At 48.3% G+C, this 57,671-nt stretch carries 44 protein-coding genes and 1 tRNA gene (1 of these 45 running past the window's edge); 12 read left to right on the top strand and 33 right to left on the bottom strand.

The features are described 5' to 3' along the window. Nucleotides 1-894: 894 nt before the first annotated feature. The 3 genes from OCU21_RS03990 to OCU21_RS04000 all read right to left on the bottom strand — a co-directional run bounded on the left by OCU21_RS03990 (nt 895) and on the right by OCU21_RS04000 (nt 6,282). A complete protein-coding gene (locus OCU21_RS03990) occupies nt 895-2,475 on the bottom strand; it encodes a peptide chain release factor 3 (protein ID WP_261806194.1) in 1,581 nt (526 codons plus the stop codon). Nucleotides 2,476-2,696: 221 nt separating this feature from the next. Beyond that, nucleotides 2,697-4,040 carry a hemolysin family protein gene (locus tag OCU21_RS03995; protein ID WP_261806260.1) on the bottom strand — a complete coding sequence of 448 codons (1,344 nt, stop codon included), beginning with the start codon at nt 4,038-4,040 and terminating at the stop codon, nt 2,697-2,699. A gap of 1,093 nt (nt 4,041-5,133) precedes the next feature. Next, nucleotides 5,134-6,282: an AI-2E family transporter gene (locus OCU21_RS04000; RefSeq protein WP_261806195.1), complete on the bottom strand. Its 1,149-nt coding sequence runs from the start codon at nt 6,280-6,282 to the stop codon at nt 5,134-5,136. Nucleotides 6,283-6,352: 70 nt separating this feature from the next. Here OCU21_RS04000 and OCU21_RS04005 point away from each other — a divergent pair, with 70 nt between their 5' ends. Then, nucleotides 6,353-6,799 carry a GNAT family N-acetyltransferase gene (locus OCU21_RS04005; protein ID WP_261806196.1) on the top strand — a complete coding sequence of 149 codons (447 nt, stop codon included), beginning with the start codon at nt 6,353-6,355 and terminating at the stop codon, nt 6,797-6,799. An 86-nt stretch (nt 6,800-6,885) separates the two neighbouring features. Further along, nucleotides 6,886-7,347, top strand: a complete 462-nt coding sequence (locus OCU21_RS04010) for a hypothetical protein (RefSeq protein ID WP_261806197.1) — start codon at nt 6,886-6,888, stop codon at nt 7,345-7,347. 314 nt (nt 7,348-7,661) lie between these two features. Here OCU21_RS04010 and OCU21_RS04015 read toward each other — a convergent pair whose 3' ends face one another. The 4 genes from OCU21_RS04015 to recX form a co-directional block, all read right to left on the bottom strand. Then, nucleotides 7,662-8,189 carry a hypothetical protein gene (locus OCU21_RS04015; protein WP_261806198.1) on the bottom strand — a complete coding sequence of 176 codons (528 nt, stop codon included), beginning with the start codon at nt 8,187-8,189 and terminating at the stop codon, nt 7,662-7,664. Nucleotides 8,190-8,239: 50 nt separating this feature from the next. Then, the gene (locus OCU21_RS04020; protein ID WP_261806199.1) at nt 8,240-9,097 is read right to left on the bottom strand and encodes a DNA/RNA non-specific endonuclease; all 858 of its coding nucleotides are present in this window, start codon (nt 9,095-9,097) and stop codon (nt 8,240-8,242) included. 425 nt (nt 9,098-9,522) lie between these two features. Further along, the gene (ntdP, locus tag OCU21_RS04025; protein WP_261806200.1) at nt 9,523-10,062 is read right to left on the bottom strand and encodes a nucleoside tri-diphosphate phosphatase; all 540 of its coding nucleotides are present in this window, start codon (nt 10,060-10,062) and stop codon (nt 9,523-9,525) included. A 914-nt stretch (nt 10,063-10,976) separates the two neighbouring features. Next, nucleotides 10,977-11,780 (bottom strand): recombination regulator RecX, encoded by an 804-nt coding sequence (gene recX, locus OCU21_RS04030; protein WP_261806201.1) that lies wholly within the window; start codon nt 11,778-11,780, stop codon nt 10,977-10,979. 98 nt (nt 11,781-11,878) lie between these two features. On the opposite strand from recX, the gene rlmD reads away from it, so the two are divergent. The 5 genes from rlmD to OCU21_RS04055 all read left to right on the top strand — a co-directional run bounded on the left by rlmD (nt 11,879) and on the right by OCU21_RS04055 (nt 17,678). Beyond that, nucleotides 11,879-13,297: a 23S rRNA (uracil(1939)-C(5))-methyltransferase RlmD gene (rlmD, locus tag OCU21_RS04035; protein WP_261806202.1), complete on the top strand. Its 1,419-nt coding sequence runs from the start codon at nt 11,879-11,881 to the stop codon at nt 13,295-13,297. 127 nt (nt 13,298-13,424) lie between these two features. Continuing rightward, nucleotides 13,425-14,207, top strand: coding sequence for a DUF975 family protein (locus OCU21_RS04040; protein ID WP_261806203.1), 783 nt, complete (start codon nt 13,425-13,427; stop codon nt 14,205-14,207). Nucleotides 14,208-14,234: 27 nt separating this feature from the next. Then, nucleotides 14,235-14,996 (top strand): DUF975 family protein, encoded by a 762-nt coding sequence (locus OCU21_RS04045; RefSeq protein ID WP_261806204.1) that lies wholly within the window; start codon nt 14,235-14,237, stop codon nt 14,994-14,996. Between the two features lie 26 nt (nt 14,997-15,022). Then, a complete protein-coding gene (locus OCU21_RS04050) occupies nt 15,023-15,496 on the top strand; it encodes a nucleoside 2-deoxyribosyltransferase (protein WP_261806205.1) in 474 nt (157 codons plus the stop codon). A 565-nt stretch (nt 15,497-16,061) separates the two neighbouring features. Then, a complete protein-coding gene (locus OCU21_RS04055; protein ID WP_261806206.1) occupies nt 16,062-17,678 on the top strand; it encodes an ABC transporter transmembrane domain-containing protein in 1,617 nt (538 codons plus the stop codon). Between the two features lie 916 nt (nt 17,679-18,594). On the opposite strand, the gene OCU21_RS04060 is transcribed toward OCU21_RS04055, so the two are convergent. Genes OCU21_RS04060 through OCU21_RS04075 form a run of 4 tightly spaced genes read right to left on the bottom strand, consistent with a single transcriptional unit; the run spans nt 18,595 to nt 23,239 of the window. Further along, the gene (locus OCU21_RS04060) at nt 18,595-19,593 is read right to left on the bottom strand and encodes an NAD(P)-dependent oxidoreductase (RefSeq protein WP_261806207.1); all 999 of its coding nucleotides are present in this window, start codon (nt 19,591-19,593) and stop codon (nt 18,595-18,597) included. Next, the gene (locus OCU21_RS04065) at nt 19,590-20,780 is read right to left on the bottom strand and encodes a hydroxymethylglutaryl-CoA synthase (protein ID WP_261806208.1); all 1,191 of its coding nucleotides are present in this window, start codon (nt 20,778-20,780) and stop codon (nt 19,590-19,592) included. The genes OCU21_RS04060 and OCU21_RS04065 overlap by 4 nt, the downstream gene beginning before the upstream one ends. A gap of 3 nt (nt 20,781-20,783) precedes the next feature. Further along, on the bottom strand, nt 20,784-22,058 hold the full coding sequence (locus OCU21_RS04070) for a hydroxymethylglutaryl-coenzyme A reductase family protein (RefSeq protein ID WP_261806209.1): 1,275 nt from the start codon (nt 22,056-22,058) through the stop codon (nt 20,784-20,786). Next, on the bottom strand, nt 22,055-23,239 hold the full coding sequence (locus OCU21_RS04075) for a thiolase family protein (RefSeq protein ID WP_261806210.1): 1,185 nt from the start codon (nt 23,237-23,239) through the stop codon (nt 22,055-22,057). Before OCU21_RS04075 ends, OCU21_RS04070 begins: the two co-directional genes overlap by 4 nt. Nucleotides 23,240-23,392: 153 nt before the next feature. On the opposite strand from OCU21_RS04075, the gene OCU21_RS04080 reads away from it, so the two are divergent. Beyond that, the gene (locus tag OCU21_RS04080) at nt 23,393-23,689 is read left to right on the top strand and encodes a hypothetical protein (RefSeq protein WP_261806211.1); all 297 of its coding nucleotides are present in this window, start codon (nt 23,393-23,395) and stop codon (nt 23,687-23,689) included. Nucleotides 23,690-23,816: 127 nt separating this feature from the next. On the opposite strand, the gene galU is transcribed toward OCU21_RS04080, so the two are convergent. The 6 genes from galU to OCU21_RS04110 form a co-directional block, all read right to left on the bottom strand. Then, a complete protein-coding gene (gene galU, locus OCU21_RS04085) occupies nt 23,817-24,722 on the bottom strand; it encodes a UTP--glucose-1-phosphate uridylyltransferase GalU (RefSeq protein ID WP_261806212.1) in 906 nt (301 codons plus the stop codon). A gap of 78 nt (nt 24,723-24,800) precedes the next feature. After that, on the bottom strand, nt 24,801-25,751 hold the full coding sequence (locus OCU21_RS04090) for a YihY/virulence factor BrkB family protein (protein ID WP_261806213.1): 951 nt from the start codon (nt 25,749-25,751) through the stop codon (nt 24,801-24,803). A 119-nt stretch (nt 25,752-25,870) separates the two neighbouring features. Next, on the bottom strand, nt 25,871-26,707 hold the full coding sequence (gene map, locus OCU21_RS04095) for a type I methionyl aminopeptidase (protein ID WP_261806214.1): 837 nt from the start codon (nt 26,705-26,707) through the stop codon (nt 25,871-25,873). A gap of 1,210 nt (nt 26,708-27,917) precedes the next feature. Further along, on the bottom strand, nt 27,918-28,763 hold the full coding sequence (locus tag OCU21_RS04100; protein ID WP_261806215.1) for an aldose epimerase family protein: 846 nt from the start codon (nt 28,761-28,763) through the stop codon (nt 27,918-27,920). A 370-nt stretch (nt 28,764-29,133) separates the two neighbouring features. Beyond that, nucleotides 29,134-30,624, bottom strand: a complete 1,491-nt coding sequence (locus tag OCU21_RS04105; protein WP_261806216.1) for a glycoside hydrolase family 1 protein — start codon at nt 30,622-30,624, stop codon at nt 29,134-29,136. Nucleotides 30,625-31,818: 1,194 nt separating this feature from the next. Then, entirely contained in the window at nt 31,819-37,377 is a 5,559-nt protein-coding gene (locus OCU21_RS04110; RefSeq protein ID WP_261806217.1) for a S8 family serine peptidase, read from the bottom strand. A gap of 280 nt (nt 37,378-37,657) precedes the next feature. Here OCU21_RS04110 and OCU21_RS04115 point away from each other — a divergent pair, with 280 nt between their 5' ends. Beyond that, nucleotides 37,658-38,572, top strand: a complete 915-nt coding sequence (locus OCU21_RS04115; RefSeq protein ID WP_261806218.1) for a peptidylprolyl isomerase PrsA — start codon at nt 37,658-37,660, stop codon at nt 38,570-38,572. A gap of 104 nt (nt 38,573-38,676) precedes the next feature. On the opposite strand, the gene OCU21_RS04120 is transcribed toward OCU21_RS04115, so the two are convergent. Then, nucleotides 38,677-39,321 (bottom strand): deoxynucleoside kinase, encoded by a 645-nt coding sequence (locus OCU21_RS04120; RefSeq protein WP_261806219.1) that lies wholly within the window; start codon nt 39,319-39,321, stop codon nt 38,677-38,679. A gap of 210 nt (nt 39,322-39,531) precedes the next feature. Beyond that, on the bottom strand, nt 39,532-40,209 hold the full coding sequence (locus tag OCU21_RS04125; protein WP_261806220.1) for an HD domain-containing protein: 678 nt from the start codon (nt 40,207-40,209) through the stop codon (nt 39,532-39,534). A gap of 116 nt (nt 40,210-40,325) precedes the next feature. Between OCU21_RS04125 and OCU21_RS04130 the strand changes: the two genes are divergently transcribed. After that, the gene (locus OCU21_RS04130; RefSeq protein WP_261806221.1) at nt 40,326-41,168 is read left to right on the top strand and encodes a putative RNA methyltransferase; all 843 of its coding nucleotides are present in this window, start codon (nt 40,326-40,328) and stop codon (nt 41,166-41,168) included. A 157-nt stretch (nt 41,169-41,325) separates the two neighbouring features. Here the strand turns inward: OCU21_RS04130 and OCU21_RS04135 are convergent, their stop codons facing one another. From OCU21_RS04135 to OCU21_RS04170, 8 genes are all read right to left on the bottom strand, one after another. Next, a complete protein-coding gene (locus tag OCU21_RS04135; protein WP_261806222.1) occupies nt 41,326-41,889 on the bottom strand; it encodes a macro domain-containing protein in 564 nt (187 codons plus the stop codon). Next, nucleotides 41,882-43,456, bottom strand: coding sequence for a DUF438 domain-containing protein (locus OCU21_RS04140; RefSeq protein ID WP_261806223.1), 1,575 nt, complete (start codon nt 43,454-43,456; stop codon nt 41,882-41,884). The genes OCU21_RS04135 and OCU21_RS04140 overlap by 8 nt, the downstream gene beginning before the upstream one ends. After that, nucleotides 43,453-43,686 (bottom strand): DUF1858 domain-containing protein, encoded by a 234-nt coding sequence (locus tag OCU21_RS04145; protein ID WP_261806224.1) that lies wholly within the window; start codon nt 43,684-43,686, stop codon nt 43,453-43,455. Before OCU21_RS04145 ends, OCU21_RS04140 begins: the two co-directional genes overlap by 4 nt. 770 nt (nt 43,687-44,456) lie before the next feature. Next, a complete protein-coding gene (locus tag OCU21_RS04150) occupies nt 44,457-45,434 on the bottom strand; it encodes a GMP reductase (protein WP_261806225.1) in 978 nt (325 codons plus the stop codon). Nucleotides 45,435-46,686: 1,252 nt separating this feature from the next. Continuing rightward, nucleotides 46,687-47,619 (bottom strand): 2-dehydropantoate 2-reductase, encoded by a 933-nt coding sequence (locus OCU21_RS04155; RefSeq protein WP_261806226.1) that lies wholly within the window; start codon nt 47,617-47,619, stop codon nt 46,687-46,689. A gap of 93 nt (nt 47,620-47,712) precedes the next feature. Then, entirely contained in the window at nt 47,713-48,168 is a 456-nt protein-coding gene (locus tag OCU21_RS04160; protein WP_261806227.1) for a DUF3955 domain-containing protein, read from the bottom strand. 419 nt (nt 48,169-48,587) lie between these two features. Further along, nucleotides 48,588-49,178 carry a P-loop nucleotide/nucleoside kinase family protein gene (locus OCU21_RS04165; RefSeq protein WP_261806228.1) on the bottom strand — a complete coding sequence of 197 codons (591 nt, stop codon included), beginning with the start codon at nt 49,176-49,178 and terminating at the stop codon, nt 48,588-48,590. 149 nt (nt 49,179-49,327) lie between these two features. After that, the gene (locus tag OCU21_RS04170; protein WP_261806229.1) at nt 49,328-49,669 is read right to left on the bottom strand and encodes a hypothetical protein; all 342 of its coding nucleotides are present in this window, start codon (nt 49,667-49,669) and stop codon (nt 49,328-49,330) included. Between the two features lie 321 nt (nt 49,670-49,990). On the opposite strand from OCU21_RS04170, the gene OCU21_RS04175 reads away from it, so the two are divergent. Both OCU21_RS04175 and OCU21_RS04180 read left to right on the top strand, forming a co-directional pair. After that, nucleotides 49,991-50,446 (top strand): flavodoxin, encoded by a 456-nt coding sequence (locus OCU21_RS04175; protein WP_261806230.1) that lies wholly within the window; start codon nt 49,991-49,993, stop codon nt 50,444-50,446. A 6-nt stretch (nt 50,447-50,452) separates the two neighbouring features. Further along, nucleotides 50,453-50,983, top strand: coding sequence for a GtrA family protein (locus OCU21_RS04180; protein ID WP_261806231.1), 531 nt, complete (start codon nt 50,453-50,455; stop codon nt 50,981-50,983). A gap of 577 nt (nt 50,984-51,560) precedes the next feature. Here the strand turns inward: OCU21_RS04180 and wecB are convergent. From wecB to OCU21_RS04210, 6 genes are all read right to left on the bottom strand, one after another. Then, nucleotides 51,561-52,706, bottom strand: a complete 1,146-nt coding sequence (wecB, locus tag OCU21_RS04185) for a non-hydrolyzing UDP-N-acetylglucosamine 2-epimerase (protein WP_261806232.1) — start codon at nt 52,704-52,706, stop codon at nt 51,561-51,563. A gap of 214 nt (nt 52,707-52,920) precedes the next feature. After that, nucleotides 52,921-52,994, bottom strand: a tRNA-Arg gene (locus tag OCU21_RS04190). A gap of 134 nt (nt 52,995-53,128) precedes the next feature. Then, a complete protein-coding gene (locus OCU21_RS04195) occupies nt 53,129-53,314 on the bottom strand; it encodes a hypothetical protein (protein WP_261806233.1) in 186 nt (61 codons plus the stop codon). Continuing rightward, nucleotides 53,311-54,549 (bottom strand): aminopeptidase, encoded by a 1,239-nt coding sequence (locus tag OCU21_RS04200; protein ID WP_261806234.1) that lies wholly within the window; start codon nt 54,547-54,549, stop codon nt 53,311-53,313. Before OCU21_RS04200 ends, OCU21_RS04195 begins: the two co-directional genes overlap by 4 nt. A gap of 1,242 nt (nt 54,550-55,791) precedes the next feature. Then, complete coding sequence (locus tag OCU21_RS04205) at nt 55,792-56,988, bottom strand: GNAT family N-acetyltransferase (RefSeq protein ID WP_261806235.1); 1,197 nt, start codon at nt 56,986-56,988, stop codon at nt 55,792-55,794. Further along, nucleotides 56,985-57,671, bottom strand: the 3' end of a protein-coding gene (locus tag OCU21_RS04210; protein ID WP_261806236.1) for a glycoside hydrolase family 1 protein. The gene runs 768 nt beyond the window's last position; the window shows 687 of its 1,455 coding nt (coding positions 769-1,455); its start codon lies beyond the right edge, outside the window; the stop codon is at nt 56,985-56,987. Before OCU21_RS04210 ends, OCU21_RS04205 begins: the two co-directional genes overlap by 4 nt.

Here is a 57,671-nt window from a genome sequence, read left to right on the forward strand (position 1 = left end):
AACTCGGCCTTATTGTAGGCGATAAATCGCCAACAATAATATCGCGGCTGACTCACCCCCAGCCCGACCTTCCGCCAGACGAACAAACGAACCACCAACGCCAGAGTGCGGAACACAACGAGTTGACTTTGAGCATTAACCTAGCTAGGATTTTGGAGGCTGGTCTTAGCCTCCAGAAGCCTAGCGTAGTTAAGCGCAGAAGTCAACTCGTTGTGTGGAGCACGTTTCAACGCCACGCTCCGCTCCAGCCGCTCAACGTTATAACGGCCATTTGAGCACTCCCGCCGAGTGGCAGGCTATGGCCAATTGATGGAGATCCACTCAATTGACGACCATAGCTAGTGGTCATAAGCTTTAAATTGGTGACACCAGCGCAGTCTGTCTGATGAACTGAGGCAAGTTCTGGATGAATCAGCTGAATCGGTCGATTCTCATCCATGAATTGTTGAGGAAACGAGTAGAGGTGTCCAACCGATTCAAACTGTACCAGCCTTCTAATCTGAATCCGTTGGCATTGCCGTACCACCCCAAAAGCGGGCAATTGTTTGACATCTAGCCCGCAAAAGCACTTCGTCAGATATCCAACTCCGATTGCAGATAGGCTCGATTCTGCCTAGCAACCGGCTGGGACTGCGCGGCTCAGTGGTGAAATTGTTCTTGGCGGCTCTGCCGCTTAGGACAAGGCTCGATTTGAAGACAATTCCCGCTTTTGGAATTGGCTTCAAACGATGCCCACCACGTTCCAGTCCGCATCAGCAGTCCCAGCCGGTTGCGTCACCACCCAAACCCGAGCACACCCGCAATCGAGCTCTGGTCCAGAACCGTGACCAGCAAAAAAGTATCAAAAAAAGCTATCCCAACAAAGTTGAGATAGCCGTAAATCAGCCATTATTTTCACAGTTTAGCGGTTAGTTTGACCTCAGGATATTTATCCCGGAACCAGTTCTCGGCGAAGCGATTTTCGAACAAGAAGAGCGGCTGACCAGCCAGATCCTTGACCAACAAGTTGCGATTCGAGGACATCTTTTGATCCAATTGTTCCGGGTCGATCCAGCGCGCGATCCGCGAGCCGATCGGCTTCATCGTCACTTCCGAATTGTATTCGTGGAGCATCCGGTATTGGAAAACTTCAAATTGCAATTGACCGACCGCGCCTAAAATATATTCGTCGGTAGTGTAAGTTTTATACAACTGAACCGCGCCTTCTTGAACCAACTGTTGCATGCCTTTATGGAAGGACTTCTGTTTCATCACGTTCTTGGCGCGAACTTCCATGAACAATTCCGGGGTAAATTGCGGTAATTTCTCAAACTCGATCGTCCGTTTGCCGCCAAAAATGCTATCACCGATCTGGAAATTACCGGTATCATAAAGACCAACGATATCGCCGGCCACGGCGCTGGAAACTTGTTCTCGCTCATCTGACATGAATTCCGTCGCGTTATTCAGGCGGAGCACCTTGCCCGTCCGCGCCAAAGTCACGTTCATTCCCTTGGTAAATTCGCCGGAGCAAATGCGAACAAAGGCGATCCGGTCACGGTGGGCCGGATTCATATTCGCCTGGATCTTGAAAACAAATCCGGAAAAATCTTCATCCGTCGCGCTAAGCTCACTCCCATCTTGCAATAAATGTTCGCTGGGTGCTGGCGCCATACTCAGGAAACTTTTCAGAAAAGTTTCCACCCCGAAGTTGGTCAACGCCGAACCGAAGTAAACTGGCGTCTGCTGGCCTCGTTGGACCTTGGCCAAATCAAACTGATTGCCCGCCTCATTGAGCAACTCCACATCGGCCAACGCCTGTTGGAAGACAGACTCTTCCTTTAATGGTTGATCACCGATCAGATCGCCGCTGTCCGGATCCAAAGGGAGAAAGCGCTGGCCAGGATCAGCTGGTCGGTATAATTCGACCCGCTGTTGCCGCCGGTTGTAAAGTCCCAGTAGCCCCTTCCCCATACCGATCGGCCAGTTCATGGCAACGCCTTCGATGTCCAGTAGTTCTTCCAATTCCGCGATCAGGTCTAGGGGCTCGCGGCCATCACGGTCCAATTTATTCATGAAGGTGAAAATCGGGATGCCCCGCTTTTTAACGACTTTAAAGAGTTTCTTTGTTTGTGGCTCGATCCCTTTCGCGGAGTCGATCACCATCACGGCCGCGTCCACGGCCATCAAGGTCCGGTAAGTATCTTCCGAGAAATCCTCATGCCCAGGAGTGTCCAAAATATTGACCCGTTTGCCTTCAAAATCAAACTGCATCACGGAACTTGTTACCGAAATGCCCCGCTTTTTTTCGATCTCCATCCAGTCAGAAGTCGCGAAATTGCCCGACTTCTTGGCCTTGACCGTGCCCGCCTGCCGAATCACACCACCAAAGAGCAACATTTGCTCGGTGATCGTAGTTTTCCCGGCATCGGGGTGCGAAATAATTGCGAAGGTCCGCCGTTTTTCCACGGCTTGCTGTAATTGTTGATTATCCATTTTTTGCCTCTTTCATAAAACCATGCCAACTAGAAATTATCAGAAATTATCGCGTTCGTGCGCCGAAATCACTCGTTGCTACTGACAAACCGCATGGCTTGAATACCAAGAACGTCGGGTTTGCCGGGATCGCCTGCCCAGAAACAGCGCAGCCAGCGCCGCACACATTTGCACCGAACAAAAGCGCGACAGCAAGAACTGACCTTGCCGTCGCGCACCTGCTACTCTGGCGCCTCCGAATTCGTTTCCATGACTTCTGGGGGCAATTCTAAGGTCACATTCTCCAAACGTGAGCCTTGGACTAGGCCTGTAGTCAAGACCATGCCGTTGTCCAGTTTCACTTGCAAATGTTGACCATTTTGCGGGATCGTCCCTAACTCAGTGATCACAAAGCCAGCAATCGTATCAACATCATCATTTTCCAGATTCGTTGAAAATTGATCATTGAAATCAGACAGCGGCATTTTACCCGCGATCACATATTTGTGCTCATTGACCTTCGAAAATAGCGTTTCCGTCGCGTCAGATTCATCATCGATGTCGCCAACGATCTCTTCGATCAAGTCTTCGATCGTGGCCAGACCGACCACGCCACCATATTCATCCAGCAAGATCGCCATCTGTTGGTGGGTTTTTTGCATTTCTAACAGTAATTCATTAATGGTGATGGTTTCGGGAACGAACAAAGGCTGTGTCATGATCTCAGCCAACTTCAAATTATCGAAGCCAACTTCCCGGGCCTGTTGCAAAATCTTCTTGATATGCAAAACGCCGACCACAATGTCTTTGTCCTCACGATAAACTGGTACTCGAGAATACGGTTGATCCAAAATCAAATCGATATTCTCACTATCAGTGTCGTTGATGTCGATCATAAACGCGTCCGTCCGCGGTACCATAACTTCCCGCGCCATAATATCATTGAAATTGATGATCCCTTCAAGCATGTTGTACTCATCAGGATTGATCACCCCAGTTTTTCGCGATTTCTCGATCACGGAAAGCATTTCGTCACGGGTCACCTGACTATCGGTCGTCGATAGATCGGCGGGCGTGATTTTGACCAATAGATTCGTTGACGCGGAAAGCAGCCAGACAAAGGGCCGCATAAAGCCACGCACGAACTTGATCGGTCCCACACTCATCTTGGCGACTTGCTCCGCCTTGGCTAAGGCGATCTGCTTCGGGAACAATTCCCCGAAAACCAATGAGATATAAGACAAAATGATCGTGATCACAATCACTGAAACCTGTGGACCCCAACTGGCATCGCCGAATAATGGGATCAAAAGTTTGGCCATTGAAGTTGCGGCGCTAGCTGATGATAAGAAACCAGCGAAGGTGATCGCAACTTGGATCGTCGCTAGGAAACTGCTGGAGTCATTCATGACTTTCAGCAAGGATTGGGCCTTTTTGTCGCCATCGCTTGCCTCAGTTTCGATCCTAGTACGATTAACGGAGACGATCGCCATTTCGGCCGCAGCAAAGAACGCATTCACCAAGGTCAAAATCGCGATCAAAAGTATCTGTCCACCCAACGAAGAACTGGCCGGGTCACCACTCATTAATAAATCCACTCACTTTCATATTTCCAAAATTAATTCAATCGCTTAATTATACCAATAGAATATAAAGCTTTCAATATCCCCGACCAAAAGAGTGTAGCCCAATGGTTTGAAAGTGGATCGTCAATAGCCTGCGTTGCGGGGAGTGGGTAAGCTCGCTGATCTTCTACTCCTGTATCTTGGCGTAACTTCCGCTGCATGGTTCGTGGTAAGCTCGCTGTGGGCTCATCTATTCCGTTTCAATCTTGGCCACGGGCTGCGTTGCGTGTGGTGGGCAAGCTCGCTGTGGGCATCACTTTGAGCTTCGCCAAGTGCGCGAATCTCAAAGCTGAGCCTTATTCTAAGCGGCAAAGCCGCTAAGAATAACGACACGGCGATCTCACCCGCCACACTCCACTCCGCCCGCTCAACCGTTTTAAGTAGATTAAGCTGCCACGACACCTCGCCTGCTCGTGTAAAATGACAAATCTCACCGCAGTTAGCGACCATGCCTAGACGTCACAAGTTCGCACAGATAGTGACATCGTAACAATCGACTAGATGACCCCTGGCAACTCTAGTCAAACAGATACAAGACTTTTCTCCCAAAATGAAATAGTCTCATTTTGTCCGCCACACTAGCAAAAGCACTTCGCAAACTGCTTCGCCAAGATTACAGATAGGCTCGATTCTGCCCAGCAACCGCCTCAGGGCGTGTGGCTCTATTTAGAGTGAGAACCGACCTGGGCAGCTTCTGAGCATTAGCCTAGCAACTATTTTGGAGGCTGGTCTATGCCTCCAGAATAGTTGCGTAGCTAAGCGGAAGAAGCTAGGTCGGCGAACACGTTTCAGCAGTGAAATTTGTCTTTGTAGGTGCGCCAGCAGCTACTTAGACAAAGGCTCTCTTTGAAGACAAGCCGCCGTATTTGCGGATTGGCTTCAAACGATGCCCACTGCGTTCCAGCCACAACAAACGCCCTGAGGCGGTTGCATCCACACCTAAACCCAGCACAACTGCAATCAAGCGAAACAGGCAAATACAGAAACGGCACTTTTCAAGGCGAATCAAGCCAAGGTCGCTTTGCCAACCAGTAACAAATCACTGACCTGACGCTCATTTTTTCTCCGTAGGCTCGATGATCGCTGCTTCAGACTTGGCCTGACGCCGCAAATGATAAATATCCAGCAAGTATTTGATGACCGTTTTGCTGACGGCATAAACCGGGATACAAAGTACCACCCCAATGAAGCCAAACATATTGCCAGCCACCAAGATCAGTACGATGATCGTCAGGGGATGGATCTGCAGCGTCCGGCCGATCACATGGGGATAAAGTAAGTTGCCATCGATCTGCTGGACGATGATCACCACGATCGCCACTAGGATCGCTTTGGGGAAGGAAACTGTCAAAGCGACGATGATCGCTGGAAAAACGCCTAACCACGGGCCAATATAGGGCACGATGTTCATGATGCCCGCAACGACTCCCAGTAGTAAAGCGTAAGGCATGCCAATGATCAAATAGCCGATAAAAGTCAACGTTCCCACAAAAAGCATATCGAGAAATTGTCCGGCAAAATAGGTGGAGATGGTCTCATTCATTTTGCGCAATAATTCAGCGACTTCCGTCCGGAACCGTTCGGGAAAGAAGCGTTGGATATTGGGGATCAACTTGTGACCGTCCTTCAACAAGTAGTAAAGGATCACGGGAACGGTCAAAGCGCTGACCGCAAAGCCACTGATCGATGTGACCACACTACCCACATTACTGAAGTTTTGCGTCACGAACTTGGTGATTTTCGTATAAAGTTCGCTGGGCTCGAAACTATTGGATTTGAGCAGCTGACCGACATGATATTTTTCAGCCCAATCACTGTTCAGGAAATCCTGAAAAGAGTTCTGCAGTGAGGCGGCCAAGGTAGGTAGGTTTTTGATGATATGAGCCATCTGGCTGGTCAGTTTGGGAATCACTGCATTGATACTCAGGAATAAAACCCCAAACAACAGTACAAAAGCGATCAGGATCCCCCACCCACGCTTAACGTGCCACTTCTCCAGCAAATTGATCAGGGGATTCAATAGGTAGAACAAAAAGCCCGCAAATAAAAATGGGCCAAATAAGGTCGCCGCGAAAGTCTCGATCGGACCAAACACAAAACTGATTTTATTCAAAACCAGGATCAAGGTCGCCAAGACCAGCAGTTGCACGCTGATCAAAAATAGCTTAGAATCTTTGAATTTAGTCAACATCTTTTTCTCCATAATCTCCATTAGCAGATGACAATTGCTAACAATCGGGTATAATAATAACAGAATAGTTAGGTGGTCAAGGATGGCAATTATCATTAAACACGCCCACGGAACAACAAATCAATTATATCAGGACGCCCTAGGAATACGCAAAGATGTTTTTGTCGAGGAGCAACAGGTCCCAGTCGCGCTTGAGGTCGATGAAAATGATCCCCGCGCGGAAAATTACGTTGGTTACTGGCAAGGCCAAGCGGTAACAACGGCGCGAACGCTCATAGAAGCAGATGGTGGTTGGCACATTCAACGGGTCGCGACCCGATTGTCCGCGCGCCATCAGGGCTGGGCCCAACAACTACTGACCCAGATCGCGACTACTGCCCAGGCGCAACAAGTCCCTTATCTGATCTTGGCCGCGCAATTACCCGCACGTCCTTTTTATGAAAAATTGGGTTATCACGCCACGGATCGTGACATTTTTCTAGATGCGGGGATCCAACACCAAGAGATGCGTTTGGACTTACCACGATAAGCACTGGCCGACTAGCCAATGTCGCCCACTTAAAAAGTAGACGCGCTTCGTGTCGATTTTAGTTTGTACTAATTGGAGGAATGATCATGTCCCGTTCTAAACTCAATGCGACTTATCTGTTTTTATTTACGATCCCCTATGTCATCGCGATCTTACTGGTCGCCAGCGCCTATAATACCTTAGTCGTCCATTGGAGCAGTTGGTGGCGACTTTGTGTCGGAGGCGTTGTCGGTGCTGCCTTTCTGACCGCACTTAAAATAACAATCCAACGACCGCTGAACCTATTAGTTTTGCAAGACGCGAAATCCGCAGTCGGTTTCTTCGGACGGTTTTTTCTGATCCGCGGTAATCCACGCTTGTTGGTCTTCAACTATGTTCTTGACTTCATTTTGTGCATCGCCGGTGTTTACGCGATCAGGATGTGGTTCGCACAAAGTCTCGTTATGTGGGGCTTGATCGGTTGGCTGATCTTGATCATGTTCGTTTCAACGGCCATCGGCTCCTATCTCGCTTACGATATCCTCAGTATCGATCCCGACCAAAAATAAAAAATGCTGCCCTGAATGCACGAGTTAGTCATTCCGGGCAGCATTTTCAACAATGTCAGTCACCAAAAAGCGTCAGGCGCAACAAATCGATTTTAAGCCTTAACCTAGCTATGACCTCGGCAACACACCAGCCTGCCGAAAGCCTAGCATAGTTAAGCGGAAACGCCCGTTGTTGCGCCAAACACGTTTCAAAAAAGCTTGATCAGCCGCCTAAACGGTTTGATCAAGCTTTTTTCAGTTACCGACCTGTGCTCAGGTCGCTTATTTTACCAGGTCCTAAAATTTATCATGTCCTAAACTAATGATTCCTAAATTCAATCAAGATCATCTTCAAACGCGTCGATCTCCGGGCTATCATAGATGCGATAAATTTGCGATTGGGGCGCGTCTAAGCTCTCGCTAAAAGTCAATTGCTCCAAGAAAAATGGCAGTTCCGCGTGGCCCAAACTTTCCGGCAACTTCACCGCCGCCTGATCCGCCGCCTCATAGACTTGATTCAATTTATAATTGATCGGGACTTGTGGCAAAAACTGGGGACTTTCCTGAACCAAATCAAAAGCAGATCCCGCAGGCAACTGATAACGATACCACCCTTGCGGTGTCGCCACCGTCGCCGGCACAGCGACACCAGTCCAATACTGATAGCCATCTGGCGCGAAAACCACCAGCCCCACACGATTACTCGTCCCCTGTTGCGCAATCAATTCCTGATCCAGTCTGGGCAAAGCCGCTTCCGCTTCAAAATCCTGCCAAACATTATAATAACTACCATTGGCACTGATATCATGAGCCAGCGCTACCTGTCCTAAAATCGTCAATGGCGCTTTAGTTGAAATTTCCATTTTGTCTATCTTCCCTTCTTTGAAAAGCCGACCTGATGTCTGACTCAAGTTTACGCCGCCTTGCTCGTACCGGTTTGATAATTGATTTGATAATTGGCCTGCACGTTGAAAATATAAATATTGAAGGCGACCTGACCATCCTCGATCGACTGACCCATCAAATGGATCCCGCGGGCAACCAATTCTGAGCCGACAAAGATCGGCGTCACCTGATAACGAACGTGATGTCCGGTTTCCTTAAGATAAGCCGCGACCGCATTTTCGTAATAAGTCATCGCCGGATCGTTCAGCGACCGCGTTCCCGTCATCAAATTTTTCGCATTATTATTTTCACCAGTCAGTTGATAACCGATCAAATGACAACGATTGTAAAGATAGTCGCTATGACCATTGATCGTGATCTTCCGATTATGCCACCCTGTTGGCTGAATATACAGCCGTTCTCGTTTGGTGGTCGGCATCAAACTTTGCTGCAACATCGCGTTAGCCACACCCACGCGATTATTTTGATCCAAGTTCGTGAAACTCTGCCAGGCCCCACGACTCAAGCTCAACTCACTTTTTGAAAAAGTGGGCCGATTCTGATTGACCGCAATGATCTGCTTGTCACGATATGTCAATCCACTGAGTTGATCTGCCTGCACAATATTTTGACTGGTTTTTTCAGACCCCGAACTGGCCGGTGCCTCAGCTTCGACTTGACTATTGGTCAGCGCTTGAGAACTACCGCTGGCCAAACTCCCCGCACTAGATTGGCTGACCTGACTACTTTGCGGGCTCGTCCCGCCAGAATTATTTAAAAACTTACTAGGATCTTGCGCGAGCCAAACCAAACCAGCAATGATCAGCACTGCGATCAACGAAGTCAGTTTCGTTTTCGTTTGTTTCCTGCGACGTCTTTTCGCCATTACAATACTCTCCCCTTTTTCCGAAGCAATTTCCGACAGCAGTCGCGAAATTTCGGTCCACCTGAATTTTTATAAGATCAATGCTCAGGAGCTAACCGGGTCTGATTTTACTTCCTAAACGTGCTGCGCGAGCCTGCTTTCTGTGCTTAGCTACGCAAGGCTTCCGGAAGCAAAGGACGCTTCCAAAATCCTTGCTAGGCTAATGCTCAAAAGCAACCCGGATCTGATTTTACTTCCTAAACGTGTTCGCCACCCCAGCTTCTTCCGCTTAGCTACGGCTCTGTTCTGGAAGCTAAGACCAGCTCCCAAAACAGAGTCTAGGCTAATGCTCAGGAGCTAACCGGGGTGGCTCGCACTCTTTTTAAAATAAAAAGGCTTGAAACAATCGCTTGTCCCAGCCTTTTGGACTATATCACGCCCGATGCTCAAGCACGGCGATGTAACAGTTCCTGATAACGACGATACCATAGATCTACATAAGCCTGAGAGAAAGGACCCTTTCCTTGGTTGATCCAGTCGACCAAAACCTTAGTACTTTCCTTTAAGATGTGATCGATCTCCGGCGAATAATGCCACTGGGCACTGTGAGCCTTGTATTCATCAACATCTAATAATCTTTTCTCACCATCTGGAAAAACCTTCACATCCAGATCATAATCTATATACTTCAAGGCTTGACGGTCTAACGTGTATGGCGTCGCCAAATTGCAATAATATGCCACCCCATTGTCTCGGATCATCGCAATAATGTTGAACCAGTAATGTTTATGAAAATAAACGATCGCCGGCTCCCGCGTCACCCAATGACGCCCATCATCTTCCGTTACTAGAGTATGATCATTACAACCAATCAAAGAATTATCACTTGTCTTCAGCACCATCGTTTCTTTCCAGGTCCGATGCAAACTACCATCATGCTTGTAACTTTGGATAGCGATATAGTCCCCTTCTTTGGGAACCTGCATATTTACCCTACTTTCCCGGTGCAAAAAATTTATTCCAGTTTATTATAACAAAGAACCGAGAAAGATAAAAGCAGAGTGCGGAGCGCAACGGGTTGACTTTAAGCATTAGCCTAATACTAGTTTTTCCGTTACTTCTATCGCGTGGTTCGAGGCGAGCTTGCTGCGGGCAACGGTTCCGTTCTAATTTTGGCCGTAACCTCCACTGCGTGGTTCGGGATGAGCTCGCTGTGGGCATCACTTTGAGCTTCGCAAAGTGCGCGAATCTCAAAGCTGAGCCTTGGTCTAAGTGGCACAGCCACTAAGACCAATTTCACGGCGATCTCACCCCGAACCACTCCGTTGCAGTTACTCAACAATTGTAAGCAGACTAAGCTGCCACGCCATAGCACTTGCTCGTGTAAATTGACGAATTCTCACGCATTTGACGACCATAGCTAGTGGCCGCAAGTTCGCACTGATAGTGACATTGTAATAATCGACTAGATGATCACCGGCAACTGAATGGCGTATCACAAAACTTGGATTTACTAATCTGGGCAATAGGTTGGAACAACCAGTCAGAGACTTTTTATCAATCGAAGTGGTACTATTTTGACCGCCACTCTAGCAAAAGCACTTTATTAACTACTCCGCCCAGATTGCAGATAGGCTCAAACTTGCCTAGCAACCGCCTCAGGGCGTGTGGCTCAGCAGTGAAATTTGTCTTTGTGGCTTTGCCACTTAGACAAAGGCTCGATTTGAAGACAAGCCGCTGCTTTTGCGGATTGGCTTCAAACGATGCCCACTGCGTTCCAGCCACTAAAAACGCCCTGAGGCGGTTGCGTCCACACCCAAACCCACCACACCTGCAAGCAGGCAATGCAGCAAATACAGAAACCCAACTTTTCAAATCAACTCACAAGCAACCCAGCTCGCTAGTCCAAATCGTCAAGATGATCCGCCAGCCACCCATTGATCTGATCAAAACTGAAACCCTTGCGCATCAACGCCTGTTTAAACTTCTGCAATTGCTTGCGCTCAGTCAAAGGTCGATAATGCCGCGCCGCCTTTTGTGCCGCCAGCGTTAATGCATCGGCCTCATCTTCGGGATCAAGTTCAAGATCCAGATCTGCCCAGAACAACTGTAGATCATCACTGCGATAGCCCTTAGTTTGCAAAGTCTGACGAACTTTCTGTTGCCGCGCGTGCTGAGACAAGTTGTGTTGCCGCTGCCAAACTTGCTGGGCCAACTTAGTCCCGTTTTCGATCAAAGTATGTTCATCATATTGTAAAAGCGCGTCTTCCAACTGATTTTGATCACGGATCCCGCGGCGTTTCAACTCTTGTGCCAAAACGCCTGGTCCCTTCAACGATAAGCGCATATTGGTGCGGATATAGGCGCGCGCATATTCACCGTCATCCATATAGCCCTGCTTTTGCAAGCGTAAGATCACATCGGCGGCCGTGTCCACGGAAACTTCATGATCGCGAAGATAATCAGTCATTTCTTTGACTGTCCGTAATTGATAGCTCAAATAATTCAAAGCCAATTGATAGGCCTGGGTATCTGCGTCGGCTTTTTTCAATTCGTCTTGAGCCGCCTCATCAAGGACGATTCCCTTACGCAGCCCATAATTGATCAGAACTTCCTCACTAACCGGAAAAGCGTATTGCTCATCGAGAAAAATATTATATCGTCCCGGTCGTTTTTGCGCGCTGATTTTGGTGATCGTTGCCATTTCTTTCATCTCCAATCGCTTTCACCACTGAAATCAATTATACTAATGGTAGTTACTTTCGTTATTATAACATGCAAGTTTAAGAATTGAGGCCTACTATGGAATCAGAAAATCCAGCAACAACTGTCACCACCGGTCAACGTTTTCCGATCACCGCACGAAAGATCGGGATCAACGGCGAAGGGATCGGCTATTATCATCATAAGGTCGTTTTCGTGCCCGGATTATTGCCTCACGAGGTCGCGGTCTGTGAGGTTACCAAAGTCACTGATCGTTACATCAAGGCCAAGATCCACCGTCTGCGGAAAACTTCGGCTGCGCGGGTAACCGGTGATAACCCTGCCGCCAAATTGGCTGGGGTCGTTGGTGGTCTAGAATTAGCACATATTCGTTATCCGCAACAATTATTATTTAAAGATGACTTGATCAAGCAAGCTTTGGCTAAGTTTAAACCGCGGGGCTACGAAAAATATCCTTTCGCGGCGCCTATTGGCATGAACGATCCTTGGCACTATCGTAATAAAGCTCAATTTCCGATCCGGCAGACTTCTGATGGTCATGTGATCGCCGGTCTTTACCGTCCAAATACGCAAGAACTGGTGGATCTGCCCGAAATGCCCACTCAAAGTCCCTTGAGTCTGGCGGTCTGCCGTAAACTGTTGCCGATTTTACAACGATTAGCGATCCCGATCTATGATCCTGAGAAAAACTCGGGGATCGTTAAGGCAGTGGCCGTGCGTGACGCTCATTTACACCAACAAGCGCAATTGACGCTGATCACCAATTCCAAAAAATTACCACAAAAACAGGCCTTGATCGCTGCGATCCAGCAAGAGATCCCGGAAGTCATCAGTATCAATCAGAATTATAATCCTAATAAGGACGGCTTGTTCTGGGGCGACGAAACTTGGTTGTTGGCTGGCGAACCCTATTTAGAAGAACAGATCGGTGAGTTACGCTTTTTGTTATCACCACGCGCCTTCTTACAATTAAATCTGCCGCAAACTGAAAAAATGTACCAATTGGTCGCTGAACTGTTAGCGCTGACGAAACAAGATTCTCTGCTGGACGCTTACGCCGGCGTCGGCACGATCGGCCTTAGTCTCGCCCACGCCGTCAAGAACGTGGTCGGTATCGAAGAGATCCCCGAAGCCGTCCAAGACGCCGAACAAAATTGTCAACACAATGGCATCCATAACGCTCATTACCTGATTGGCCAAGTCGAAACGATCTGGCCAGAACTGACTGCCCAAGGTCAACATTTCTCGGCGCTCGTCGTTGATCCACCGCGAACTGGCCTTGCCCCCAGCTTGTTAGAAACGATCTTGACTCAAGAACCGGAGAAATTCGTCTACATCTCTTGTAACGAATCGACTTTGGCCCGCGATCTGGTCGAGCTGACTAAGAAATATCGCATCGCCCATATTCAAATGATCGACCTCTTCCCCCAAACGGCACGGGTAGAAACTGTCGTGAAACTGGTGCGGCGAGCGGACGTCAAGAATAAACGCCGTTAAGTCAAGAATGATCAAATCCGTTTTGGGTACAAAAGTGAACTCATTCTTGATTTAGCTAGGTTGCATCACCTAATAATGCTATAATTTATTTAAGCGCTTTACACAGTTATTCTCAGGAGGTTAAAAAATGCAAACAACTTTTACTCGCGGGCAGATCAAACAGCGAGCTAAGGAGCGAATGAAAGGACATTTCGGTGAAGCGTTTGCCTTAAACAGCTTGCCGATCATCGCCGGGATCATCGCCTACGGTTTATTACTGGCATCGATCATCACGCTTATCATTTTCGCGAACAAGTTCCCCAATATCTTCTCAACTGATAATCTCACGATCGGTGATCTCAATACCAGCTATCAGAACAGCCAGAACAGCGTTGACTTCCGTATCGGCGGGCAAGCATTCGGTGGGCTATTCGGCGCCATACTCAACGCTGGGATCTCAGTCACTTCTTTACGTTGGCTTCGTCAGGATCAAGATCAACCCCTGACCCATCCTTTTATTAAGCAATTCGAAGGTTTCAGCCAATTCTTTCTCCCTTTTTTGGCGCTCTGTTTAATGACGTCGCTCATCACGGGGCTGGCCGCACTGGCCTTAGCCATTCCCGGGATCATCGTGGGATTGGCTTACGCGCCGATTTATCTACTTTATGCAGATGATGGCGCTAAGTATGGCGTGATCAACATGTTAGGGCACTCTTGGCGCTTTATGAAGGGCCACAAGGTTGATTGGTTCGTTTTCCAACTGAGCTTCATTCCTTGGTATTTCGGCGTCATCTTGACCGGTGGACTTTTAAATATCTATTTTCTCCCTTACCATAACTTAGCCGTTGCCGCTTTCTATGAGTCGCTCCGCCAAGAAAACGAACTGAAGACTGCGACAGCTTCTGATGAAAACACGGATTCACGTTTATAAAACTAAACATTGAGGAGACGTTGTAAAATGGCAACAATTTTGACACGCGCTGAGATCAAACAACAAGCGAAAGCGCGTTTTCGAGAGAATAGAGGCGCCCTACTCGCTTTAAACAGTGTGGCGATCATCCTTAGTATCTTCAACAATTGGCAGATCAGTAGCTTCAGTTATCGACAGCTCGATGTCGACTCGGATCTTTTTATCAACAATTCCGTCTTTCAAAAAGTAGTCAACTCAGGAATCAATCTCCACCTATTTGGCGATGTCAATATTACCTTTACTTATTCCGGCTTTATCTCCGACCTTTTTATCACGTTTTTGACGGCCGGCATCACTATCGCAAGTTTGCGCTGGTTAAGACAGCCTAAAGAAACGCCTTTGACCACACCGTTCAAGCAACAATTTCTGACCTTCTCCTCGACCTTTTTCATTCCCTTCTTAGCCCTTTATCTACTCAGTAATTTAGCGACCATCGTCGGTACCCTCCTCTTGATCGTTCCTGGGATCCTCTTGCTCTTCGCGTTCCGCCCACTGTACCTGCTTTACAGTGATATTGGCGCCGACGCTGGCTACTTTGCTTTTCTCAAAACCTGCTGGACTTTCATGAAGGGCCACAAATTCGACTGGTTCGTCTTCGAATTAAGCTTCTTATTATGGGAGATCGGCATCGCCGTGACCTTTGGTTTACTAGCGATCTACGTGGTCCCTTATCACAATCTCGCCACTGCTGGTTTCTACGAGTCGATCCGGCTGACAAACAATCAACAAAACAGCGCTACAACTAATTGATACCCATCAAAAACTGGAGGTCACTTATGCACATCTACTTCGCCAATGGTCTGTTCTCACAGGCTGATTTCCGTTTCAACGCGGACCTAGCCGCACGGATCCGTACGGCTTATCCCCAACTGACTATCTACCTACCTCAAGAAAACGCCGCGATCAATGACAAACAGGCCTATGCCGATTCCAAAATGATCGCCCGTGCCGATACAGAGGAAGTTTTGAAAAGTGATCTGATGATCGCCGTCTTGGATGGCCCCGTCATTGACGCTGGTGTCGCTAGTGAGATCGGCGTCGCCTACGCCAAAGAAATCCCGATCCTCGGCCTTTATACTGATTCCCGTCAACAAGGCGCTGACAACCAACAAAAACTAACAGCACTCCAAACGATCGCCGAGAATCAATTTCATTATCTCAATCTTTATACCACTGGTTTGATCAAGTTGAACGGCGCCATTTACAGCAATGAAACCGACTTGATCAAAGCTATCGCTACTTATCAATAAAGTAGGCTGAACTGTCACCACACTTCGCCATTATTTGAATCGACCACTATTAGTCAAGACTGCTCTTAATTTGACTGATGGTGGTTTTTTATTGGTTAAACTGTCTTTATTTGGTGCCCACCGTTTATTCTGAACGCGCCTTGATTGCTGTAACCAAAATAAGATTTTTAATAGAATGAAAATTAATCTAATTTTCTAATAATATCGTCTTGTTTTTCTTTTTTGCTTGCCCTATAATTATTCTAATTGCTCAGGCGATTAAAAAATCCATTCATTTTTGTCAATCTACATCATTGATTCATGTGGTTTTGTTCTGATTTTGTCATTCGATATCATTTTTATAGGCTATAACATCACCACAGCAAATTATGAGATAAATGCCAATTTAATCTCATAATAATCCAGTCGAAGTTGTAGAAGTCCTCAGTAAATAGTCCTAGCGATTTCCGAGTGTTGTTGTTATTTGGACTTTACACTAAAGCTTGACGCTACTTATTCACCCACACGCACTCATTTTGGCGATGTGATTACTGGAACTGGTTTAAATTTTTTAGGGGATGTTAGTATGAAATTCAGTTTGAAGCATTATTTACGGCGAAATTTGAAATTCAATAGTTTGGTCGCGCTTTTATTGGCCTTGGCTCAGATTGCCATCACCTTGTGTTCTGTGGCTCTAACCAAATTCACCGATAGTATCCGGGCAAATTCGTCGGCGGAATTTATTAAGTGGATCCTGATCATGGTCGCTATGTATCTGGTTTTGGTCATTCCTCTCTCGCAATTATCAGAATTTACTCAGGCCGTGGCGACCCAACGGATGAACCGTCAAGTCCGTCAAGATCTGGCTCAGGGCTTGACTAACTTGGATTATGATCATTTCCATCACGAAGGAACGGTGGGCAAATTCACCTCGTGGCTCAATAATGATATCCAACAGATCCAAGAGAATGGTTTTACCAATTTCTTCGTCCTCATCCAGAATCTTTGTTGTCTGGTGATGCCGCTGATCGCCTTAGCTTTCTACCATTGGAGTTTGGTCGTGATCAGTTTGATCCTGGCACTGATCCTGGCTTTTGTCCCCCAGCGGATCAATCGTGCCTTGATCAAGTCGTCGACCCACCTCACCAAAACCAATGAAACGTTTGTCAACACCGTGGAAAATGTCCTGGGTGGTTTTGACACGTTACTGGCCTTTCATCAGAAGCATCAAATCTTTAAGTTGATCGATCGCGGTGCTGATCAAGTTCAACAAGCCAATATCAGCTTCCAGAAGAAGAAAGTCGAAGTCACAACGATCATCACGCTTCTGAGCATTCTCAGTCAGATCGCGATCGTGGGCTTCACCGGTTTTCTCGTGCTGCGGGGCAATTTAACGATCGGGGCAATGTTAACAACGGGAAACTTGGCTGGCTCGATTTTTAATGGGATGGCTGGTTTGGACAGCAGTTGGTCCGTGCTTAGCGCAGTCGATCCCGTTTTCGAAAAATACCAGAATTTACAAAGTGACCCTAAGCCGGAACAAATGATCACTACCGGCACTGCGGCTACCTTGACCTTGGACGCCGTGACCAGTGGCACCGATGGGCATCAATGGCTTGCGCCAGTTTCCGCTACCGTCCTTCCCGGCGATAAAGTGCTGCTGACCGGTCCCAGTGGCGCCGGTAAAAGTACGCTGCTGAAATTGATTGCGGGGTTCAACCAGCCTAGTGCCGGGACGATCAACTGGCAGCCGCTAGATCAAAATAACGTGCTTTACATTCCCCAGTCACCTTATATCTTCAACGCATCGATCCGTTATAATTTAAGTTTAGGCCGGGATTATCCTGATAGCCAAATCCAGCAGGTTTTAACGGCGGTAGGTCTGGATCAGCGCGTGGCCCACTTGCCGCAAGGTTGGGACACCGAGATCTCCGCAGTCGGCGCCGATTTCTCCGGTGGCGAACGTCAACGTCTCGCTTTGGCCCGCGCTTTTTTGATCAAGGCCCCGATCATTTTATTCGACGAAAGCACCTCCAATGTTGATCCTCAGGCTGCCGTGCCCATCGAACAAGCTGTCCTCAGTCGCCCTGGTCAAACGGTCATCTTTGTTTCCCATAATTTACACCCTGATATCGCCACCAGTTTCGATCAAACGATCCACTTGACGTCGCCAGGTGAAGTGTTGCCAGCAGCCGCTCCCTGACCCGCCGATTGATCGCTCCGACACAACGAACTAAGATCCCATCCCAGCCACTAGTTCAGGTGTCAGGCGGCAACCTGGCCCGGTCGAGCTAGCTGGTCTCTGGCCCCTAACGAAATCACACCGTCTATGGTGTGAACACCACCACTTTTAGACTTGAATGGCGCCATCACGATCTCTGCCGATCATGATGGTGCCGTTTTTATGGACACGAAAATGACCTAGTCGACTGATCAAGTTCGACTAGGTCATCTCGTTAAGTAAAGAGGTTACAGATGCATCATCTCTAACGTTCTTAATATTTAACACCTCATGCTATTCAATTGTCACAAGAATCAGATTCGTTACGCACTACTTTAAACGCTATCTGTGTTCCGTATCAAAAATGATTAACGGCTAATTGTTCTCGCGATCAAATTGATCCTTGTTGTAACGTGCTGTCCGAAGTAATTTCAGACATCCACCTCCATGATATGATTGATAACTAGAATTCTGCTTTTCACTCAGCTTTTCTAGTCCTTAAACTACAAACTCAATCCTGACGTCCTTACCATATCACTTGTTTCGTTAGTTTGACATTGAGTTTGGTAAAACTTGGTTCGGTGCTTGAAACATTAAAGCTTAGTACCTTGGCAATAGCTGGTACTTGGTCCATAGTTCAAAATCTATGTTACTAAATACTGCTCCTGCTTGAAACTTGGCTCAACTTTGGCCTTTCGTTGAGCATCGCTTGACTAATGATCATCAGTTCTAAATCTGCCAGTTTGATAATCCTATCGGTGACTGGCTGGCACCTGTTCCTCTTTACATTCTTATAGTAACACGTCTTGTAAACGGTTGCAAGCTTTTGGGCAAATTTTCTTTATACCATTTTGTTGTATAAAAAAAGGCCGCCAGATCACGGCCGCCTAGGCTTCCTTTAGCGCGTCACTGGGGTCTGCAGTTGACCATTGCACGCGTAAGCCAACAAATTAGCCAAAGAGTCTTGGACCATATTGACCACGGCCACGTTAGTGTGATAGGCAATATGCGGGGTCACTAGCACATTGGGCAATGCGCTCAACTCCCGATAAAGCGGATCACTGATCGGTTGGCGTTGTTGCACAGCTGGCTCGATTTGATCCTCCAGCTCAAAAGTATCGATCGCCGCACCAGCCAAGGCGCCACTTCGCAAAGCGGCGATCAACGCTGGCGTCTCGATCAAATTACCACGGGCCGTATTGATCACCAACGCTTGTTCAGGTAGCAGCGCCAAGTTAGTGGCATTTAAGAGATAACGATTCGCGGCAACGCCAGGAACATGTAGAGTCACCAAATTACTTTCCGCTAACAAACTAGGTAGGTCAGGCAACAAGCGTAACCAGGTCGGTTCTGCGCCATGATAATAAGCATCAAAGGCCAAGACCCGCGCGCCCATTTGGTGAAAGAGCTTGGCGGTTAGTTGACCGATATGACCAAAACCAACGACCCCGACAGTTTGCTGACTTAATTCCCGGCCAGTCAACGCTCGCGCGGCCAATAACTGATCAGTCGCGACCAACCGCTCCACTTCAGGCATCCGCCGTAACAACTGGAGCGCTAAGGTAACCACATATTCCGCGATCCCTGCTGGTGAATAACTGGGTACATTACTGATTTGGATCTTATAACGGGCCGCGGCGGCAAAATCAATATTATCTGTGCCCACATTGCGGATCGCCAAAACGGGTAACGCCAACGCGGCCATTTTTTCAAAGAGCGCCGCGTCATACTGTCCCGTTTGAAAGGCGCTCACACCAATACTACCTGCGGCTAGCGTAACATTCGTCGCCGTCAGCCACTCGGTCACCAATCGTAGCTCGACCTCTGGATGAGTCTGGGCCCATTTTTCAAAAATCAGGCGTTCTTCTTGACTGACACCAAAAGCGGTGATCTTCATTGATTTTGTCCTCCATTTTTTTGATAACGTCGTTGATGGGCACTGATCCCACTTAGGCGAAAAGGCGCGTTGACAGACTGAGATGGTGTCGCCGCCGTACTTCCATCAGTCGTCAGTTGTTGGGCAAACATCGTCTCGTAATCAGCCACAGATAAACGTTGACGCTGATCAAGGACCGCGCTGACCTCAGGTGCTGGGGGCAATTGGGCCGCGTAACCGGGAACTAAGCGCCCGCTAAAGAATTCCGCGACCGCGCCAGAGCCATAACTATATAGGCCGATCCGCGCGCCTGCTGGCAATTCAGCAAAAAGCAGCAATGAATATAAACTCAGATAGAGCGAGCCAGTATAGAGATTACCAACACGCCGATTAAGGATCGTCGCCTGTTGAAAATGGGTCAGCAAGCGCGTCTGTAAATCGTTAGGCGCGCTGGCCGTGAGCTGACGCAGCCCTTTCAAGCCCAACTTGGTGAAGGGGATGTGAAAGATCACCGCGGTCAGATCATTCAAGTGGCGTTGGGTTTTTTGTTGATAATCAGCCCAAGTCAGTTTGAGAAAACGCAAGTATTGTTCTGTGGAAAATTTACCGTCAGCCAGAGCCTCGCGCCGATAATTAGGCCGCCAAAAGTCCATCACATCCTCACTGTGATAGGCAGTGGGTTGTTCTAGAACTAGGATCCGTGGTTGTCGCGTCACCAATAAGGCGATCGCCCCGGCGCCTTGCGTGACCTCCCCAGCAGTCCCCAAACCATAACGCGCTTCGTCCGCGCCTAAAACCAAGACTCTTTGACTGTCAGGGTGAGCCAACAAATGGTCATAAGCCAATTGCAACCCCGCCGTGGCACCATAGCAGGCTTCCTTTAACTCCAGCGCCCGCGCCGCCGTATTCAGACCGAGCAGCCGTTGCACATAAAGGGCGGCTGCTTTAGATTGATCAACACCACTTTCAGTGGCGAAGATGATCAAGTCGATCGTCGCGCGCTCTGACGCTGTTAAGATTTGATCCGCCGCAGCTGCTGCTAACGTGACCACGTCTTGATCCGCTGGCAATACAGCCATTTCATCTTGGCCGATCCCGATCCGATATTTTGCTGGGTCGACTTGGCGAGCGGCCGCCAGATCCGCGAGATCAAGATAAAATTCAGGAGTCGCGAAGCCGATTTTGTCGATACCGATTTCCGTTTTCAAAATTTAACTTTCCTTCTTCTGTGCTCTGATTATCGTTAAAAGTGCTTGTGCTCGCGCTAGGTCAGGTTTCGCCTGCGCATTGAGCTGTTGCGTCAAGGTCGCGATCTCCGCGCCTTGCGCGCCGGCCTGGATCGCCAAATTCGCCGCCTGCAGACGCATATGGCCGGCTTGGATCCCCGAAGTCACCAATGACCGTAAAGCGGCCAAGTTGTTAGCCAGACCAGCGCTAGCAATTATACTCATCAAAGTCGTTACTTGCGGCTCGCCTAATAATTCAAGGCTGATTTTTGCGGCCGGTAACGAATTGATCGCACCACCGACCCGACCGACCGGTAGCGCGATCGTCAATTCACCTAATAGTCGTTCGTCCGCGGGGTGATCTTGCCAAGTCGCCAAGGTCAATTGGCTTTGCCGCTGTAACTGATCGGTGATCGCGGCGCTGACTGCGCGTAGATCATTGCCAGTCGCTAAGGTCACCGCGAAGATCCCATTGAGCACACCTTTATTTTCGGTGCTGGCCCGATCGGCGTCTCGCTGCGCGAACTGATTCAAGGCAACGATCTTGGCAGCCACAGTGGCGCCGGTCAATTGTGCAGTCGCCAACCGCTCATAAGGGACCTGCGCTTGGATCTGAGCGATCATGCGTGCGCCGCTGTTACTAAGGATCGCCGCTAAAACTTGTTCGTCTCCTTGCAAAATACTGCTCTGCAGAAAACCAGCTACGGCCTCCGCGATCGTATTGGCCAGATTGGCCCCAAAAGCCGCCTGCGGATCGATCCACAGATCAAGACTAGCGGTCCCTTGTCCTTTTTCGCTAAGCGCCAATTCGCGCAGCCCACCACCGCGGCGTACGATACTGGGATGGGCCGCCGCTGCTACCGCCTGGAGCTGTTGCGCTTGTGCTTGGATTCGTTGATTCAAAGTTGCAAAATCCGTGATCCCAGTTAAAAGCACTTGGGCCTTCAATTGATGGCTGACGGTTACCGTTTTAAAACCACCGCCAGCCGCGATCCGTTGAGCGCCATTACTCGCCGCCGCCACTACGGAAGGTTCTTCCGTGACCATCGGGACCAGATAACGCTGACCATCGATCAGGAAATGATCCGCCACCGCATAAGGCAATACAAATTGACCGAGATCATTTTCTGTGATCGCAGTCAAGACCTCATCAGCTAGAGCCGGTTTTTCCGTTAAATAGGTGGCACTGGTAGCAGTCAAACAGCCCTGCGTCACCAATTGCGCTAAGCGGGCTGACCGTGACAATTCGTAAAACTTCATCGCGCCTCCGTTTTCTCGCGGCGTAAATGCCACGCGATCCCTTGACCACCGCCAATACAAAGTGTGACTAATCCATCTGTCAACTCTTGACGCCGCATCTCACTGAGCAAGGTCGTCACTAACCGTGTCCCCGAAGCGGCCAAAGGATGTCCTAACGCTAAAGCGCCACCGCACCGATTGAGTTTGTCTGCGGGGATCTGGAGGTCAGTCTGGACCGCTAACGCTTGCGCGGCAAAAGCCTCATTCAGCTCCACCAGATCGATCGCGTCCATCGTCAAATGCGCCTGCGCCAAAACTGAACGCACCGCCGCCACTGGCGTGATCCCAAATTCTGGTGAAGGCGCGCCGACTTCACTGAATTCTTCTAAATAAGCGGCGATCGGCCAACCTTGTTCTTGAGCGACCCGTTCTGTCGCTAAAAGTACCATGCTGGCGCCATCGTTTAACGGCGATGAGTTGCCCGCGGTGATCGTACCTTGATCCGCAAAGACCGGCGCGAGCTTTGCTAAAGCCGCTGGCGTTGTCGCCGCTCGGATCGATTCGTCTTGAGTGATCCACTGATCGGCCACTTGAACCGGAATGATCTCATCGGCAAACAGCCCAGCAGCGGTCGCCGCCGCGGCCTTTTCATGAGAGCGGGCCGCATACTGATCTTGCGCCTGACGAGTGATTCCGCGTGTTTGCGCCAAAACTTCGACTTGGGCGCCCATGGCCTGATCCGTCAAAGTATCAGTCAAGCCATCATGAAACAAACTATCGGTCAAGGCGCCTGTGCGATCGACTGGCGCTTTTTTAGGCGGGCGCGCCAATAGTAATGGCGCTTGCGACATACTTTCGATCCCCCCCACGACGATCGCGCGAGCGGCACCTACGGCTAAAGTCAATTGAGCAAAGCGCAACGCTTTGAGACTGGAGCCGCAAACATCATTGATCGTCGAAGCGGTCACTTGCGGAGCTAAGCCGGCCCCTTGCGCGACTAATCGGGCGGGATTTTGGCCCAAGCCTGCGCTTAAAACATTTCCCAGCAAAACTTGATCGACCTGCGCGACACCAGCGGGGACCGTGGCTAATAAACCCTTTAAACAGGCCACACCTAAATCCACTGCGCTCAAGGACTTGAACTGACCGCCAAATTTACCGATCGCCGTCCGCTTAGCCGCAATGATCACTACTCGTTCCAAGGTTATTTCCCCTTTATTCTAGACTGAAAACTGTTAAACTTAAGAATACCTGATACAATATTTTTTGTCCAACGGCTTAACCCTATCTGTTAAAAGTTAAGCAAAATATAGCAATTGGCCGTTGACGATCATTCACAAAGGAGCGTTTGATTAATGCTGGTCATTGATTTTTTACAATTGATCCAAGACTTACGGCGACAAACTCAATTTTTCTACCAAACACCCACGCAAAAATGGGCTTGTGGTCCGATCAGCGTAATCACGATCAAGGAGCAGCCCTGCTTGGTCATTCAAATGACGACCCAGCCAAGATCATTGCAACAGTGGGAGCTGACCGTGCTTTTGAACAAACCAGACTACTTGAACTTACCTGTCTACTTACAAATCGAGCAACAGTTGATCGCGGTTTACGGCTTTCGTTTGACCAACGGCGAAGCTTGGATCAGTTGAGCATTTGGCAAACGACCCGAGACGACCGCTATGCTTTCCGCCAGTAGAAAAGCGCTCCTCCATTGGAAGGGGCGCTTTTAAAAATCAGTCACTGATCACGCTTGTTTTACCCAAGCGAGCTTCGGCGTTATTTCTTTGTTTTCTTGGCGTCTTCTTGGGCTAATCGTTGACCCAGATCAATGATCAATTTCCGGAGATCATCCTTGATCTCTGGGTGCTTCAAGCCAAATTCGATACTAGTTTTGACGTAACCGAATTTGTTACCGACATCGAATCGCTGACCTTTGAACTCCCGTGCAAAAACACGTTGGGTCTTATTCATCGTATCGATCGCGTCAGTCAATTGAATTTCACCGCCAGCGCCAGGTTTCTGTTCCGCTAAAATATCGAAGATCTCCGGCGTCAACAAATAACGGCCGATGATCGCCAAATTACTGGGAGCTTCTTCTTTTTTCGGTTTCTCAACGAAGCGCCGAACATTGAATAGACCAGGGACGCTCTCACCTTCAGGATCGATCACCCCATAGGCAGACACTTCATCTTTGGGAACTTGCATCACCGCTAAGGTCGAGGCGTGCGTTTTCTCGTAATCTTCGATCAATTGTTTGGTCAAAGGCACTTTATCTTGCATCAGATCATCGCCTAGCATGACCACAAAAGGTTCATCGGCGACAAATGATTTTGCCAAACGTACGGCATCGCCTAATCCGCGCGGATGTGACTGCCGCGTGAAATAAAGATTGACGCCCATCTCTGTGGTTTCTTGAACAAGACGCAACAAGTCCAGCTTACCTTTTTCTTCAAGATTGTGTTCCAGCTCAGGAACAGAATCAAAATGGTCTTCGATCGGCCGTTTGCCCTTGCCGGTAATGATCAAAATATCCTCTATCCCTGAAGCCTTTGCCTCCTCAACGATGAATTGGATCGTTGGTTTATCAACAATGGGCAACATCTCCTTGGCCATTGCTTTCGTGGCTGGTAGGAAACGAGTCCCAAACCCAGCTGCGGGGATCACTGCTTTACGAACTTTCATCAAAAAGCCTCCTTAGCTTAGCGAACATACTACTAGCATACCCGATTTTGCTCAGAATATAAACAACTTTAAAAAAACTTAGCGACTTTTCAGAAATTTAGCCAAACGACCGCCAGAATCGGTGTTACTCGGATCCCCGTGCCAGGACTCATTAAAGATCGCGTTGATCACCGTGCCGACCATTAACAACGTCGCCGCGAAGTTCAACCACAATAGACCGATGATCAACGTTCCGATCGTGCCATAACTATTGAACGAACGGCCAAAATAGTGAACATATAAAGAAAAACCTTGAGTCAGGACTAGCCAGCCACCAGCTGTGAAAAGTGTCCCAGGCAACACAGTCCAGAATTTCAAGTGGATATTCGGTAAGAAATATTGCAAGAACAATAACACCGCTAACGTAACCACGACCACTACCGGCCATTTCCACTTGGAAAAAACAATGAGGATCTTATTCGACAACCGAAATGTTGGCACTAACCATTCCAGAAAAGTTTGGCCGAACGTAAAAGCGCCAATAATCAGCATCACGGACATCACAAAAATAAAGGTCAATAAAAAGGCCAAAAATCGGCGCACGACCGCATTTTGGATCGGGATATCACTATAGATCTTAGAACTGTCGATCTGATAGGCGTCATTCATACTATTGCGGATCGCATTGATCGCCCGACTGCCCGCCCACAAAGTCGCGATCACCCCAATAGAGAGCAAACTGCTACTACTTTTACCCAACAAAGAAACAACGATCGGCCGCACCAAAGGCAAGATCTGCTCAGGAAAGGCCATCTCCAAATATTCCAAAACAGTTTTCGCGTCCAGACCTAAATAGGGCAACATATTGCCAATAAAAATGATCAAGGGAAAAAAGCCCAAGAGCACATAATAGGTGATCACTTTGGCTGCGTTAGAAATATTGCTGGAGATCACCCGCGTCACGACCCGCTGAATAAAAATAAACAATTTGCGGTACCAGGGCAAAGTCTGGCGAAATAGGGGCGCCTCAGTCGTCGTTTCCATTTTCATTATTCCCTCCGACCAAAAAAACAATTGCTTCACGTTCATCAAACACTAAGTATACAAAAACGCCATCTTCAGCGCAAATCAAGCTGAAACGGCGCTTCATTTTTTAAAAATCGAACTGATCAGTCCTTGATACCACGAGCTAAGATCTCCTGAGCCAACTTCAAATAATGAGCATCTTCTTCAGGATCCTGTGAGGTCAAGATTTGAGGCCCTTCTGGGGTGATCGCCAAAGTATGTTCGTATTGCGCTGACCAACTGCCGTCCGCCGTCACATAATATTCCCAAGAATCATTGGGATCATTGACTTCTTTAGCCGCGATCTGCCAAGTTCCTTCATTGATCATCGGCTCGATCGTGATCGTCATCCCATTTTTCAAACGCAAACCTTTACCTGGTTCGCCATAATGAGGCACATTCGGTTGTTCGTGCATCGTTGGTTGAATGCCATGGCCGATCAGCTCACGAACATCGCCGTAACCGTGGACATCTTCCGTGTACGTCTGGATCGCGTAACCAATATCGCCTAAACGATTGCCAGCAACTGATTCGGCAATGCCCAAGTACAAGGCCTGCTTGGTCACTTCCATCAAGTCTTTCGTCGCTTGACTGACTTCACCCACCGCGTAACTCCAGCAAGAATCGCTTTCATAACCATCTAAATTGACCGTCATATCGACCTTGACCAGATCGCCTTCTTTTAGGTAAAGATCTTTCCGCGGTGTCCCGTGAGCGACCTCATCATTAACGTCCACACAAGTCGCGTATTTATAACCTTCAAAACCCTTTTCAGAAGGATGCCCACCACGACTAGTAATATATTCATCAGCAAACTTTTCAATATCATAAGCGGAAATACCCGGCTTAATGAGCTTACGCAAGCCCAAGTGCACGCCAGCCAATAACTCGCCAGAACGTCGCATTCCTTCAATTTCACGCGCAGATTTTAATGTAATCATAAGCAGCCTCCATTCCTAAGTATTATACCGCTTGTAAAAAAGAAAGACCAGCGTGCACAGCGACTTCGAGCATTAGCCGAGTGATGACTTTGGAAGCGGGCTTCGCTTCCGAAGTCATTGCGTAGCTGAGCACAGAAGGCAGCTGCGCGGAGCACATTTTGACCACGACCGCAGCTTGCGCTGCGAAATTCGGGGTGAGCTCGCTGTGGGCGTCACTTTGAGCTTTTCGGAAGAGCACCGAAAATCTCAAAGCTGAGCCTTATTCTAAGCGGCACAGCCGCTAAGAATAACGACACGGCGATCTCACCCCGAATTTCTCCGCTCCAGCCGCTCAACGTTATAATAGCCGTTTGTGCACTCACACCGACTGGCTGGCTTTGGCCAATTGATGGGGAGCCACGCAATTAGAGAACTCGGCTAGTGATTACCACCTTAATCTTGGTAACACCGGCGTAATTTTCCTGCTGAACTAGAGCAAGTTCGAAATAAATCGACCGAATGGTATTCGTGGACTATTTTGGTGAAGATCAGACAGTATTATTGCACGATTTGAAATAGTCGGGCTGATTTTCTCAAATCAATTGGTGTCGACGGGCCACCTTAAAAGTGGGCTATTGTTTGACCTCTAGCTTGCAAAATCACTTCGTCAAATCCCTCATCTTGATTGCAGATCGGCTCATTTCTGTGTAGCAACCGTCTCAGGGCGTGTGGCTCTATCCAGAGTGTGAGCCGACCTGGGCAGCTTCTGAGCATTAGCCTAGCTCTTATTTTGGAAGCGTTCCTTGCTTCCAGAATAAGAGCGTAGCTAAGCGGAAGAAGCTAGGTCGGCGAACACGTTTCAGCAGTGAAATTTGTCTTTGTGGCTTTGCCACTTAGACAAAGACCTGATTTTGAGACAAGCCGCGCCCTTTGCGGATTGGCTCAAAATAGCGTCCACTGCGTTCAAACAGAGTGCTTACCGATCTGGGCAGCTTCTGAGCATTAACCTAGCTAGGATTTTGGAAGCGGGTTGTGCTTCCGGAAGCCTAGCGTAGTTAAGCGCAAGAAGCTAGGTCGGTAAACACATTTCCAGCCACCACAAACGCCCTGAGGCGGTTGCGTCCACATCCAAACCCAACAAATCTGCAATCAAGCAGAAGCTCAAAAAAACACCGCTAGGCCAGTTACCGGCTCAGCGGTGATCAATATTCTTTTCGGAATTACGGTGAGGTCAACTTAGTTCGATGGTGTAACCAAGCACCAGTTGGTCGCGCGCAGGTAAAGTTAGGTTGCCTTCTTTTCGCAAAAGATCAGAACGGATCCCTTGCTTGTCTGGTAAACCATTCCACAAACCAAACTTGATCGTTTGTTGGGTCGGCGAGATCTGGACCGCATAAAAAGGAAAATCGGCGGTTTTTAAAACCAATTGAGTCACTTGACGGCCGCTGGTCAAAACCAATTCCTGCATGTCCCGGTTGGTCAAGATCAAAAGGTGTTCGGCGATCTCCGGCGTTTGTAAGGGTAATTTACCGCGATGAAAATAACGACTTGGCTGGATCGCGCCGGTGCGAAAAGCGTCGTCGTCCAGTTCGCGGACCAATGTCAATGCTTTTTCCGGCGCTAAGGTCAGCTGGCAATCTTGCCAATCCGCCGTCGCCAAATGACAAGTCAATTCAGTCCCCAGCGAAAAGGCCATCGTCACATTTCCCATATTCATCAAATGATAGTCGACTTTGATCCCAGTCGCCGTTAATTGGAAAGTCGCCAAGAAATGAAAATAAAAAGGATAACTTTGGCGTAACTGATCATTATCAGTCAGCTCCAAGGTCACTTTCGTCGCTGACTGGGTATAAACGCGCCAGCGCGCATCCTTGGCGAAACCTTGTTCTGGCATTGTGTAGGTTTGATTCTGATAGTCATAACTATCCCCGACCGAACGACCGATCGCGGGGAAAAGAACCGTTGCCGTCTGTTGATCGATCAGGGCCGCAGAATGGTCGATCAAAGTCAGCCCGCTGATCTGCGCGCCCAATTCATCGATTTGCGCCATTATGGTTTTATTTTTTAATGTGATCATCTTATCACCTATTCATCATCTGAGATACTTCTATTATGACACAGGCCAGTGATTTTTAAAGGAATCGACCACCAAAATTTGCTTAAAAAAAGTTAATGTTTGTTAGGAAAACATTAAGTCAAAACCACCGTCATTTTTGATCTAGGTCTGGCAAAAACACCACGCGCTCATACAGGATCGAGGTCAGATTTTAGGAACACGTGAGCCCTGAGTTTCGGCCAACGTCGACTTTCAATTTGCCAACTGGGATCGAGTAACGCAAAAACGCGCCGCCATCTTTAAAACGATGACAACACGTTTTCACTCGACTAATTATGCTAACGATAACAGCTCACGCTAAATAGAGCCGGCTTTCGTTAGTTCTGGATTTTTATTCGCTGAGGTCGGCGCCATTATTGGCGATAACTTTCTTATACCAATAGAAAGAATCCTTGGGCATCCGTTTCAAAGTCCCTTGACCAGCGTCATCGCGATCGACGTAAACAAAACCGTAACGTTTCTTCATCTCGCCGGTCCCTGCGGAAACCAAATCAATACAGCCCCACATGGTATAGCCCATCAAGTCGATCCCATCCAAATCAACTGCTCGTTCCATTGAACCGATATTCGCTTGGAGGTATTTGATCCGGTAATCATCGTGGACCTTGCCATCTGCGGCGATCTCATCGGCCCAACCGATCCCATTTTCCACGATCCATAAGGGTTTGTGGTAGCGATCAGCCAAAGTGTTCAGCGCTAGCCGCAATACTTCAGGGTCAGTCGCCCAACCCCAAGCGTTGGTTTCCAAATAAGGGTTCTTGATACCACCTTGACCTAGATTACCATCGCTTTTGGCAGTTTCTTCATGGGTCGTGACCACATTGGAACCATAACAGGAGAAGCTCAGAAAATCAGCAGGATATTGCGCCAACAAATCATAATCCTCAGGACGATCAACCAATTTGATCCCCTCGCGCTCATAACGTTTCCATTGATAAGCGGGATAATGACCGCCAGTTTGGACATCGGAATAGAATAAAGTACGTTGCATCCCTTCCATGACTTTGATCTGATCTTCTGGATCACAGGTGTAGGCATAGAGCGGGCCATAAGCCAACATTTGCCCGATCTGGATCGCCGGGTCGAGCGCATGAGCCGCTTTAACGACTTTGGCACTGGCGACCAGTTGATTATGAGCGGCCTGAGCTTTATTTTGCGCAGTACCGTCGATCACACCACGAGCTACGAAAGGCGCGACTTCCATACAGTTGATCTCATTAAAAGTCAGCCAATACTTGACCTTGCCTTGATAATGTTTAATGACAGTCGTGGCGTATTTTTCAAAAAGAGCGATCAATTTTCGACTAGCCCAACCATTATAGTTGATCGCCAACGCCAACGGAGTCTCGTAATGCGATAAAGTCACCAAAGGTTCGATATCATACTTCTTACACTCGTCAAAGACCCGATCGTAAAAATCAAGCCCAGCTTGATTAGGTTGATCCTCTTCCCCAGTTGGAAAGATCCGGGCCCAGTTCATACTAAGCCGAAATGTCTTGAAACCCATTTCGCCCATCAAGGCAATATCTTCTTGATAATGATGATAAAAATCCGTACCTTCATGACTAGGATAATAATAGCCAGCCACATCTGCGGGAACAGTTCCCTCCGGCACGACCCGAGTTGGACCACCCCAGCCAGCGGGATTACTACCCGTCTCCCCCGTTTTTAAATTACGCCAAGTGATAGAACGCGATTTCGTCGCGGAGCCAACGGTCATCACATCAGAGGTATTCAATCCCTTGCCGTCCGTCAAATAGGCGCCCTCATACTGGTTCGCCGCAGTCGCGCCACCCCAGAGAAAATCTTGCTTAAAAGCCATCGAATCATCGCACCTTTCTTGAACTAAATTTGTCTTACTAAAAATCAACCTTATTCAAAGTCATTTTAACATTAATCCAGTAACACGTCATCCAAAATCAGAGTGCGGAGCAAGCCGGGTTGCTTGTGAGCATTAGCCTAACAATGGTTTTGGAAGCGCACTTTGCTTCCGGAACCATTGTGTAGCTAAGCGCAACAAGCAGGCTTGCGCAGCACGTTTCAAAATCAGAGTGCGGAGTAAGCCGAGTTGCTTGTGAGCATTAGCCTAATACTAGTTTTCCCCTTACTTCTCCTGCGTGATTCGGGGCGAGCTTGCTGTGGGTGGCTGTCTCGTTTCAATCTTGGCCGCGGGCTGCGCTGCATGTGGCGGGTAAGCTCGCTGTGCTCCCGTATCTCGGCCGTAACTTCCACTGCGTGGTTCGGGGTGAGCTCGCTGTGGGCGTCACTTTGAGCTTCGCAAAGTACGCGAATCTCAAAGCTGAGCCTTGGTCTAAGTGGCACAGCCACTAAGACCAATTTCACGGCGATCTCACCCCGAACCACTCCGTTGCAGTTACTCAACAATTGTAAGTAGTTTAAGCTGCCACGCCATAGTGCTTGCTCGTGTGAATTGACAAATTTCACCGCAATGACGATCATGACTAGTGATCACAAGTTCGTACCGATAGTCACACCGTAGAAAGCGACTAGCTGATCACCGGCAACTCTAGTCAAACAACTGACAGGCCTTTTCTCACAAAATGAAATGATAGCATTTTGACCACCCCACTAGCAAAACCACTTCGCAAACTACTTCGCCAAGATTGCAGATAAGCTCCATTCTGCCTAGCAACCGCCTCAGGGCGTGTGGCTCAGCAGTGAGATTTGTCTTAGTGATTTATCACTTAGACAAAGACCTGATTTTGAGACAATTCGATCTTTGAATTGTCTCAAAACAGCGTCCACTGCGTTCCAGCCACCACAAACGCCCTGAGGCGGTTGCGTCACCACCAAACCCCACCACACCTGCAATCAAGCGGAGAAATAAATACAGAACCGGCACTTTGTAAATTGGCTCAATATAATGACACTTTTGAAATTAACAGCATGTCGATCCATAACAAATAGCCCGAGAAAATAATTTTCTCGGACCATTGCGGTGACATATTCACTTAGCATACTAAAGTTCTAAGCGCTTGCTGATTATCTCATTGATCTAATCATGCCGCCGTTGCCGCTTACCTAGACCTAACAGTCCAGCCAAACTGGCGAGGATGATGCCCCAAAGACCAAGTTGTGGTTCCACTTGTTCCCCAGCTTGTGGCAATTTAGCCGCATTTGTTTGCTTGGCTTTGCTTGCCTTCACTGTCTTAGCAGCGTTCGTGCTCGTTTTTTGAACTGCGCCTTGGTTTTGAGCTGACGTATTTGTCTGACTACCACTAGTTTGACCTTGATTCGCACCAGTTGTTGGTTTTTCTGTTTGATCTGGATCCTTTGCTGGTTCTTCCTCGGTCGTGTCAGTGGATCCCGACTTCAGCTCTAAGCCTTTGATAGCCGCTTCTAGTTGCGCTGTCGTGGTCTGGACCTCTGCCAAAGTTGCATCGGATTTGTTCAAGATCGCAACCACGGCTTCGCGAGCTTGCGCTAGGATCAGGGCTGTCGCGTGCGTATATTTACCACTCTTACCTAGATCACGAGCCTCGGCCAATTTTGTCCGCAACTCTGCTTTGGCCGTCGCTAAGACTGTTGCCGCTGCTGGATCGTCTGCCTTCGGGATCAACGCGTCCTCAGCCGCTTTTAAGTTCGCTGCCGCCGCTTGCACGTCAGCCAACGTAGCTTCTTTATCGTTGAGCACTGCTTGAACGGCCGCACGAGCAGCAGCTAATGCTTGCGCCGAATCATGGGTATAATCGCCACTAGCGCCTAATTCCCGCGCATGTGTCAATGCTTCTCGTAAAGCAGTCTTCGCTTCCTTTAAAGCAGCCGCGTCGGAATCGTCAGGATCCTCAGGATCAGTCGGTACAGTCGCGCTGATATTGCTAACGTTATAAGTGACTACTGGCGATTCATTGCCGTAACCATCAGTCGACTTGAACAAAACATTACCGTTTTCTTTGACCACGACACCCTCTGCTGGCACTGCCTGATAAGTTTGACCGCCATCCGTACTATATTCGACAGTCTCATCAGTTGCACTGGCCTCTGCGGTCAATGTCACGCTGGTCGCTGGTTCCTTGGTATTTTCACTGATCGTTGGTGCTGTTAACACTGCTTCAGCGCGATAGTCAACATGGATCTGTTTGGTCGTCGGGTTACCCATTGAGTCCGTGACTGTAACGGTGATCACATTGATACCTGGGTTCAGGGTAATGTCTTTGCTAAATTCTAGCTTGCCACTTTTACCGCTATTGATGTCGATGTCACTGTAAGTCGCGTCAACATTGCTGCCATTGATATAAAGATCAAAGTAATCCACATTGTCAGTCGCCGTACCACTGACCGTGTAATTTGGATCATTGGTCTTAACGACTTGATCAGTTGGATTATTCAGGTTCAAAACTGGCGCTTCAGTATCCAATAGGAAGGATAACGTCTCTTGGAAGGTCTTATTTTGAGTGGTATCCCCAACGATCACTGAGAATGGTTTCTGCCCAGCATGTCCCAGTTCTAATTTCACTGAGAAGGACAAGTCATCAGGATTTATCTGAACATCCTTGCCGTCGATCTTCAACGTCGTTGTGTTATGTTTGACGTGCCCCGTGATGGTCGCGATACCAGTTTCGGGATCATAATAGCTGGTGTCGGCCAAGCTCAAGTTATTGGAACCAAACTTGACGCCATGATCAAAGGTAACGGCGTTATTCAAAAGATCTGGATCATTAGAGGACTTGATCGTCTTAGTGGCCGTCGTCGTGTTCCCATCGGCGTCGATCGCGGTGAAGGTCAGCTCATTGTCGCCATAAACAACTGGGACAGTGGCCGTAAAGTGATGGTCCGCATCGAGGTCGGCTGTGATCGTTTTGCCATTAGCCGCGACTTGAACAGCGACAGTATCAGCGCTAACGGTCCCAGAAACTGGTGCTTCTTGTTCAGAGGTCCCACTAGCAACATTCAATTCCGCAAATGCTGGCGGTGTTAAGCTGACCCGAGTTTGATAACTGCCGAGAGGCGTTTCATGGTCTTCATCGCTGTAAAGGGTCACGGTGCTGTCATAATCCTTGCCTGCGGTCAATGGTAAAATCGCGTTGAAGTAATTCGTGAACAGTATCTTAGAAACATCTAAAGTTTGTTCCTGACCATTCTCGTCAGTATAGGTGCCGTAAACTTTCCCTGGGTAGGTCCCCGTCAAGCGATAACCGTAAGTCCCAGCGTCTAATGAAATGACGTCAGGCGTAGCCGTGCTAAGAACCTCTGGGATGCCCCCGTTCAAGAGAACTAGGTCATAGCTAGTTTCACCTGGTTTTTGGACAGGCGTCATCTCGTCTGCGGCATTCGTCGCATTATCAGTCAAATACAATTCAACGGTATTTTTACCATTAGTTAACGCCTGCGCCTGCTCGGTCGTCAATGGGACAGTGACCTTGCTATAACCATCTGCAGTGCTGCCCTCGACTTCGAACTTACCGCCTTGGGCAACAATGCCATTGATCGCGGTGATCGCCGATCGATCGATATCAAGTCCGCTCCCGCTATCTTTGACTTCCGCGGTCGCGTAATAAGTCTTGCCATCCTTATCTTCTTGAACATCTAAGCCAATATTGCGGATCGTTGGCGCGACGGAATCGACTTTGAACTTAGCGCTGTAAGACTGTTCTTGGTCGGAACCTTCTGGTGTTCCCGTCAAGCGGTAAGAATAAGTCCCGTCAGCGACGGTCTTGTAGTCGCCTGTGGCTTGATCGTAGTACGTCCCGTCCCAGCTTGGCGCGGTGAAGGTCGTGTAGTAACCGCCGTTGGAATAGAAATAAGTCTTGGTCAGATTGGTCGATTTACCTAAGGTCGTGACCACATTATTATCCGCGTCCAAAATATCGACAGAAACATTTTGCGCGTTCCGGAACAGATAGTAATCAAATTGGATCTCATTGAAGAAAGCCCGCGAGTCCGTTGAAAAGGCGATCGCATCTTCATCAACATAAGCGTAACCTTTATCATCCGTGGTCAAGCCGAGGTAGTAGGCGTTGCCTGAGGCGGTATTACGTCCCAGCGCGGTCGTACCGTAATTGCCTGTCCCTTGTGGCGAGAATGCCAAGCCGTTCAACGTATCAAAGAATTTATCTTGACCCCAATTCCCATAGAAGCCTAAGTAAGGAATACTGAGACGACTACCATCACTACCAGCGAAAGCTAAGAAACCTTCAATGTACTGTTGTTGCTCCAGATCCTCTGGCAAACTCAAGGTCAAGGAAACCTGGACTTTTTGACCAGCAGGGACCTTGATCGGCTCATTGGCCTTGATCGACGCGCCAGCAATAGCTTGGTCATAAAGGATCGCGTCTGCAGGATCAGTCGCCGAAGTGTATACAGCATTCGTATCTTCGTTTTGGTCCAACTGATAAGTCAGATCATTTTTAGTCCGGTTAGTGAAGGTCAAAGTAAAGGTTTTCTCTGTGCTGCTGAAATCCTTCAATTCGATCGCCGGATAACCATTGTCAGAGACGACTGTTGAGGGGTTAGTTTCTAACGCCTTGATGGCCGCGTCAACATCGACTAAGCCCGCACCTTGACGTCGTGGTGATTCGATCACTTCGCCATGATCAGCGTCATGAACTGGTCTCGCCGTATTCATTTCAATGGCTTTGATCAGATCGACTGTTTCCGCGCCACTCAGGCCTTGATACAATTCATAGAACGGATTGTCCTTGTTGGTCATGCTTTGTTTCAATAGGGCCTGGGTCCCGGCGATAAATGGTGAAGCCATCGACGTCCCTGACATATTGATATAACCATTATTATTTTGAGTCGACCAGATGTTGCCCCCTGGTGCGGTGATATCAGGCTTAAAGGAAAGATCAGAAACAGGCCCGTAAGAAGTAAAGGTCGACATTCTATCTGTCTGCACCAATTGGTTTGGCAATTGGGCCAAGCCGATCCCCACGTTGAAGGCCGTGTCAGCATGGCCTTCATCAACATATTTGGCCAAAGCTCGTCCAGTCGTCCCAGCCAAGCCAAATGATGGAAAATCAGTCGTCAGTTGGATCGAAGTCAACGGATCCGCGGTATCGGCGCTATTGACGATGATCAATCCAGCGGCGCCAGCCTTCTTCGCGTTGGCTTGCTTTTCAGTAAAGGCCAAATCACCACGTAAAACGATGGCGATCTTCCCTTTGACATCGGCGCTATATTGATCGGGTGAGCCAACGCCCAGTTCGCCTGCTTGATTTTTGACCACATAGAATTGTTTTTGATCAAAAGCCGTTTCAAAACTAGCGTCTGATAGCTGGATCGCCTCAGGTCCTAACTTGAAATCTGCGTCAGCGTTATTGGTGATCGTAACTGCTTCACTGATCGCCTCGACATTTTCAGCCGAAGCAACTGTGGTCGCGCTTCGCGAAGTTCCTGGTGTGCCGACTGTTTCGCTATCAGGCAGGCCATAGTAATCTTTATTGACGCCTTCTTGATCTGAACCAGTGGTCCCTTCATTACCGGCGGAGATCACGGCGGCTGTCCCTGCGTCGATCGCATTTTGGACGGCTGCTTGTTCAGGATCAGCTAAGGTTTGACTGCCAGACGTCGAACCTAAGGACATGTTCAAAACATCAGCGCCGATCTTAGCCGAATCTTCGATCGCGGAAACGATCGTCGCCGAGCCAGTCGTCGATGAAGTATCTGAATTGGTAAAGACCTTCATCGCCAAAAGTTGCGCTTCTGGCGCGACCCCAACGACTGAAGTTGTTGGATCGCTGCCCGTGCCGTTAGCCCCAACGATCCCGGCTACGTGCATCCCGTGTTGTTCGGCTGGATCATCATCAGTGATGATATTGTTATTGTCTGCGTAGTTGAAGCCATAAGGGACCTTAGCCGTGAAATACTGACCGTGTCCAGCTTCCGCGGCAAAGTCACTAGCGTCAGCTTTAGTCAGTTTCACATTACTCTCATCGCTTAAGCGCATATCTTTATGGTTAGGGTCGATCCCCGTATCGATCACGGAAACGACTGTTTTCTCACCCTTATACTTGTAACTAGACCAAACTGACTGGACATTGCCCATTTCATTGGCCTTAGCATCCGTCGTGTAATAAACCTTCGCCAAAGTCACCGTCTTGACGCCGGCGATCGCTTGCAATTTGGCTAAGTCACGAACTTTAGCCTTAGTCACAAAACCATTGACGACGTAACCATAACTCTCAGAAACGCCTTGCTTCGTGATTGCTTGGACTTGTTGCTTGACACTTGCTTGCGCCGCAATCACTTGATCGGAGGCTTGTTGGATCTCGGCTGTACTAGAATAATCATTCTCAACACTGCCATTTTCAGCCGCTGGCGCTTGATTCAATTGCACGATCACATCAACATAAACATCCTGCTTTTGCGCTGGTGTATATTTGCTGTAATCGATCCCCTGCGCCGCTAACTGCGCTGAGATCGCCTTTTCCGTAGTGCTGGTCGTGGCTTGCTCGGCTGCCTTCTTCTTGGTCTTGTTGGTGCTGGCCTGCTTGCCCGCTTGTTCACCAATCGCCGCTTTGACCTGCAGTTCATTGACTGAGACTGTCGTTAACAATCCCAAAACTGCGGTACTCGTCAGCAAAAGTGATAGCTTCTTCCCTCGATGTTTCATTCAATAACCTCCAAATAACGTTGTCAACATGCCCGTTGGAACCCCAGATGCCATGTTATGATTAGATATTATATCCCTTAAATTAAAAAAATCAACGTATTTTTAATTATTTGTTCAAATTGATGTCATAAATAGTCAAGTTCTCTCATATTGTCCGCTATTTATCAAAAAAATAGCCTAGTTTGAAAATATTTATGATAAAAGAGTTGAATTTTCTCATTTAAGCCTGTAAAATGGGCACTATTCAATTTTGAATTTTAAGCATGAGGGAGTTTTTATTGTGAAAAAAATTAAAAATGGGCTTTTCGGCGGTTTAGGGGTCATCTTCGGCCTCTTCTTAATGAGTGGCTGCCAACAAAATGCCGCCAATGACCCAACCATCGCCACCTACCAACAAGGCAAAGTGACCGAGGAACAATTTTATCAAGAATTGAAGGCCTCACCGACTAGCAAAACGATCTTGGCCAATCTGTTGATCTACACGGCCTTAGACCAAAGCTACGGCAAAGAAGTCAGCAAGACTCAGGTCCAAAAGGAATATCAAAGCTATCAACAACAATATGGCGATCAATTCACCAGCTTTTTAAGTCAAAACGGTTTTACTAAGAAGACCTTTAAACGCAGTCTGCGCACCAACTTATTAAGCGAAGTCGCCTTGAAAGATCTGAAGCCAGTCAGTAACGCCCAATTAAAAACCGCTTGGAAAAAGTACCGTCCCCAAGTCACGGTCCAACACATTTTAGTTACCGACGAAAACACCGCCAAGGAAGTGATCCAACAGTTGCAGGCTGGCGCTGATTTTTCCCAGTTGGCTAAAACCTATTCAGTGGACAATGCGACCAAAGATAACGGGGGCAAACTGGCCGCCTTTGATTCCACCGATCGCACCTTGGATTCGACCTTTAAGGATGCCGCCTATGCTTTGAAAGTCGGGGCCTTCACCACCACACCAGTAAAGGTCACCAATGGTTACGAAGTGATCAAGGTCGTCAAAAACGCTGGCAAAGGAAGCTTCAAAGCAGCCAAGGCCACCTTGACGAAGTCGATCTACGCGAATTGGTCTCGTAACGCGACCACGATGCAAGCAGTGATCAGTGAAGTGCTCAAACGGGAAAAAGTGGTCATCAAAGACGCCGACTTAAAGAGCGCCTTGAATACTTATAAAACCAGCATCAGCACTAAAGCCACAGAGTAGCTTTGACGTTTCACTCGAATCGACCCAACACAAAAATCACGGCGCAACTTTTTGAAAAGTCGCGCCGTGATTCTTGTGTTTTCATTATTTTAGGGTGATCCTAATTAGATCTTACCCATTTCTGTTAATTTAGTTTCGATCTGATCGAGCACGATCTCCCGATCTCGTTCGTTTTCCACAAAGTCATACTTGTCGCCATCGATCCGGATCTTCGGTGAGTAGTTATAGTTCTCGTACCAAGGCTCGTAGTAATCCAACAAGGTGTGGTAATACTTGACCAGGGAAGGATCCGTGGTCACCTGCTCATACGAACGACCCCGTTTGGTGATCCGCTTCAACATCGTCTCGTAAGACACGTCGATATGGATCAACAGATCTGGATTCTTCTTAGGCATCCCCTTGATCTCTTCCATCATGTTCGCTAAAAGATCCTTGTAGATCTTGACCTCAGTCTGATTGGCCCGACCCATGTCCGCGTTCATTTGGAAGAACAGCGCGTCCTCATAGATCGAACGATCGAGCACATTATTATCCGCCGCCAAGGCCCGCTTGATACTGTGAAAACGGGTGTTCAAGAAGTAGATCTGCAAGAGAAAAGCATATTTATTTGGATCATCATAGAATAATGGCAAGACCGGATTGTCATCCACACTCTCATAAAAAGCTTCAGTTCCTAAACGTTTCGCAATCAATCCTGTTAATGATGATTTGCCGGCTCCAATGGCCCCACTAAGTACTAAAACTGTCATCACATTCTTTCCATTCTTTTTAGACTTGACCGTCGCGAATCAGGCGATCCTTATTTTTGACGGCCAATGAGAATTGATGACCAGCCTGCTGACCATCGCGCCAAAAACACCTTATCTATCATACAAAAGCTTTGCCCTTTTTTCAAGCAGAAAAATACAATCACTTGTGTTGATTTTAACCAGCGGCCACTAAATGTAGTGGCCAGCAACTCAGTTCCCTGATTGCGCGGCTTGATTTTTCTCGTCAAACTGCCATTCTGCCTTGAAATCGGTCACGAACTGGCGCATGATCGCGGTCCGTTTTTCCGCGATCGCCCGTGCCTCAGCTGTATTCATTAGCGCGGCCAAACGGAAAAGTTTCTCATAAAAATGGTTGATCACAGGCGTCACTTGTCGATACGCTTGATGATCCAGTGTCGTTCGCGGCGCCAACTCAGGATCAAACATCGGCGCCCCAGTACTAGCGCCATAATAAAAAGCCCGGCCGATCCCCACCGCGCCTAACGCGTCTAAACGATCCGCGTCTTGGACCAGTTGCCCCGCCAAAGACAATTGCCAATGGGTGCGCAGATTTTGGGCGTAAGACAGGTGATCGATGATCGCGTAGATCGCCTCGATCTGGGGCGCGCTAAAGCCCGCTTGTTGATAACGACCAGTCAAACGCTGCCGGAGCACGCGCAATTGCGTCGGGTCAGAAACCAATTTTTCATCCAAAACATCGTGGGTCCACGCCGCGGCTAGCACCACGTTTTGGTCGGCTTGGGGATAATATCGGGTCAAATACGCGCTGAGTTTGACCACGCGTTGAATATGGGCCAAATCATGTCCCGAATGATCTTTAGCGCTCTGTTCGGCGACAAAATCCACAAGTACCTCGATCTCTACCATCTTGCTTCCTCCAATACCTTTGTCTTCACGAATAACGCGGCGACCATCGCAGAGCGTCACCAAAAATGCTAAAATAAACTTTAGCATATCTCAGCAAGCAAGGAAAGTGACGATCCATGAAAAAAAGTCAGCGCGCTCAATTATTTCTCCAAAACAATGCCCATTTTTTTAGGTGCCCCCTGTGCCAACAGGCCTTGCACAGCACGGCCAGCGGTTTGGCTTGTCGCAACGGTCACAGCTTCGATCTCTCTAAAAAGGGGTCTTTATATTTCTTGCCTCATCAGATCAAAACAGATTATGACACCGCGATGCTCAGCGCCCGTGGCCGGATGATCCAACGCGGGATCTTCCAACCTTTAGTCACGCTTTTGCAGGACTGGTTACCAGATGATGATCCGCTGACCATTGATGTTGGTTGTGGTGAAGGTGGTTTCCTCGCTCAACTAGGTCAAGCTCGACCGAGCTCTGAGGCCAAGATCGGCTTTGATATCAGCAAGGATGGCGTTTATTTAGCGACAGGCCAGCCGCTGAGCAACGCTTTTTGGTGCATCGCCGATCTGACCAATCTACCTTTTGCTGATCAGCAAGCCAGTACGATCCTGAATATTTTTTCACCCTCCCATTACCGCGAATTCCAACGGGTCTTGCGTCCCAACGGTCATTTGCTCAAAGTGATCCCTGAAGCCCATTACTTGCAAGAATTGCGCCAACATTTCCTCCCCGGTGACAAGATCGCCTATTCCAATCAGCGCGTGCTCGACCACCTGGCCCAGGAAATGACCATCGATCAACAAACGCGGCTGACCTATACTTATCAACTTCCTGATGCGGCGGCCTTCGCTGACCTAATGCAAATGTCACCACTAGAATGGCAGGCAACGACCGCCCAGAAGACTGCGCTGGCCGCCCGTCCGTTTAGCGCGATCACCATTGACCTGCTGGTGATCCAAGCCCACTGATCGCCGGTTCTTCTTGATTTAAAAAGTCGCCGCCACTCCCTAACAGCGAAGAGGCACGCGACTTTTTTTGACGCTCTGAAAAAGGCAAACACATTGATCAAACAGCTAATAGGTTTTGACCGGATCTAGACCCGATTAGTCATCGACCCGATCGAACTCACAAGTAGGCAAGTTCATTAAAGTCGGTACTGAAATAATCATGATAGGCTTGGGCTGTGCTTGTTTTGAAACAAACCAATTCGACCCGCTGAACTGAATTTTCTTCGCGGCCAAACTGACGTAAAACACTGGCAACTAGCGGCAAGCTCAAGCCGACAGGAAACCCGTAAGCGCCAGTGCTGATCGCAGGAAAAGCCACGCTGGTCAACCGTCGCGTCGCCGCTAAGGCTAAACAATTCTGATAACACTGTTGCAAGGCTTGACTGGCCTGAACATGGGCTTCCGGCCGATAGATCGGACCGACTGTATGGATAATGAACTTGGCTGGCAATTCAAAGCCAGGCGTCAAGACCGCCTCCCCCACAGCTAAAGGGCCTAAGCTACGTTGCAAAGGCGCTAATTTTGGTCCTGCCGCCAAGTTGATTGCCCCATCAACGCCGCCGCCAGGGTTCATCCAAGGATTGGCCGCGTTAACGATCGCGTCAGTTGCCACCTTAGTCAGGTCGCCTTGATAGACGCGGATCAACAAATGACCGCTTTGACATTCCAGCGCCTTAATCATCACCACCGGCTTCCGAATCCGCTCCCGCAGGATCCTTGACCGTCGGGGTCGGTTCATCTTCCAAGCGTTTTTGTCCCGTCAATTGCTGGATCTTAGTAATATCTTGAGTGACCTCCAAGCAACCAGCGTACTGGCCCTGTTCATCGTGGACCGCGAAGTAGCGGATATAGACCCGACGACCGCGAAAATCGATCCAAAAATCAGCGTGATCACGAAGGCCCTGATGAAAATCGGACAAGATCTTCAACACCCGATCCGCACTTTTTGGCGGATGGCAATTAATGACTGCCCGCCCGACGACCGCTTTCGTTCGGGGAAAGACTCGATCCCCATCGTCAGAAAACCAAGCGACTTGATCATTGGCGTCGACAAAGGTCAGATCCACCGGCAAAACTTTGAAGATTCCCGTCAACTCTCCTAAATCTAATTGACCATTATTGAAGGCGATCTGGGCTTGACCTTGCGCATTCAACAACAACTGCGTCGGCTGATAGTCAGCCATTGCCTCCTTCGCAGACGACCCTGCTGGCGTAGCTACGTCAGGTCGCACCACTGCCGGATCAGGTTCAGCAGTCGCTGCCTGCGTATCAGTGGTCGACGCAGAAGACGGCGCCGGCGTACCCAATTGCTCCTTAAATTCTTTGACCTTGTAATTTTTGACTTGGGGATCGATCTTCAGCCGGCCAGGAGTTTGCTGATCCGCCAAAGCTTGCGCCATCTCATTCAACTCATTGGCGATTTTTGAGTCCACTTGCGGTGTAGCCGCGGCCAATTGCGCCGCGGTCGGTCGCCATGGCAACGGTGGCGCGATCAAGGTGTACCCGATCGGATCACTTTCCGCGGCGATCAAGCCCCAGTCCGCCACGGTGAATACTTCATTGACCATCGGCACCATGATCTCCTCTTCTTTGAAGATCATTTCTTTGATTTCTTTGTTGGCCGCTTCAATGGCCGTTTCGATAACATACTTGTCCGGCAATGGCTCTTGCGCGACCAATTTATTTGCCTGTTTGATCAAATCACGGATCTGATCATCAACACCCCACATTACTTTTGGAGGCGCAGTGATCCCGTACTTATCCATCAACGGAAAAATCAGATTTTCTTTACGGGTATAATGACGGTCGATCGTTGTCAGATCCTGCAATGCCTTGCGCATCCGCTGCAAATAAACGTCATCGCTACCAGATTGCTGCCACTTCTTCAAACAAGGCAATAGTTCATCCTGCAACAACGAGCCGATGATCAGATTTTCTAATTTTAAAACTTGAACGGGATGACCTGGCTGCTCTTGATCAGGTGTCGTGGTCTGTTCATCCGTGATTTTACCCTTGAAGACTGCGGCGTGAACGTTACACAAATGTTGGATCTCCATGGGATTTAAGCCACTCGCAATCAACTCTCGTTCTGCTGAAGTGATCTCAGCCACATCTACTTGATCGAAGGTCTCATCAAAAATCGCCTTGGCTTTTTCAAAAGAACCACCGTTATGCAAGAGTTTCAAGATCTCGACGATCTTCTGTTGGCGATAAACGGCGTTATGCTTGATTTGATCAGCTGCACTCATGCTTCTGCCACCTCGAATCCGGCGTTATGTAACGCCGTTATTAGTTGTGCTAATGGGATCTCTTTCATTTTTGCACCTTTGCGCAAGGTCATAAAACGACCGGCGGTTTGTAACAAGAGCGGGTTGGTCACGCCATCTAACCCGATCGCGATCATCACCGGTTGCACTTCAGGAACTTCGCTCAGCAAATCGAAAACCGGTCGATCCAAACTAATTGTCTTCGTTGTCATCCGCAAAACCTCACTTTTCTACTTCTTCATTGTACCATGATGCCCGTGATAAATTGTGGACAATTCAATTTAATTCAGAAAACAGAGTGCGGAGCGAGGATGGGTGGCTGCGAGCATTAGCCTAGTCATGATTTTGAAAGCTGAACTTTGCTTTCGGAACCATGACGTAGCTAAGCACAACAGCCAATCCTCGCGCAGCACGTTTCAAAATCAGAGTGCGACGCACAACGGGTTGACTTTGAGCATTAACCTAGTCAGGATTTCGGAAGCGGATTGTGCTTCCGGAAGCCTGACGTAGTTAAGCGCAGAAGTCAGTTGTGCGACGCACGTTTCAAAGCAAAGCGCGAACTGACCTGGTCAGCTCCTGAGCATTAACCTAGCAATTGTTTTGAAAGTGGGCCTTACTTTCGGAATAATTGCGTAGTTAAGCACAAGGAGCTAGGTCAGTGAGCACGTTTCAAAATCAGAGTGCGACGCACAACGGGTTGACTTTGAGCATTAACCTAGTCAGGATTTCGGAAGCGGATTGTGCTTCCGGAAGCCTGACGTAGTTAAGCGCAGAAGTCAGTTGTGCGACGCACGTTTCAAATACAGTACACCGCACAAGCTAATCAAATCAAGCAAAATATTGCAACGCCGATTGGGGATGTTGACAAAATAATTGCCTGATCACGGCAATTAAAAAAGCAGGGGCTCGACCACTTTTGGTCAAACCGACTGCTCGGGAAAAGGTTCAGAAATTTTTTGTAAAGTAGGTGAACTGACTCGGCTTAGTCGTGATCGCCGTTATAGATCGTGTTGCGCACGAGAACGTAATCCACATCTCGCAAAGCCGCCAGCTCACGACCACCAGCGTAAGAGATCGCCGATTGCAGATCTTCTTCCATATCGGTCAATTCTTGATAAAGATCGCCCTTCAACGGTAATAATAAATGCTTACCTTCGATATTATGATGTTCATGCTTTTGATTTTCGGACGCGGAACCAAAATATTCTTTAAATACTTTACCAGCGTGTTCTACGATTTGACCAGGCGATTGTTCAAAGCCAGCCAGCATCGAGCCGACCATCACCATTGTTGCACCGAAGCGGATCGACTTGGCAATATCCCCATGGGTCCGAATACCGCCATCAGCAATGATCGGCTTCGTCGCAGCCGTGGCGCACCATTCCAAGGCAGATAGTTGCCAACCACCAGTACCAAAACCCGTTTTGATCTTCGTGATGCACGCGCGACCAGGGCCGATCCCTACTTTCGTTGCATCGGCGCCTGCCGTTTCCAAATCATGAACACCTTCTGGAGTCCCCACATTACCGGCGATCACAAAAGTCTCCGGCAAAGTTTTTTTAATAAATTTGATCATCGCGATCACCGAATCAGCATGACCATGGGCAATATCAATGGTCACAAATTCAGGCGTCGCTTGAGCCGCCCTTAGTTCCTCAACAAATTTAAATTCATCCGGTTTGACCCCCACTGAGATCGAGGCGAACAGGTTATGTTGATGCATTTTCTGAACGAAAGCCAAGCGTTTTTCCGGTTGAAAACGATGCATCACGTAAAAATAACCATGACTAGCCAGCCACACCGCCAAAGGCTCATTGATCACAGTCTGCATATTGGCCGGGACCACCGGGATCTTAAACTCATAATCTCCCAGCTTCACTGCCGTCGCCACTTCTTGACGACTGTCGACCACACAGCGACGGGGAATCAATTGGACGTCATCGTAATCAAATGTATTCATGAACACTCACCTATATCGTTCGTATATTTTTGAAGCCAGAACTATCTTAACAATTTATTGGCTGATAAGCAAGTAAAATACGAACTATATTTGTGTTGTTATCCTTATTGTCCTTTTTCATTTGATGGCCGATGTTCTCGCTGTTGGTGCGGCGGGTAGTAAATATTTAAATCATGGCCGCAGCTTGCGCTGCGAAATTCGGGGTGAGCTCGCTGTGGGCGTCACTTTGAGCTTCGCGAAACCCGCGAATCTCAAAGCTGAGCCTTGTCCTAAGCGGCAAAGCCGCCAAGGACAATTTCACGGCGATCTCACCCCGAATTTCTCCGCTCCAGCCGCTCAACGTTATAACAGCCGTTTGAGCACTCACGCCAACTGGCAAGCTATGACCAATTGATGGGGATCCACGCAAATGACGGTCTTAGTTAGTGATTGCAAGCTTTAAATTGATAACACCAGTCAGTGCAATCTGTCTGATAAACAAGCCTAGTTATCTAGTGAATCAACTGAATCATTCGGTTGCCACTCAAGAATTGTTAAGAAAACAAGCGGAGATGTTCAGCCTACGCAAACTGTCTCAATCTCCTAATCCAAATCCGTTAGCATTGCCGTACCACCCCAAAAAGGCCGATTGTTTTGACCACCGCACTTGCAAAAGCACTTCGTCTAATCCTTCACTTCGATTGCAGATAGGCTCAATTCTGCCTAGCAACCGGCTGGGACTGCGCGGCTCTATCTAGAGTGAGAGCCGACCTGGGTAGCTTCTGAGCATTATCCTAGCAACTATTTTGGAGGCTGGTTTGTACCTCCGGAATAGTTGCGTAGCTAAGCGCAAGAAGCTAGGTCGACGAACACGTTTCAGTGGTGAAATTGTCCTTGGCGGCTTTGCCGCTTAGAACAAGGCTCGATTTGAAGACAATTCTCGCTTTTGGAATTGGCTTCAAACGATGCCCACCACGTTCGAAACAGAGTGTGAACCGACCCGATTAGCTCCTGAGCATTAGCCTAGCAATTGTTTTGGAAGCTGCATTTTGCTTCCGGAACAATTGCATGGCTAAGCGCAGGGAGCTGGGTCGGCGAACACGTTTCCAGTCCGCATCAGCGGTCCCAGCCGGTTGCGTCCACATCCAAACCCATCACACTTGCAATCAACCCCAACAAAAAAGGCAATCGCCTTAACGATTGCCCAACTGTGGTACTGATTCATTCATGATAACTCTAATCCATTTTTCCATGACCGACCAGCAGTGCAACACTACTTGACCAGCAAAGCCTCTTTCGCATGGATCAACTCGGTCAGAAGCTGGCAGATCGGTGTCGCTAAACCGGCGGCAGTCGCCTTCTTCGCGACGTAACCGTTCAGATAATCGATCTCGGTCAAACGATGATGCTCGATCAGGTCTTGATGCATGGACGGATAGTGCTCGCCCGCCTTTTTCGGATCGTACAGAGCTTCGACGTCTTGGGCGATCGGCTCCACGGGCAAGTCCACCTGATCATCATGTTTGGCGATCAAAGCAAACTCGGCGATGATCTGGCGCAACAATTTCGCGGTCTGTGGCAACGCGCCTAACTGGGCGATGTTGCAATCCAATAACGTGCATAAAGTATTCAAGGTCCCATTGACACAGGCTTTTCGCCAGATCGAGAAGATCACATTGGGACTATATTCCGCCTTCAACCCCGCCGCGCTGAAAACGCGACAGATCTCTTCGGCCGCCGCTTGTTCCGTCGGCACGATATTTTGAATTTCGACGCGACCATCACCAACTAGTTTAACATGACCCGGTCCGATCAACGCTGCTGTCCACAACGTCACACCCATAAAAATATTCTCTTGATGAACGTATTTTTCTAAGGTCGGCACGTGGCCCAAGCCGTTCAATAGACAAACGATCTTCGTTTCTGGTGTCAAGATCGGTTCGATCGCCGCTAACATTTTCGGTAAACCCATGGATTTGGTAAAGAGGATCACTAACTCCGGCTTCTCCGTCACTTGTGCCGGCAAGTATGCCGGTAAGTGGACTTGGGAACTGCCGGTTTCTGTATCAACGGTCAAACCCTTGGCGTTGATCGCCGCCACATGTTCTGCCCACTGATCGATCAGAATGACTTGATTCCCCGCGCGGCTAAGCATGACCCCGAACCGGGAACCCATTGCGCCCGCGCCTGCAATTGCGATTTTCATGACTAAAACTCCTTTTTTGAAACGTGCTACACACAGCTAAGTTACAGGTCTATTCTAACCAATTTTGCCGCATTTGACCTTGATAACGCCTTGCTATTTCGCTTTAAAATGGTGGTAAAGCCGCAATCCTAAGTTGACCAATAGCACGATAAGCCCACCAAAGAGCAATAAATAGCCGATCGGGATCAGGAAGAAGGGTTCATGTAAGATCCCATTACTGTCCACCGAGGAGCCGATCAATGCCGCCGACAAGAAGCAGGCGCCGCCTAATACAAATAAGATCACGGTCGCGATATTGAGCCGGGCCAAGCGTACTTGACTACCATCTTTAACTAATTTCTTTGCCATCGTTTCGTCTCCTAAAATCAATTGATCAAGAGAGATTTGGAAAAGTTGGGCAATGGTGACCACCATGGCCAGATCGGGCAAATTACGATTATTCTCCCAACTAGAAACAGTTTGCCGCGACACGTGTAACTGTTGCGCTAACTGTTCCTGCGTTAAGGCGTGTTGTTGCCGGATCTTCTTGATTTGTCCTCCGAAATCCAAATAACTTCCTCCTGTCACTTTTAGGTATAACAGCCACGAACGTTTTTGCCTAGCTTGCGTTGCAAGCGGCAGCACCGTAACCTAGCTCGTTGAACAAGCCTAACTAAAAATCGACGCTAGTCTGGCTAGCATCCTTGACCCAACTGCGAGCGATCGACGTTATGTAACGCCGTAACGCTAAGATTTCAATACGTTTACCCACATCTGATTTTTTTGAAAGTCTGTAATATCTAAGCAATGTCGCGTTGATTCTTTTAGTGGTCGACTTCATTGTCACGACACTATTTACTATTCACTGTTGAAAGCATCGGCGAAGTCATGTTGACCCGTCAGCAAAACAGCTAACCGATCACGCCATAGCAGAACGGCCGTGGCAATCGTTTGGCACGCAATTTAGCTTTCTGTCTTGGAGATCAAGATCAGCGCCAGAGGTTTTTGACTGAATCGCCGAACTGAACGGCGGCCTGCGCGTATTTATTTTTGATTGCCGGTTGGATCCGTAATGAACAGTCCTTGGCAATAAAGTCCGCGATCTCCGCGAAAGTCATTTGTGAGGTGTCGATCACCTGGGCGAATTTTACCGTATCGATTGCGCTTACATCGGTCTGCAGTCGCTTGACGGTAAACTGATTGTGTAGATCACCGCGTAACTTCAAGCGCTTCTTGATTGTTTCAGGGTCAGCTGTCAGAAAATAATGACGGACATCGATCTGATCATGACGCAAACGCCCGATCACTTCATCAAAATATTGCGGTTCAACTAATGATTGTGGTACGATCACCGTTTGTTGGCCTTGCAAGGCGATTTTACGCAACAATTGATAATTCCACTGCCGCCATTCAGGGTAATCTTGAAAATTATCGAGATTTAACGACTTGGGTAATTGTTTGCGCAATAATAGCCCGACATTATCTGGCTCATATCGTAATGAGCCGTTCAACCGCCGATTCAGCTCGCCAGCAGTTTGTGATTTCCCGACGCCAAAAGCGCCATTTAACCAAATAATCATTTTGATCACCTATCATTTAAATTAACCAGAGCGACTGGCCGTTTTGCTAATCATACTACGCGCCACAACTACTTAGGGAGAAGTCCCACTGGAAAAGATCCTTCGCTAGACTGGCTTGTGGCAACTGTCGTTTATAAAGGACAGTTGCTTTAGAAACCGCCGAACCAACTAAAAAAATTATCCCAAATCACCGGCAAAAACTTCACCGCAATTAAAATAAGTAGGATCAAATAAACCAATTTACCAGATCTTTGTTCTCGCTCAGTTGGCCCCGCCTTTTTTTCGTGCGCTTGCTTTTGCTTGGTTACTTTGGTATTGGTTGGTCCCAAATCGTTCCAAGCCGAACCAACATCGCTAGTCTCATGACGCGTTACTTTAACATTTTCATGCCAAGTATCGCCGTCGTGATAGTCCTCTTGGCGATCATGATAGACAACATCCGCTGGTTCATGGTACGTCTCTTCCTGCCCGATTCGTCTTTGTCGTCGCATTTTGCCCACTCCTTTGAACCCTTTGCCCGTTCTCTTAATTCTACCCTTTTTCGTTGAGCCAACCAAGCCGTCGGTCATAATTTATCAATAAAATAGCAAACTCGTTCGTCTGATAACTTGACGATCGTTCACCGAGTCCACCGCCAGTTTCTGCCACTGACACGACTAAGGCGCAAGCGTTCTCTTGAGCACGGCGGTTTTGCGGTTTGATCGTTACCATTGAATTTCGTTAAAAATCTGGTATAATTTCTAAGTTATTGGCTATTTAACAGCTAAATCCTTTATAATGGAGTCTAGAATGACTAATCGGAGGTACGTGGATTGACTACTGCCAAAATCGTTTACGCCAGCATGACTGGTAACAATGAAGAAATCGCGGAGATCGTTGAAGAGGCTTTTCAAAATCATGATGTGGAGGTCGAGACCACGGAGATCTCGCAGGCCGACGCGGCGGATTTTGAAGACGCGGATATTTGTGTGATCGTCACTTATACCTACGGCGAAGGTGATATGCCTGATGAAGCGCAGGACTTTTACGACGATCTACTAGAGGAAGACCTTAGCGGCAAGGTCTACGGCACTTGTGGCTCTGGTGACCTTTTTTATGAAGGTCACTTCTGCGCCACTGTCGATGATTTCGACCGAGCTCTGGCCCAAACTGGCGCGGTCAAAGGCGCTGAAAGCGTCAAGATTGACTTGGCGGCTGAAGCGGAGGATATCGAGCATTTGGAACAATTCGTTCAAGCCTTGATCACTCGCGCTCAACAAAACGGGTAAGTTGCGATGATGAAATTTCGTGAGTTCCTCTTCCGCCATCGGGATTTTCTGATCTATACGGTTTTTGGTTTTCTCGCGTCCCTGATCAATATTGGCTCATTCATGTTGATCAAATCCGTTTTTCATATCCATTATATTTTTGCGAATACTTTGGCCTGGTTCATTTCAGTGATATTCGGCTTCTTCACCAATAAATCGATCGTCTTTAAGTCGCAGTATTCTACTGGCTATGCTTTATTCACCGAGATAATCGCTTTTCTTTTCTTTCGGGGGATGAGTTTACTAGCGGACTCGGCGATCATGGTCTTAGGGATCAGTATTTTGCATATGTCCAGTTTCTGGGCCAAAACGATCGACCAATTACTAGTGGGGCTACTTAATTATGCCACCACCCGCTTCACCTTTAGTAAGGAACAAAAGGAAATGACGGCACGATTACGTAAATTGCGCCAACAACGGCTGCAACGGCATCATGGCTCACCGACTTTACCGGCGGCCACACCAGCAGATGAAGAAACGCCTAAGAAAAAAAGCTGAGTTTTTGACCAAGTCTCCGTGGTTAACACCACGATCGTGACTTGTCATCCTCAGCTTTTTTTATTTATTTTTGAAACGTGCTGCGCACAACTGACTTCTGCGCTTAACTACACAAAAATTCCGGAAGCAAAGGACGCTTCCATAATCTTTGTTAGGTTAATGCTCAAAGTCAACCCGTTGTGCTCCGCACTCTGATTTTGAAACGTGCTGTGCACAACTGACTTTTGCGCTTAACTACACAAAAATTCCGGAAGCAAAGGACGCTTCCATAATCTTTGTTAGGTTAATGCTCAAAGTCAACACGTTGTGCTCCGCACTCTGATTTTGAAACGTGCTGTGCGAGGATTGGCTGTTGTGCTTAGCTACGTTATTGTTCCGAAAGCAAAAAGCGGCTTTCAAAACCATGACTAGGCTAATGCTCGCAGCCACCCATCCTCGCTCGCACTCTGATTTTTTTTGAAACGTGCTGCGCAAGTCTGCTTGTTGTGCTTAACTACGCAATTGTTCCGGAAGCAAGGAACGCTTCCAAAACAATTGCTAGGTTAATGCTCACAAGCAAACCGACTCGCTCCGCACTTTAATTCTTGAAATCAGTTGGCCGGGCAACACCATTGTCAAAATAGGCCTGGATCGCCGTACAGATCCGCGTAGCCGCATGACCATCGCCATACGGATTCTTGGCCTGCGCCATTGCCTGATAGGCGGCCGGATCCTCCAACAGACGTAACATATTGGTCTTGACCGCTTCTGGATCAGTTCCGACCAACTTCAATGTACCCGCGGCCACCCCCTCAGGACGTTCGGTTGTGTCCCGCAGAACTAACACAGGTTTACCTAACGAGGGCGCTTCTTCCTGAACACCGCCAGAATCAGTCATAATGAAATAAGAACGCGCAGCCAAATTATGAAAATCGACCACATCTAAAGGAGCAATCAAATGAATCCGTGGATCAGCGCCTAAAATCTCATGGGCCGCTTCCTGAACCACAGGATTTAAATGAACGGGATAAATGATCTCCACATCGTCATGACTATCAACGACTTGACGCATCGCCTGAAAGACACGGCGCATTGGCTCACCTTGATTTTCCCGACGATGCATCGTGACCAAGATCATTTTCTTAGTGGGATCGACTTCATCGAGGACTTGGTGATGGTAATCTGCCTTGACCGTTTGTTTCAAAGCGTCGATTGCTGTGTTACCAGTAACATAGATCCGTTTTTCAGGGTGATTTTCTTGCAACAGGTTGGCCTTACTCTGACTCGTGGGCGCGAAGTAAAGGTCAGCCAGATCATCTGTGATCTGCCGATTCATTTCTTCTGGAAAAGGCGAATACTTGTTCCATGTCCGTAAGCCCGCCTCCACATGTCCCAAAATAGTCTGTTGATAAAAGGCCGCCAAGCTCGCGGCCATTGACGTGGTCGTATCCCCATGGACCAAAACGATATCCGGTTTTTCTTCAGCGATCACCGCTTCGATCCCTGTCAATACTCGACCCGTGATCTGACTCAACGTCTGCCGCTGTCGCATGATATCTAAATCATGATCTGGCGTGATCTTAAAGATCTCGAGGACCTGGTCTAACATTTGCCGATGTTGCGCCGTGACCACCGTGATCTCCTTAAACTCAGGCCGTCGCTGTAATTCCTGGACCAGTGGCGCCATTTTGATCGCTTCTGGTCGCGTACCAAAAACCGTCATCACTTTGATTTGCTTTGCCATCAGACTACCTGCCTCTCATCAATTCGTTTCATTAATTCTGATTATACTATATTTGTGAAAATAAAATCGAAGTTATTTTCTCGTTATTTCCGCGTTTCCCCACCTGAACACACTCGCCAACTCAAGCCAGATATTCTTGGCAAACACAAACCTGAGCGAACTCACGGTCAGCCTCATAGCCGACAAAAAAGCCCCGATCTCTCGGGACTTCCAATGCAGTGGGAGGGACTCGAACTCTCCACCTACGGCTTAGGAGGCCGTTGCTCTATCCAGATGAGCTACCACTGCAAAATACCTATTAATTATAATAGTTTTCGCAAGGTTAAGCAATCTGAATCCCGGAGAAGTTTTCGGGCTCGCCCCAATGAAACGCCTCCTGCCAGGGACCTGTGTTCGGAATACCCAGCAGTCAATGCCCGTTCCTAAAACGTCCCCAGCCCATGAAAGAGTTGCCACAGACAAACCAACGTACTCAAAAATAAAATCACCGTGATCGTGAGAAAAATCCGGCGATCCCGTAACTGCGCCCAGTTCATATAAGTGATCCCCGCCGCAAAACAAGTAAAAATGATCAAAGCGCCGCTAAGCATCAACCAGCCGCTACTCATTCGACCCAGTTTCCTTGGCGGAACAAAGGTACGACTTGGCCATCTTTAGTAATGCCGTCGATCGCCATCGCCGCTGAGCCGACCATGAAATCGACATGGATCTGGCTACTATTAAGCCCCGCCTTTTGTAACGCCAATTTGGACATACTCGTACCGTCCTTAACTGAGAAAGGATAGGCCGCGCCGAGCGCCAAGTGGTCTGAGACGTTCTCATCGAACAATGTGTTGAAATAGGTTAGCCCTGATTGGGAGATCGGTGACTGATCTGGTACCAGCGCGACCTCACCCAAGTGACGGGCGCCGCTATCTGTTTTCAACAAATGATCCAAAGTTGCCTGCCCCTGCTCCGCGTGAGCTTCAACGACCTTACCTTTAGCAAACTTGAATTGCAATCCTGACAAAATCGTCCCCGCATAGCTGAGCGGTTTCGTGGAGCTCACTGTGCCATCAACACGTTTAGCATCCGGCGCAGTAAAAACCTCCTCAGTCGGCATATTCGGAATAAAGAAATCACCTTTTTCATTGTTGGCCCCAGCCGCTTCCCAACGGTGATCTCGCGGTAAGCCAATCGTCAGATCAGTCCCCGGCGCCGTGTAGTGTAACCGGTCAAATTGATAATCATTCAACATTTTGGCCTTGGCGCTCAACCGGGCGCGATGATCTTCCCAAGCCTGAACAGGATCAGGCGTATCCAAGCGCATCGTTTTAAAAATCGCTTGCCAAAGTTGCGCAGTCGCTTCCGCCGGTGACGCTTCTGGGAAAACTTTTTGTGCCCAAGCCGGACTTGCGGCGCCAATGATCAGCCAGCTGAGCCGATTACTTTGCGTCGCGCTTTTGACCGCTTGGATCCCTTGACTATCACGACGTTGATAAGCCGCGATCTTAGCCGCGGGCAAGCCAGCAAACGTATCCGGGTCACTGGACATCACGACTAGCCGTTTGACCCGTTGGACCGCGATAAATTCCGATAACGTTTCCTGATGAGGCAAAACCGTGCTGAGCTCATCCTCGGATTGATAACGAAGCGCCAACCGCTGCAATTGTGGATCCTGCCATTGCACGATCACATTGCGGGCACCTGCACGATACGCGGCTGCGACCAATAAGTGAGCAAATGGCGCCTGTTCAATATCGATCGACAACGTCATCAAATCATCAGGTTGGATATTTAGGCCGATCTTGATCGCTAACTCGGCATAAGTCTGCAATTGTTGCGTTAAATTTGGTGTAGTCATGGGATAACCTCTTTTCATAATCTATCTCTTCATTTTAACACGTGGCGCGCATGGCGCAACGGGGCTTTTGGGCTTCTTTGTAGCTTGGCTGTCACTTTCATTGCGGATGGCGGGGAAGATTGCGGTGAAAAACTAGACCGTTCTAATCTTGGCCGTAACTTCCACTGCGTAGTTCGAGGTGAGTTTGCTGTAAATATCTGTTTCGTTCCAACGTTGGCCGCGGGCTGCGTTGCGTGTGGCAGGTGAGCTCGCTGTGGGTGCTGTTTTAAGCCTCGCTTTGCGCGTCTTAAAATCAGGCCTTGGTCTAAGTGGCACAGCCACTAAGACCAATTTCACGGCGATCTCACCCGCCACACTCCACTCCGCCCGCTCAACCGTTTTAAGCAAATCAAGCTGCCGCGCCATAACACCTGCTCGTGTAAATTGACAGATTCCCACGCAGTTGAGGACCATGACTAGTGGTCACAAGTTCGTACTGATCGTCACACCGTAACAATTGACTACATGATCACGGCAACTCTGGTCAAACAGCTGACAGGCCTTTTCTCGCAAAATGAAATGATAGCATTTTGACCGCCACACTTGCAAAAGCACTTCGTAACCTACTTCGCCCAGATTGCAGATAAGCTCGATTCTGCTCAGCAACCGCCTCAGGGCGTGTGGCTCTATCTTGAGTGTGAGCCGACCTGGTCAGCTTCTGAGCATTAGCCTAGTTCTTATTTTGGAAGCGTGTTTTGCTTCCGGAATAAGAACGTAGCTATGCGGAAGAAGCTAGGTCGGCGAACACGTTTCAGCAGTGAAATTTGTCTTTGTAGGTGCGCAAGCAGCTACTTAGACAAAGGCTCGCTTTGAAGACAAGCCGCCGTATTTGCGGATTGGCTTCAAACGATGCCCACTGCGTTCCAGCCACTAAAAACGCCCTGAGGCGGTTGCGTCACCGCCAAACTCAACTACATCTGCAAGCAAGCGAAGTAGTAAATATAGAAACCGTTTTTTTCAAATCAAGATATAACGATAACCTTACCAATTCTTGAGTTGCTAACACATAAGATAGCACCCATATTTATTCAATATTTCGTTTGACGAGTTTTTTGCGTTAGAAATCGGGCGCAAACAAAAAATCGCGATAGACGATCCTATCGCGATTTTTTTGATTCAATAAGGTCATTAAGACCAACAGACGTGTCCGGTCCTAGCTAGGTTAATGCTCAAAGTCAAACCGTTGCGCGCTGCACTCTGTTTCTAGAAATAATCCCACAGCATTGGTTTGTCCACATAGTTCAAACAGGCTTGTAATCGGGTCAAAACCTCCGTCGAGGCCTGAAAATCGACCCCGCTTTGTTGAAGTTCTTGGAAAGTCCGATAACCTAAGACGACCTTAGTCAACTGCCGCGTATCGATCCGCAGGTCAACTTTCTCAGTCGAGCTGGGTCGTAACTGACCCTGACCATTTGTCACCGTCAATTCCCAAACGCCAGCATTCTGTGGATAAAAATCATCACTGATCGCCAAGGTCACTGCCGCCGGTAGATCTGCCGTAAAATGCCACTGCGCTAATAATGCTGGCCAGTCCGCGACCGCCGCCATCATGTAAGGCTGGATCGTTGTCTGAACTTGGTAAGCCTCAGGCAACCAGTCATTACGCAGCGACTGATTGCCGCTAACATAAGTGAAGCGCTGATAGGCACTGATATGCTTCCCAATAAACGTTTCGAGTCGTGATTGCGCCGCAGTAGTCGTGGTCATTAATTCGACCACTTGAAATTCAGTACCTGGCTCTCGTTCGTATAACAAATAGCCATCAAGTTCGTCCGCTTCATCATAACTCAAGGCTAACTCCAGTCGTTGATGTTTGCTGAAACGATAGTGTTGCCACCAATCGGGACGCGTGACCCCGCCATGCTGACTTTGCATATTAGCCTGATAGATCTGGGCCATTTCCCGCAAATGATCCGCAAAACGCGCGCGCATGACTGATCCTGACTGATTTTTCGTTAAGCGCGGAAAATCAGCCGCGGCCAACTGATACTTGACCTGATCAAATACCTGTTCATAACCAAAACGCCGATAAAAGCGGAAGGAGAACGGAGCCAAGTAGGATAAATAGACCCCATCAACAGCCATTTGGGCAAAGGCCGCTTGCATCAGCTGACTGATCGCACCTTGACCGCCAAACTCAGGGTAAGTGGCCACATAGCCCACTGCCCCCATTAAAAGTTCACGACCATGCCAATTGACTGGTAAGTTAGTGACGATCAAACCACTTTTGACCTGGCCGGTATCATCGAGTAACACAAAGACATGACTATGACTAGCCAAGACCAGTAGCTTCTCGCGACGACCGGCATTACTCGCTCGATCGAACGCGTAGTAACAAAGCTCTAAATACTGATCGAGCAGCGCTTGGTCAGTTTCTTGGAGCAAAACGACCTTGGTCATTTTTGTTCTCCTAAGTCCTCACCATTGCTGGCAATGACCTGTTTGTACCAATAGAAACTGTCTTTCGGATAACGAGCCAGATCCTTCTCACTTTCCTCATCACGATTGACATAAACGAAACCGTAACGTTTACGGTAGCCATTGAGCCAACTCAGAAGATCGGTGAAGCTCCAAGTGGTGTAGCCGATAACATCGACGCCGTCACTGATCGCCTCATGGATTGCTTTAACGTGTTCGCGCAAGAAGTGAATCCGATAATCATCATGGATCTCGTGATCAGCTTCTAAAGTATCGAACGCGCCCAAACCGTTTTCCGTGATCAAAACTGGCAATTGATAGCGACTATTGATCCGCCGTAACGCGATCCGCAAGCCGATCGGATCGATATTCCAATCCCAATCGGTCTTTTGCAAATGATCGTTCTTAGCCATCTTGAATAAGCCGGGAACACCGGATTCTTGCGAAGTCCCCTTCTTACCAGAAGTATTCTCCGCAGCCATGCCCACACCATCTAAAGGATTGGCGGCTACCGTATTGGTTTGATAGTAATTCAAGCCCATGAAATCAGGATGCGACAATGGATCTTTCAACAACGCATCGTCGGCTTCAGTAACTTCTGGAGCGAGACCTTGCTCTTCTTGCCATTTCCGGATCAAATCAGGATAGTGACCGAAAACATACAT

The sequence above is a fragment of the Lapidilactobacillus luobeiensis genome (genome assembly GCF_024345205.1).
Lineage (GTDB): Bacteria > Bacillota > Bacilli > Lactobacillales > Lactobacillaceae > Lapidilactobacillus > Lapidilactobacillus luobeiensis.

Bases quoted from the DNA above. Each gene is read 5' to 3' on its own strand.
- OCU21_RS04100 (WP_261806215.1), bottom strand. From the start codon at position 28,763: ATGATCACATTAAAAAATAAAACCATAATGGCGCAAATCGATGAATTG.
- OCU21_RS04080 (WP_261806211.1), top strand. From the start codon at position 23,393: ATGCTGGTCATTGATTTTTTACAATTGATCCAAGACTTACGGCGACAA.
- OCU21_RS04145 (WP_261806224.1), bottom strand. From the start codon at position 43,686: ATGACAACGAAGACAATTAGTTTGGATCGACCGGTTTTCGATTTGCTG.
- OCU21_RS04180 (WP_261806231.1), top strand. From the start codon at position 50,453: ATGATGAAATTTCGTGAGTTCCTCTTCCGCCATCGGGATTTTCTGATC.
- OCU21_RS04130 (WP_261806221.1), top strand. From the start codon at position 40,326: ATGAAAAAAAGTCAGCGCGCTCAATTATTTCTCCAAAACAATGCCCAT.
- OCU21_RS04110 (WP_261806217.1), bottom strand. From the start codon at position 37,377: ATGAAACATCGAGGGAAGAAGCTATCACTTTTGCTGACGAGTACCGCA.
- OCU21_RS04045 (WP_261806204.1), top strand. From the start codon at position 14,235: ATGGCAACAATTTTGACACGCGCTGAGATCAAACAACAAGCGAAAGCG.
- OCU21_RS04140 (WP_261806223.1), bottom strand. From the start codon at position 43,456: ATGAGTGCAGCTGATCAAATCAAGCATAACGCCGTTTATCGCCAACAG.
- OCU21_RS04090 (WP_261806213.1), bottom strand. From the start codon at position 25,751: ATGAAAATGGAAACGACGACTGAGGCGCCCCTATTTCGCCAGACTTTG.
- OCU21_RS04195 (WP_261806233.1), bottom strand. From the start codon at position 53,314: ATGAGTAGCGGCTGGTTGATGCTTAGCGGCGCTTTGATCATTTTTACT.
- OCU21_RS04170 (WP_261806229.1), bottom strand. From the start codon at position 49,669: ATGCGACGACAAAGACGAATCGGGCAGGAAGAGACGTACCATGAACCA.
- OCU21_RS04105 (WP_261806216.1), bottom strand. From the start codon at position 30,624: ATGGCTTTTAAGCAAGATTTTCTCTGGGGTGGCGCGACTGCGGCGAAC.
- galU (WP_261806212.1), bottom strand. From the start codon at position 24,722: ATGAAAGTTCGTAAAGCAGTGATCCCCGCAGCTGGGTTTGGGACTCGT.
- OCU21_RS04150 (WP_261806225.1), bottom strand. From the start codon at position 45,434: ATGAATACATTTGATTACGATGACGTCCAATTGATTCCCCGTCGCTGT.
- OCU21_RS04055 (WP_261806206.1), top strand. From the start codon at position 16,062: ATGAAATTCAGTTTGAAGCATTATTTACGGCGAAATTTGAAATTCAAT.
- map (WP_261806214.1), bottom strand. From the start codon at position 26,707: ATGATTACATTAAAATCTGCGCGTGAAATTGAAGGAATGCGACGTTCT.
- OCU21_RS04120 (WP_261806219.1), bottom strand. From the start codon at position 39,321: ATGACAGTTTTAGTACTTAGTGGGGCCATTGGAGCCGGCAAATCATCA.
- OCU21_RS04015 (WP_261806198.1), bottom strand. From the start codon at position 8,189: ATGGAAATTTCAACTAAAGCGCCATTGACGATTTTAGGACAGGTAGCG.
- recX (WP_261806201.1), bottom strand. From the start codon at position 11,780: ATGGCAACGATCACCAAAATCAGCGCGCAAAAACGACCGGGACGATAT.
- OCU21_RS04005 (WP_261806196.1), top strand. From the start codon at position 6,353: ATGGCAATTATCATTAAACACGCCCACGGAACAACAAATCAATTATAT.
- OCU21_RS04010 (WP_261806197.1), top strand. From the start codon at position 6,886: ATGTCCCGTTCTAAACTCAATGCGACTTATCTGTTTTTATTTACGATC.
- OCU21_RS04060 (WP_261806207.1), bottom strand. From the start codon at position 19,593: ATGAAGATCACCGCTTTTGGTGTCAGTCAAGAAGAACGCCTGATTTTT.
- OCU21_RS04070 (WP_261806209.1), bottom strand. From the start codon at position 22,058: ATGAAGTTTTACGAATTGTCACGGTCAGCCCGCTTAGCGCAATTGGTG.
- wecB (WP_261806232.1), bottom strand. From the start codon at position 52,706: ATGGCAAAGCAAATCAAAGTGATGACGGTTTTTGGTACGCGACCAGAA.
- OCU21_RS04205 (WP_261806235.1), bottom strand. From the start codon at position 56,988: ATGACCAAGGTCGTTTTGCTCCAAGAAACTGACCAAGCGCTGCTCGAT.
- OCU21_RS04155 (WP_261806226.1), bottom strand. From the start codon at position 47,619: ATGAAAATCGCAATTGCAGGCGCGGGCGCAATGGGTTCCCGGTTCGGG.
- OCU21_RS03990 (WP_261806194.1), bottom strand. From the start codon at position 2,475: ATGGATAATCAACAATTACAGCAAGCCGTGGAAAAACGGCGGACCTTC.
- OCU21_RS04165 (WP_261806228.1), bottom strand. From the start codon at position 49,178: ATGATTATTTGGTTAAATGGCGCTTTTGGCGTCGGGAAATCACAAACT.
- OCU21_RS04000 (WP_261806195.1), bottom strand. From the start codon at position 6,282: ATGGAGAAAAAGATGTTGACTAAATTCAAAGATTCTAAGCTATTTTTG.
- ntdP (WP_261806200.1), bottom strand. From the start codon at position 10,062: ATGCAGGTTCCCAAAGAAGGGGACTATATCGCTATCCAAAGTTACAAG.
- OCU21_RS04200 (WP_261806234.1), bottom strand. From the start codon at position 54,549: ATGACTACACCAAATTTAACGCAACAATTGCAGACTTATGCCGAGTTA.
- OCU21_RS04020 (WP_261806199.1), bottom strand. From the start codon at position 9,097: ATGGCGAAAAGACGTCGCAGGAAACAAACGAAAACGAAACTGACTTCG.
- OCU21_RS03995 (WP_261806260.1), bottom strand. From the start codon at position 4,040: ATGAGTGGTGACCCGGCCAGTTCTTCGTTGGGTGGACAGATACTTTTG.
- OCU21_RS04040 (WP_261806203.1), top strand. From the start codon at position 13,425: ATGCAAACAACTTTTACTCGCGGGCAGATCAAACAGCGAGCTAAGGAG.
- rlmD (WP_261806202.1), top strand. From the start codon at position 11,879: ATGGAATCAGAAAATCCAGCAACAACTGTCACCACCGGTCAACGTTTT.
- OCU21_RS04125 (WP_261806220.1), bottom strand. From the start codon at position 40,209: ATGGTAGAGATCGAGGTACTTGTGGATTTTGTCGCCGAACAGAGCGCT.
- OCU21_RS04135 (WP_261806222.1), bottom strand. From the start codon at position 41,889: ATGATTAAGGCGCTGGAATGTCAAAGCGGTCATTTGTTGATCCGCGTC.
- OCU21_RS04050 (WP_261806205.1), top strand. From the start codon at position 15,023: ATGCACATCTACTTCGCCAATGGTCTGTTCTCACAGGCTGATTTCCGT.